This window comes from Thalassotalea sp. LPB0316, from assembly GCF_014898095.1.
In the GTDB taxonomy this organism is placed as follows: Bacteria; Pseudomonadota; Gammaproteobacteria; order Enterobacterales; family Alteromonadaceae; genus Thalassotalea_G.
Window position 1 is genome coordinate 1,441,785 of sequence record NZ_CP062946.1, and the last position, 57,671, is coordinate 1,499,455.

Here is a 57,671-nt window from a genome sequence, read left to right on the forward strand (position 1 = left end):
TACCCGGCGCAATCACACCAGCAAGTGATAACACTGCAAGGATATTAAAGATGTTGGAACCAATAATATTGCCAAGGGCCAAATCGTCTTCTTTTTTGATGATACTGGCAATGCTAGCGGCTAGCTCAGGCAGACTGGTACCAATGGCGATAATGGTTAAACCGATGACTAAATCACTCACGCCAAATGCTTTAGCAATATCTGTCGCTGATTCAACTAAGTAACCCGCACTCAACGGCAACAAGACTAAGCCAACGGCGAGCCAAAAAAACGACATGGGTTTGCTTACGGCTTCTGGGACTTCAGCTTCTGCTTCAGCAATATAAGGATCTTCTTCCCCTGTACCAGCCGCTTGCTGTTTGCGCCTTATGGTGATAAACAGCAAACCAAATATATAAACAAAGAATAAAATCAGTAATAGTAAGCCTTCCGTAAAACTGAAGTATTGATCCCATAATACGTAGCAAGCTAGCAGGGTAATTGCTAAGGTTAGCGGTAGCTCTTTTTTGATGGTGTTTGAAGAAACCTTAAGTGGTGCGAGTAACGCAGTAACTCCTAGGACTAGGGCGATATTAGTGATGTTTGAGCCTATTGCATTGCCTATGGCGGTGTTGGGAGCGCCTTGAAATGATGCGGTGGCGGCAACCATCATTTCAGGTGCAGATGATCCCATTGCGACAATCGTTAAGCCAATCACCATAGGTGAAATGCCATAATTTCGCGCGATTGATGAAGCACCAAAAACAAATTTGTCGGCACTCCATACTAAGAACACGAGCGAGACAACTAAGATTAAAAACTCTACAAACATGAAAATCCCCTTTTGATAGGCGAATTGTCGCTTCTTGCGGATTAAAACGGAAGTCTATTTCTAAAATTCTTTCGAAAAAGGCTGATGTTCGAACTTTTGTTGACGAAAAATTATCCTTTAACACCGTTTTTACCTGAAATATTAGGGCAAAAATTTTCTTTCAAATGATTTCTACATATTTAATTACGATTTTGTTATGCAGCAGGTGTCGCGCTAAGGTAGAATTCGCTTGCTATGAAAAAATCAAACATTGATGTTAAGAAAAATTTTATGACTGATATTTTAGTTGATATTAAAAATATGACGTTCAAAAGGGAAGAGCGCACTATTTACCAGAATATCAATATCTCGATACCCAAGGGCAAAGTGACGGCGATCATGGGGCCTAGTGGGATCGGCAAAACAACCTTATTACGACTTATCGGGGGGCAACTCAAGCCACAAGCTGGCGAGATCCTGTTCGATGGGCAAAATATCCCAGCGCTAAATCGCTCTAAACTTTACGATGTCCGCAAGCGCATGAGCATGTTGTTTCAAAGTGGCGCTCTGTTTTCAGAAATGAACGTGTTTGACAATATAGCGTTTCCAATTAGAGAGCATACCCAGCTCAGTGAAGACATTATTGAAAAAATGGTGTTGCTCAAGCTAGAGGCGGTAGGTTTGCGCGGTGCTAAGTTGTTAAAGCCAAGTGAGTTATCTGGTGGTATGGCAAGGCGAGCTGCGTTAGCAAGAGCGATTGCACTAGATCCTGAATTAATTATGTACGACGAGCCTTTTGCTGGTCAAGATCCCATTTCTATGGGCGTGATTGTTCGGTTGATCAAATCACTAAATGAAGCATTAGGTTTAACGTCAATCGTGGTGACTCACGATGTTGCGGAAGTGATGAGTATTGCCGACTATATTTATATCATTGCTGAGCAAAAAGTGATTGGCCACGGCACAGCACAAGAGATTGCTGAGCAGTCTTCGCCATTAGTGAAGCAATTTGTCCAAGGCCAAGCTGATGGTCCTGTACCATTCCATTTTCCGGCGCAACCATTAAGAGATGAGCTGATAAAGGAATTGCAATAATGGAGATGATTTTAAGATTAGGACAATCAACTATCTCACTGATTGCAGGGCTAGGGCGTGCTGTTATGATGCTGATGTCGGCGTTGTTACACGTACCTAATTTCAAACGCGGTTACCCGTTATTAGTCAAGCAATTGCACGCTGTCGGCAGTTTATCTTTGGTAATCATTGTTGTTTCAGGTGCCTTTATCGGTATGGTTTTGGCGTTACAGGGGTATACCATTTTGGTTGACTATGGCGCTGAAGCAAGCCTTGGGCCTATGGTCGCGCTGTCGTTATTACGCGAGTTGGGGCCAGTTGTAGCCGCTTTATTATTTGCTGGCCGCGCAGGCTCATCGTTAACTGCTGAGATTGGCCTGATGAAAGCCACAGAGCAATTATCGAGTATGGAAATGATGGCAGTTGACCCGCTGCGCCGTGTTATAGCACCGCGTTTTTGGGCGGGATTTATTGCTATGCCATTACTAGCGGCGATTTTTTCAATGGTCGGGATTATCGGTGCTCACCTCGTGGGGGTCGATTGGCTAGGCGTTGATGCAGGTACGTTTTGGTCAGTGATGCAATCACAGGTCGATTTTAGTAAAGACATCGTCAATGGCATGATCAAAAGTATCGTTTTTGCGTTTGTTGTTACTTGGATTGCCGTCTATAAAGGGTACGATTGTGAACCCACTTCTGAAGGGATTAGCCGAGCGACTACTGCAACAGTTGTTCAGTCATCGTTATTGGTTTTAGGTTTAGATTTTGTGTTAACCGCATTAATGTTTGCGCGTTAGAGAATTAGGTGAAGACATGGTGTCGAAAAAAGTAGAATTAACTGTTGGATTATTTGTTGCCTTAGGTTTGGCAGCTATTTTAGCGCTATCATTAAAAGTTGCCGATAGCGGTATTTCAGGTAATGGTGAGACGTATCAACTGTATGCCAAATTTGAAAATATTGGTGGATTGAAAGTGCGTTCACCGATAAAAGTAGGTGGCGTAGTGATCGGTCGAGTAAGTCATATACGTTTAGATGCACAAGACTTTACCCCAGTGGTAACGCTCGATATTTTTAAAGAATTTAACAATTTTTCTGAAGCAACGTCGGTCTCTATTTTAACGTCGGGTTTACTTGGTGAGCAATATTTAGGCTTACAGCCCGGTTTTATGGATGAGTCACTTGAAATTTTGAAGCCGGGTGACTACATCGAAGATACAAAGTCGGCGCTTGTTTTAGAAGAGTTGATTGGTCAGTTTTTATTTAGCCAAGGAAATGGTGATTAGAGAGTATTATGAATAAATTAATTGCATTATTTACCAGTGCACTATTGAGCTTGCAAGCTGTGGCAAGCGAAGTGAGTAAAGAAAACCCTTATAAAATGATTGAGGAAGTTGCTAATATCACTTTTACCCGTGTAGCAAATACACAAAGTGAAATTCGCGCTAACCCCAACTTGCTTAAGAACGTCGTCCGTGAAGAATTAATTCCTTACGTTGATTATCGCTACGCTGCCCTCAAAGTATTAGGCACTAACTTACGCACGATAGATAAAGATGACTTAAACGCCTTTATTCCGGTATTTAAAGAATACCTAGTTACTTCTTATGGACAGGTATTTACTATGTACAATAATCAGGAAGTGCGGTTTGAGCCAGCGAGACCTTTGGGCGATGAAAAAATTATCGCCATACAGACCTTAGTAATCGAGCCAGGAAGAGAGCCAATTAGTATTGCTTTTAAAGTGAGAAAAAACCGTAAAACGAATGAGTGGTTAGCCTTTGATATGATCGCCGAAGGTGTAAGTTTACTGGACTCAAAACAGGCGGAGCTGAGTTCACTAGTTCGTCAAAAAGGTTTGCCGTATGTTACGCAAATCTTGCAAGAGAAAAGTGAGCAAAATATTTCATTTGGCAAACAAGCTGAGTTAACGAATTAGCATGAATGTCTCTATTGAGCAAAACGATAATAATGTTGCTTTAATCGGTGAGCTTAATCGACATACGGTGCCTAGCCTGACAGTGAAAGATATATTGCCTTTCTATCAACAGTCGTCATGTCAACTCGATTTAGCAAAGGTTACTGAGGTTGACACCGCAGGTTTGGCTTGGCTGTTATTGGTGATTGAAAAAGCACATGCAAAAAATTGTCAAATAAATTTTACTAACTTGCCCCAAGATATGGTTAAATTAGCGCAATTAAGTGCGGTAGACACCCTGTTTACCGCCTAACTAACCTGAGGCTTCAGGTTAACTAATTTTCGCCCCGCAAATGAAGAGGAATTGTTGTGGACGCAGATCAAATTAAAGCGTTAATAAATAACGCCTTATCTCTAGATGAGTTACACGTCAGCTTTGATGGCTCGCAAGCTAAAGTAATTGCTGTCTCTGATATGTTTTCAGATATGTCTCGTGTGAAAAAGCAGCAAGCTGTGCTTGCGCCGCTTAGTGCAGCGATCAAAGATGGCTCGATTCACGCTGTCAGCGTAAAAACCTTTACGACTGAACAATGGCAACGTGATAAAATGTTTAATTTACCTATTTAACTCAAAAGAAGAATATCTTGGACGCTTTTAAAATTAACGGTGGTCAGCCGTTACGTGGTGAAGTCACGATTTCTGGCGCTAAAAACGCCGCCTTGCCTATTTTGATGGCTGCACTGTTAAGTGAAACGCCGGTGACGATTCACAACGTACCACGCCTTAACGATATTGAAACAACATTAAAAGTTATTAACTCGCTTGGTGCAAAAGCACAGTGGGTGAGTGATAACTCACTCACTATTGATGCAAGTGTTGTCGATAATTGTAAAGCGCCGTACGATCTAGTGAAAACTATGCGTGCATCGATTCTTGTTTTAGGTCCTTTATTAGCGCGCTTTGGTCACGCTGAAGTCTCACTACCGGGCGGCTGTGCGATTGGTGCTCGTCCCGTCAATTTGCATATTCACGGCTTAAAGCTGATGGGGGGGATATCGACGTTGAGCAAGGCTATATACTCGCTAAAAAAGACGGTCGTTTAGCTGGCGCAACGATTTTTATGGACACCGTCAGTGTAACGGGTACTGAAAACCTAATGATGGCCGCTGCGCTTGCAGAAGGCACAACGATAATTGAAAACGCTGCCCGTGAGCCAGAAATTGTCGATTTAGCGAACTTTTTAAATAGTATGGGCGCCCAAGTAAAAGGTGCAGGCACAGATACCCTGACCATTGAAGGCGTTGACGCCTTGAAAGGTCAAGAGTACACAGTAATGCCAGATCGCATTGAAACCGGTACATTTTTAGTAGCGGCTGCAGTTACCCAAGGCAAAGTTCGTTGTTTGAATACCGATGCTAAGTCGTTAGATGCCGTGATCAGTAAGCTTCAAGAAGCTGGTGCTGATATCACTGTTGGCGACAACTGGATCGAGCTTGAAATGAAGCAAAAGCCAAAGGCGGTTAATATCAAAACAGCACCACACCCAGCATTTCCTACCGATATGCAAGCTCAGTTCGTTGCCTTAAATGCAATTGCAGATGGCACAGCCACAACAACTGAAACGATATTTGAAAATCGCTTTATGCATGTCCCTGAATTACAGCGTATGGGGGCTGATATTTCATTAGAAGGTAATACGGCTATTTCTCGCGGTGTTGAATCGTTAAACGGTGCACAAGTAATGGCAACCGATTTACGCGCTTCTGCAAGTTTAGTGATCGCCGGTTTAGTCGCTACCACACAAACTCAAGTTGATCGTATTTATCACATTGACCGTGGTTATCAACACATTGAAGATAAACTTCAGGCACTAGGCGCCGATATCGTTCGTATATCAGCGAGCTAATTAGCGCATAATGATATGACGAAAATCCCTAAATCGAGAGGTTTAGGGATTTTTTGTTTTTATAGCGCCAGATAACCGAGTTACTCACTTTACATCAGGCAGTTAACACGTTAATTTTTAACGGTTGTCTAATAAACTCAAGTATTTATGTATACGCAATATTTCGGTTTCAAAGAAATCCCCTTTTCCATTGCGCCTAACCCTCATTTTTTATACATGAGCGAGCGCCACAAAGAAGCACTTGCACACCTGAGTTATGGCCTGGGTGAAACAGGTGGCTTTGTCTTGCTTACAGGGGAAGTGGGAACGGGCAAAACTACCGTTAGTCGCTGTTTATTAGAACAGCTAGGCGAGGATACTCAGGTCGCGTTTATTTTAAATCCGGCGCTGTCGGCGTTTGAGTTGTTGGCGACTATTTGTGATGAATTGAAGATTCGTTATCGAAAAACGGGTGCAACGCTAAAAACACTGACGGATAAAATTAGCCAAAAATTACTGAAAAATCATGAGAACCAGATCAATACGATTTTGATCATCGATGAAGCTCAGCATTTACAAGCTGAAGTCTTAGAGCAATTGCGTCTATTGACCAATTTAGAAACCCATACCAAAAAGCTGATGCAGGTCATTTTAATTGGTCAACCTGAACTCCAGCAGTTACTGCAACGTCAAGATTTAAGGCAATTAGCACAGCGAATTACGGCTCGCTATCATTTATTACCACTCACTAAAGCAGAAGTTGGCCATTATATTGAACATCGCTTAGCGGTTGTTGGTTGTCAGCAAAAGCTCTTTACAGATTCTGCGATATCTTCGATTCACCGGCTGTCTAATGGCATTCCAAGGTTAATAAATTTGTTATGTGACAGAGCCTTGCTAGGCGCTTATGCACAAGGTAAGCAACTAGTTGATAAAAAAATGGTCAACATCGCGGCTAGAGAAGCTTTGGGGGCAGAGCGTCAAGTTAAACCGTGGTGGCAACATAATGCCTTTAGAATCATTATCTTTGTTATGGTACTCATAGCTATGGTAGTCATAGGGGCTCAGCTAGGGCAACAAGCCATAGAAAACCCAGTGGTGACTAATTCAACGCAACAAGGACAGGGCACAGCGCAGACAGTGACAGTTGATAGCAACAGCAATCGTGACCTTTCAAAAGCCGCGATTAAGTTATTTGCAGCTTGGCGGGTGATATTAGATGAAAACATTACTGAGCCGTGTCAGGTTAGCCAAACCTATTTGCTGGCATGCCATTGGTTTAAAGGTAATGTTACTGCCTTAAAACGCATGGGATACCCAGCGGTGATGCAATTTGTTGATCAACAGGGGCGAGTCTTTTATGGCAATTTGATTGGTGTTCAAAGTGATCAACTGCTAATAGAATTTGCTAAGGGCAAGCAAGCGGTGACAAATAGTTGGCTTGCACAAAACTGGCAAGGTGGCGCTTTGATCTTTTGGCAGGCTCCGAGCTTAAACGGCGAATTTGTTGAACAAATCGATGCAAGTAGTGATCTAATGCTGATTCAATGGCTTGAAGATAATTTAGCGATTAAACAGCAAAGACCGAAGCGCATGATTGAAAGCTTTGATCAGTTACTCGTTAATCAGTTACAGCAATTTCAACAATCGCAGGGCATCGTGGTATCATCATTTGCCAATGTTCAAACTGTCATGTATTTAGCAAATCAATCGGCGCTAGGCATGCCTGTGTTTATCAACCAGTAGATCTGAAATGTCATATATTCTCGATGCACTTAAAAAGCAACAAGGCGATAAACTAGAAAATCGAACTACACCACTCGACTTTCAGCACACGCCAGTGATTAATAACGCTTCAAATATGCTGCTATGGGGCGTGTTATTGACCTGCGCTATTTTTTTAGCGCTATTGGCAGGGTTTTGGATGGGAAAACAAAGCCAACCGATGAATCAATCAAACAGTACTGCCGCTCAAATAACGCCAACTGAGCTTGAACCTCAAACTAAAATTGCCCCTGTGATAGAAGCGCCAAGCGTTAGCGAGCCAACATTAACCGAAAGCTATTTTCAAACACCACCAGCCCAGATAATGACATCAAAAGCGCAGCCAAAGCCGAGTGACAAAGCGGTAGAAAGCAAACCGCTCATTTTAGGCGCGAATACTGATCGAGTATCTGATACCGGTGAGATTATTAAACCGCAAAAACAAGCCCTGGAAAAACCAGATGGCGTTTCAGCAAGCTTACTAGCTAAGTTTGAAGCAGCAGTAAATGATACGCCATTAGATGGGCAAACAACGCAATCATTTGATACAGATGAACCAAGTGTCGAAGATATTTCTCAATTACCTGTTAGCGTACAAAATGCGATTGCGCCTTTTGCCTTTGATATGCATATTTATCAGAGTAATAATCAAGGCTGGGTTAAGGTTGCCGAGCAAGAGTATTATCAAGGCGAGCAATTACCGAATGGCGTTGTTATTACCAAAATAGAGCCACAACGGGTGATTTTAACCTTTGACGGCTATCGCTTTTCAATGGGCGCATTAACCACTTGGCAATAATGCGTGTTTAACGTGCAGTAGTTCATATCTGAACTTCGATTTTGAGCGATTTAGAGACTTTACCAAACCCTACTACGGAGAACCGTCATCCCCTGACGTTGTTACAGGGGATCTCCTGCCATTATTCTACTTACATCCAGAGAGGCGAGGTTAGAGTTCGCTAACTCTGACCCCGTTTAGTATGACTATCAGATTTGATTGCCTTTGTAATTACATTAAGTAAATCAAATCTGACTAAACAATTGTAAACTTATTCTGCTGCAGTCTCAGTTGCAGATTCAGTTGCTGCTTGTGCAATCACTTCTTCGCGTGCTTCTTCTGCTTCAATTGTTGCAGAGATAGCTTCTAAAAGTGCGTACTCAGCTGCAACAACGTGAACAACCGCGCGCTCAACACAATGAGCAGCGTGCTTTTGAGCTTTCTCTGCTCTGCGATCAAGCTTGGCAATTTCGCGCTGCTTTTTCCATGATGAGATAGTTTCTTCTGTGTGCTCTTTTTTGTCAGTAGCCCAGTTTTCAATGTCTTGTTGTAACTGCTTTGCTTTCGCTTCTTGCTCTTTAATTGACACTTTTAACGCGGCAATTTTTTCATCGACATTCTCTTTTGACTTTTCTGCGTTGCTCTCAACATTTGCTTTAAATGCTTCAAAGCTGTTTTGTAGAGATTGCGCGTCTTTTTGGATTTTTTCAATGAACGCTTTTTTATCTAAACTCATAATATTCACCTGTAATTTGTTGATAAGTTGATTAGTTAATTTTGATAGGTGAAGTATCGATTAAACGATAAGTAAAAACTGTAAGAGAATTGTAAAAAGGTGAGATGTAAATGTTAATGAGTTGCCTTGTTGGGTTACTGTTTTTTTATGGAACAATAATACTCTATTTATCGGGCAACGAGATCGAAAGGTGTACTTTGAAAGTTCGTTGCATATATTGGTTTACGTTGCTGCTGCTGAACTGCCCCAATTGTGGTGAATTACCGCGTCTTTACTATGAGTGAGTTATATAGCTTTAAATGGTATTTTGAAAGCATTTAAGCGTATTGGGTTTGCGAGCCAGCGAAGTTTCAAATGATATAAGGTTGAGATTTGCTTATCAAAAAATGTTTAAATCAATGGTTAATTCATAAAGGCTTGTCGGAAGAAATTGAGTAAATTTAAATTAAACTCTTCTGGTCTAACACAGCAATCAATTTGATCATCATATTTCGGTTTCATTAAATCGATTTCTTCAATCGCGATATTTTGTTTGAGGCGAGTGTTATAAAACACTTTGACAATAGGTTGCAATGGTTTGTTTTTGTTTAGCCCTGATATCAAGCCAACTTTACCGCTGGTGAGTTTGACTAACGTACCTACCGGGTAAAGCCCTAGTGATTGAATAAATTTTTCGACTAAGCCGTTGTCGTAACTGTGAATGGAGTCTTTGATCAGGTTTTTAAATGCCTGAATCGGGTGCATACCCGCTTTATAGACCCTATCGGCAGTCATCGCATCGTAACTATCGACAATCGCGATCATTCGGTCAAATATACTAATATCTTCAGCATTTAAACCATAGGGGTAACCTTTGCCATCTAAGCGCTCGTGATGTGTTGCAATGAGACTCAAAGCGATATCGGGCACGCCATCCATTGTTTTGACCACTTCGAGACCTTTAATTACATGCCCTTTCATCAGCTCGTATTCATCACTGGTGAGTTTACCTGGCTTATTGAGAACTTCATCTGGGATCAAAACCTTGCCAATATCATGTAAAAACGCACCTAAAGCCAATTGCTCAATGGTCTGTTTATCATAAGACATATGTTTAGCAAAAATACTAATGAGTACTGCGACGTTAAGCGAGTGTTCTACAAGGTACTCATCTTTCATTCGAATTCGTGACATACACGAAAGGGCGTCTTGATTTCGAAAAATAGAATCAACGATAGCATCAGTGGTTTGACTAACCTCTGCAATATCGATCTCTTTGCTGTCGGTAATCGAGGTTAAAATCTTACCTTGGAGGTCCTTGGCGTTGTTATACAGTTTTACCGCTTTGTTCATTTCGGCATCGAGCGGTACTTTGCGCTTGTGATGATCTACAGTCTCTTTGGCAGGTTCTGGCTCAATAGAGTTTTCTGGCTCAGGCTGCTCAGCAGGCTTTGAGGCGTGTTTTGACTTTGCCATGTCGATAAAAATAAACTTTACGCCAGATTTTTTTAGCTTTTCTAGGGTTTTAGCTGAAGATACGAAGCCCTCAGATTTTACTGAGAGCTGTGTTCTAGGATTGACAACTGAAACGACATACATGCCCATTTCAACGTCTCTAATTGCTATTTTTGATAAATCTTTTGTAGTCTCAGTCATCTTTTTATGCTGCGTTGAGAGCCTCAACTGAGGCTCACCTAATTGCTATTGCCAAGACGCTAAACTCTCCTCGTAAGTTTCGATTAAGTCGAGCTTTTGTAGCGTCCAGCCGACACTATCAATACCGTTTGCTAGGCAATATTGATGAAATTCATCAAGTGTGAATGTGTAACTAGTATTGCCTGCTTGTACTGTATTATTCGCTAAATCTACCGTTAAGTGTAGTGAACCTTGCTTAGTTTGCGTAAAAAGTGTTTGAATATCACTTTCAGGTAGTTTTATCGGCAAAATCCCGATGTTAATGCAGTTTGCATAGAAAATATCGGCAAAACTAGGGGCAATTATAACCTCAAAACCATATTCTTGTAATGCCCAAGGCGCATGTTCACGAGATGAGCCGCAGCCAAAGTTCTCTCGTGCTAATAAAATACTAGCACCTTGATATTGGGGTTTATTCAAAATAAATTCAGGGTTGTTTTCCAAACCGTGATCGTCAAGATAACGCCAATCGTGAAATAAATGTGTACCGAAGCCAACGCGCTCAGTTTTTTGCAAAAACTGTTTTGGGATAATTTGATCGGTGTCGACGTTGGCAATATCAAGAGGCGCAACTAATCCGTGATGGGTAGTAAATTTTTTCATTGGTTAATCCTTCACTTGAGCTAAATCGACAAAACGGCCGTGAATAGCTGCAGCTGCGGCCATTTCAGGGCTAACTAAGTGAGTGCGGCTGCCTCTACCTTGTCGACCTTCAAAGTTTCGATTTGATGTCGATGCACAACGGTCACCGGCACTCAGTTTATCGTCGTTCATACCTAGACACATAGAGCAGCCCGGTAAGCGCCATTCAAAGCCCGCATCAATAAAAATCTGTGCTAAGCCCTCTGCTTCAGCTTGAGCGCGCACGCGATAAGACCCCGGAACTACGATGGCATCTACGCTATCACTGACTTTCTTGCCTTTAGCAATATTGGCCGCTGCGCGTAAATCTTCAATTCGAGAGTTGGTGCATGAGCCGATGAATACCTTATTTACCGGAATATCGGTAATTTTAGTACCGGCAGTTAAGCCCATATACTTTAATGCATTAGCACATGACTCTTGTTCAACAGGGTCGCTAAAATCACTGGGTGCTGGAACCATGCCATCAACTTCGATAACTTGCCCCGGTGTTGTTCCCCATGTTACTTGTGCTTTTATTTCACTGCCTTTTAGGACAAGGGTTTCATCAAATACGGCGTCATCATCTGTTTTCAAGGTTTGCCATTTGGCGATGGCTTGCTGCCATTCATCACCTTTTGGCGCGTATTCTTTGCCCTCTAAATAATCAAAGGTGGTTTGATCTGGTGCGATTAAACCGGCTTTTGCACCAAATTCAATACTCATATTACAGATGGTCATTCGCTGTTCCATGGTAAGATTCGTAATACCTTCACCACAATATTCGACTACGAAACCGGTCGCACCTGCACTACCGGTTTTACCGATAATCGCCAAAATAATATCTTTCGCGCTGATCCCTGGGTTTACCGCGCCTTGAATTTCAATTTTCATGGTTTTAGCTTTGGTTTGGCGCAGTGTTTGCGTTGCCAGTACATGCTCAACTTCAGAGGTACCAATACCAAAGGCAAGTGCGCCAAAAGCGCCGTGTGTTGCCGTGTGTGAGTCACCACAAACAATCACTTGGCCTGGTTGGGTAATACCTAGTTCAGGCCCCATAACGTGGACAATACCTTGGTTTTTATGACCCATACCAAAAAGTTTAATGCCAAACTCTTTACAGTTTTTTTCTAGCGTGCGCAATTGATTAGCAGCCCCTTCACCAGCGGCATCGATTTCAACCGAGCGGGTTGAAATGTTGTGATCCATGGTGGCAATCGTTTTGTTCGGGCAACGCACAGGGCGATTGTGAAATTTCAAATTGGCAAACGCTTGTGGTGAGGTCACTTCGTGGATCAGGTGACGATCAACGTAAATTAACGGCGTTTCACCAGCTTTGTCTTCAACAAGGTGACCTTGCCACAATTTTTCATATAAAGTACTCGCCATGGTTTAGCTCCCTTGCTCAGCGTTAATAAATTGGCAAATAATATCGCCCATTTCACTGGTTGAAAGCGCGGTGTTGGCTTTTTCTGCCGGTAGTAAATCACGTGTTAGGTGACCTGCATCAAGCGCTTTTGCTACTGCATTTTCAACGGCTGTGGCGGCTTCATCTTGATTTAAGCTAAAGCGCAACATTAGCGCTGCAGATAAGATTTGGGCTATTGGATTAGCGATGTTTTGACCAGCAATATCCGGCGCTGTGCCACCGGCAGGCTCATACATACCAAAACCTTGCTCGTTTAAACTTGCTGAAGGCAACAAACCCATTGAGCCTGTGATCATGGCACAAATATCAGACAAAATATCACCGAATAAATTTGAGCATAACATCACATCAAACTGTGCTGGGTCTTTGACTAACTGCATTGCCGCGTTGTCGACATACATGTGTTCTAGGCTCACATCTGGATATTGTTTCGCGACTTCTTCTGTCACTTCTCGCCACAAAATAGAGCTAGCTAAGACATTAGCTTTATCAACCGAAATGACTTTTTTACGGCGCTTTTGGGCGGCTTGGAAAGCTAAATGCGCGATACGGCTAATTTCTTTTCGAGAATAAATCATGGTGTCATAGGCAGCTTCTTGCTCTGTGCCAGCATCTTTACGACCTTTGGGCTCACCAAAATAAATCCCACCCGTTAATTCACGCATCACTAAAATATCGAAACCTTGCGCTGAAATATCGGCGCGCAATGGTGATAATTGTGACATCGCTTGTTGTAAGCTTGCAGGGCGCATGTTGCAAAATAAGCCAAAATGGCCTCTAAGCCCCAACAATGATGCGCGCTCTGGTTGCTCCGTCGGCGGTAAATGGGTCCACTTGGGGCCGCCAACGGAGCCAAATAAGATCGCATCACTTTGCTCACAACCATCAATCGTGCTTTGTGGTAAAGCAACGCCGTGGTTATCAATAGCGCAGCCACCAACATCGTATTCTTTTAAGGTAATCGGGAATTGATATTTGTCGGCAACGCAATGCAACACCTTTTTAGCTTGTTCCATTACTTCTGGGCCAATACCATCGCCCGCTAAAATTGCAATTGTAGACATTTCTTCTCTCTTTAATTTTATGACATATTCTGTTGTTTTTGTGCGGCGCTTTGCTGGCGCTCTTCGCGTAAGTTGGCAATTTTCTTTGCGCGTTCAATCGCGTTTAATGACGAAATCAACGCTTGGCCAGAAGCTTCGATAACATCGGTGCCAATACCATAGCCATGGAAGTTTCTTCCTTGCCATTTTACAACGATGTTTGCTTGACCTAGGCCGTCTTCACCAGCACCTTTATTGGAGATTTTATAGTCGGCCACTTCAACCGGGTAATCGACACATTTTTTGATGGCTTGATACAAGGCATCTACTGGGCCATTACCTGTAGCTGATTGAATTGCGATCTCTTCACCAACCTTTAATTTAACGCCGGCAGTGGCAAATTGGCTGCTACCTGATTGCACGTTAATTTGCTCAATTTGGAAGTGATCTTGACTGTCTTGTTGCTGAATGTTGAATAGCAAGGCTTCTAAATCATCATCGAACACTTGGCCTTTTTTATCGGCTAATTTTAAGAAGTCTTGGTATAGGGTGTCTAAATCAAAATCTGATTCGTGATAACCCAAGCTCTCCATGCGATGTTTAATAACATGGCGGCCAGAGCGCGAGGTTAAATTCAGTTTGGTTTTGCTAATACCGACACTTTCTGGCGTCATGATTTCATAGGTATTACTTGCTTTTAACATGCCGTCTTGATGAATGCCCGACGAGTGGCTAAAGGCATTGCTGCCAACAATTGCCTTATTGGGCTGTACTGGCATATTGCATAAATGACTGACTAACTTAGAGGTTTTAGCAATTTCTTGATGTTGAATATTGGTATGCACGCCTAATAAATCTTGGCGTGTTTTAATGATCATGGCAATTTCTTCTAATGAACAATTACCCGCTCTTTCACCAATGCCGTTGATAGTACATTCTACTTGGCGAGCACCGGCATTAACCGCTGCCATTGAGTTTGCTACGGCTAAGCCTAAATCGTTATGACAGTGCACTGAGATTACAGCTTGGTCGATATTGGGGACGCGATTAAATAACTGGGTAATAATGCCGCCGAATTCGTGTGGTAGGGTGTAGCCAACCGTATCGGGAATATTAATTGTGGTCGCGCCTGCTTTAATCGCTTGTTCAACCATTCTACACAAGTTGTCTATTGGTGTACGCCCAGCATCTTCACATGAAAATTCTACATCATCAGTAAACTTACGCGCATATTTTACCGCGTGAATGGCCATCGCTTCGACATCTTGAAAATCTTTTCTCAATTTTTGCTGAACGTGAACATCAGAGGTTGAAATAAAGGTGTGAATGCGAAATTGATCGGCAACACTCAGCGCATCAGCACAGGCCTTGATGTCAGCTTCAACCGCGCGAGATAGACCGCAGACGATTGAATTTTTAACCGTACGAGCTATTTGCTGTACTGAATTGAAATCGCCGGGTGATGAAACAGGGAAGCCCGCTTCAATAATGTCTACACCCAAGCGCTCTATCGCTTGAGCAATCTGTAACTTCTCATTAACCGATAAGCTGGCGGTAAGTGCTTGCTCACCGTCTCTAAGCGTTGTATCAAATATTATAACCTTGTTGTCCATCATTAAGTTCCAAGTTGGCAAATTAATGCGGGCATAAAAAAACCCGCGATAACTAGCGCGGGTTTTAGGTAATTTACTTGTTAACTAAGCAACAACAGACCATCCGCGCGTGTTAATCGCGAGGAGGAGGTTAATTGAAATGTGCTTAGTTATATACGTCATTTGAATAAATATTCTAAATTTTTCATTCGAGTGACATATTAATAGCGCATTAAGGTGCTTGATGTCAACGGGATAAATGAGTTTTTACTCGATTTTTATTTTGGGAAGTTAAAGTGGTTTAGCATGTTACTGCAAGTTAATAACATGCCAAAGCAGGTGAATATAAGTGGTGCGGTTATATTGGAGCTTGTCGAGCAATATTATATGATACGGGGCTGATGATAATTGCAATTGATTGAGTACCTGATGGCATTAGCAAAGCGTTACTTGTTTTTTATTTCTCAAAATTATTCTTTTGGTATTTTAAGGCCTTTACAACAAGCTATCTTGCAGTCAGGAGGCATGGTTGCTTGGTATTTGGAAGGAAAAGAAGTTAACCCCGATTATTTACAAAAAGGTGATGTAAGGTTGCTTTCAATGGATGATGTTATCCGCTTTAACGCTGATGCTAATTTATTTCCTGGCAATATTGCGCCAACATTTTTACCTGGAATTAATGTCGCGGTTTTTCATGGCTTTGATGCAGGAAAGGTCGATAAATATGGTAATAACGATCACTTTAAAATTAGAAATTGTTTTGATTTGTACTGCACTCAAGGTCCTGACTCTACCGCTAAATTCAAAGCATTAATGGAGCCGCCAAGGAGCTATATGGTCAGAGAGACTGGTTGGTGCGCATTAGATACACTGTTTGATGACACTGATGTCGTAAAATTAGAAAAGCCAACAGTATTAATGTGTTCAACATTTTCTAGGCGTTTATCGTGTGCAGAAACACTTTTCCCTTTAATTACCAAGTTGAGTAAAACGGGTAAATGGCAATGGCTTATCCAATTTCATCCGAAAATGGCACCAGAAACTGTAGCGAAATATCGAAGCCTAGAATCTGAGCATCTGTGCTTTGTCGAAACCGATGATGTTAAGCCCCTGCTGAAGCAAGCTGATGTTATGTTATGTGACACTTCCTCAGTGCTACTAATGTTCCTTTTATTGAACAAGCCTGTTGTTACTTTTAATAATATTGAACCGAAAGACTTCCTATTGAACGTGGTAACTAAAGAAGAGGTTGAATCGGCACTTGAAATCGCGTTAACTCGCCCACCAAACCTTATGAAAAACATAGCGCAATATAATGAACTCAACCATCCTTACCAAGATGGTAAGTCGTCATACCGCGTGTTGGCAGCTATTGATGAGTGTTTAGCTAACAAACATCAGTTGACTAAGAAAAAACCTGATATCTTCCGTCAATTAAAAATGCGAAAAAGACTGGGGTATTGGAAACTATAAGTTATAACTATGTAGAGGCTATTGAGCGATTAACTCGCTAAAATAAGCTTCCATGGCGTCTACCGTTCTTTCGTGAGACAGCTCAGCTTGAATCACCTTACTGGCATTATTTGTCAGTCTCTCGAGTTCAGCAGGGTTGTCATACAAAAATCTGATCTTGTCGGCCATCTCAATTGCGTTGTTCAGTGGAACAATATAACCATTTTCGTTATCAGTAATGATTTCCATAGCGCCGGGATTGGCCGAGCTTAATACTGGCGTGTTATTGGCGAGTGATTCCATCACAACGCGTGGCAAGCCCTCTCTTATCGACGGCAAAACCAACAAGTCACATGCTCTAGCAATTTCTGGTACATCTTGTCTGAAGCCGGGTTGGCAGATTCTCTCAGCCATTTTAGTTGCTTGAATCTGCTGTTGGAAAGGTTCACCTTCAAATTTATCGCCAACTAATATCACTCTTAGGTTAGATAGGTCAGTTAAGTGTGAGAGGGCTTCAAGGAAAATGTGCATGCCTTTATAGGGTCGGTGGCTACCGACACACACGACATTAAACTTACTTTGATCCGTGTTAAATTGCTCAAGCTCTGCACCTGATGGGCTGTACCAGTTGACATCGTGGCCTTTGTAAATTGTTCTGACCTTGCTTTTGATACTCGCTCTAACTTTATCTTTAACATAATCAGTTACTGCGTTTGAAACACAAACAACACCGTTCACTCTCGGGCTCAATATCGTCAGATAATTACTCAAATCTGATTTGTAAAGGCCGCCAGTAGTGCCGCGGTATGCCACCATTTTGGCTGATGTACCGATGCACGCCATCGCAGCATTAGGTATCGTACGAGAGGTTGTTGCATAAACGAGGTCGATAGATTTTTGTTTAATTAATCGATTGATCGTTTTAATACTATGCCACGACAGTTTTTTACCATAATTGAGGATATGAACATCGATATTCGCCTGTTTGTACTTTTCTAAATAGGCACTCGATTCGTCCGCACAAAGGGTAATGTCGTGACCGCGTTTGGCTAAACTAATATAGATTTCAGCTTCAGGCCGAGTTGAGGTATACGAACGACCTTTGTCAGGGACAATCAATAGTTTCATTTAACCTCCTAGTAATGCCAAATAACACTAGCGTGGAGCATGGCATCTAATTCTGATGCTTTCTCGAGAAAGCTTGAATGACTCACACTGCCGCCAACTTTATAGGTAAATCTTTGCCAGTTATCTTGAAAGTTGCCTGAAAGCATGACCAGATCTTCGGCAATATCGGTAACGGAATTACCGTCTGATGAACCCGGGAATCGATCAATATCATCCCTGTTTAATCTTGCATATCTGAGCCTCACATCCCATTGCTGCCCTTTGCTGTTTTGGCCAATAAGGCCAGTCACCAGCGTGGATGCATCACTATCATATAAGTTACTAATTATCCGGCCTTTATAGCGCATCCCTGTTTTGTATATGTGATGCTCATAAAAGCAGTTACAGTCTTTGTAGGTGTCGGTATATTCAAGGTACGCGTTGACGGTGTAATTGGCTAACTTAAAGTGTGTATCTATGCCGGCGAGCACTGCCGGTTTGGTGATAAAGTTTAAGCCTTTTTTGGCATTGCCGTCTTCACCATAATACTGACCATACAGAGTAAACGGTTGATCAAACATCTTCACAGCATAGCGAACATCATAACCTGCTTGCTGATTACCCGGCTCATTTGAACGGTCATCGTCACAATCAAACCCTGAACTACCCGTAGCACCGCAGTTATCTTTTCCTAGTAGAACATTGACAAAGGTTTTGAAATCTCGTGGTCGACCTTCACCTCCCCATTGGGCTAGGCGGACAACGGCGAACTCTAGATTGTCAGTCAGCATAAAGTTCATCCGAAACCCCCACAACAAGGTGTTAGGCACGTATCTTTCTTCTTCCATTTGCCCCATAAAAGTGGTGACGTTCCAAGGAATTTGATAATCGTCGGTAAAAGGTACGTGAAATGGAATCGATTCATTGCGTGAAATCGAAATGGCAGGCATCGGGCGGGCATTATTCGTCAAACTCACATTGCTGTCCCAGCCTGGCCCCCACCACCTATCTTGGGTGCCAACAGTCGCTATCCAATTCCCCCATTTTCCCGCGACATAACTATCGTTGAATTGGACTTTATCACCTTCAATGGGGTCGGTTGTGTAACTTGGCTGAAACTTGTAGGCGAAATTAGCATAAACATCACTTGTCGCAACAATTACATTATTTTTATTGCGAAAATTATCACCAAAAGAGGTAAATCTATGATCATCAGTTGCTGCGTTTAATTCAACTGTGGTTTGTTGTTCTAACGCTTTTTGTAGGTGATATCGAACGTGGAAATAATCATTTTTTACGTCGTTGTCTAACGTGACTAGATCAATGTCTTTAAATACTCGGTTAATATCGGACCACATTAGCGGATACGTGGTTAATGGAATGGGTAACTGACCAGCATCGGCTAAGTTTTGTAAGCTGGCACGAAGTGCTAAATTAGATGTGTTGACAAAAGGCTCTGCAACGGCAACTTTTGTCCATAAAAGTGCTACGACACTTAAGGCAAATTTTATTTTCATGAGCTACTTTCAGGTTAGTTCCAGCTTTGGGTCTTGCGTTTTTTAGCGGTTAAATGCGGTAAAATAATCCCCAAAATCAGGCCGATACCTAATACCATAGCGCCGTAGAAAAAATATTGTTTTTTCAATTCTAGATCTTGATTGTCTACTTGCAGTTGCAATGCTTGATGCTGCTTAGACAGCGCATCATAGTCACTTTGTAACGCCGCGTTTTGCTGTTCTAATTCATTGATCGTTGCTTGTTTATTGCTTATTTCTTCGTTCAAGCGTTGTTTACTATCGTTATTACTCGCTAGTTTACTGTTGAGCTCTGCAATAACCGCTCTAAGGCTTGGATTGGTACTGACAAACTTTGATTCAACCCATGCAGTGCGATCTTTTTCATCGATAATTTGTGTATAACCGTTGGCTTGCTCACCCGTTAAAGCAATTTCATCACCGGCATTAATACTGCCGACAATACGATAATTTGAACCCGCACCAGCATGCATGTATACGAATAATTCATCGGATATATAGCCTTGTTCAAGCGAAGTTTCAGGGGCAGAGTCTTGGGCAAATGTGGCAGGAGCCAATAATGTTAAAGCTATAGCAAAATAAGTAACGGCTTTCATGGTTTAACCAATTGGGAAAATAACGTGTGAAAATATTAGGGCTTTGACTGACTATTGGCAAGAGAAGATTGTTATTTCAGGGCTTTTTAGGCATTTCTGATTATTGCTAAGCACTAGAACTTTTAGTATGTTAGGTGGTACGCTAAATGATCGTAAATTCAATGTATAGGGCAATATGGCCGACGAAATAGAGTTGAAATTTTTAGTCGAAGACACTGACGTTGTCAGTAAAGTAAACAAGTATCTAACGACGTTAACGTTACCGGTTGATTATTCAGTTAAGAACCTGAAAAATAGCTATTTCGATACGCTGTCAATGACCCTTAGAACCTATGACTTTGGTTTGAGAACGCGAACCTATTCAGCACCCGACACACCAAATGTGACCGAGCAAACAATAAAAACCGCGGGTCAAGTCGTTGGCGGCTTGCACAAACGGCCAGAATATAATGTTCAAATTGACACTAACCAACCCGAGTTAGCGCTATTTCCCGCCGATATTTGGCCAACTCATGCCAATCTACAGCAAATACAAGAGCAACTACTTTGTTTATTTTCAACTGATTTTGTTCGCCATACTTGGCAGATAACTATGCCATGCGGCAGTGAAGTTGAATTAGTTTATGACGTTGGTGAAATTACATCGTCAGGCAAGTGCAGTGTCATTAACGAAATTGAATTAGAGCTTACAACAGGTGATATAACGTCGATATTCAGTCTGGCGCAAGGTTTGTTTAGCTGTTTGTCGTTAAGGCCAGGGCTCGAAAGCAAAGCTGCCAGAGGGTATAACTTATTTCATCACAGAGAAATGTCTTATCCTAGCCGGTTACCCGTTGTTCAAACTGAACGTAAAGCGGATTTGTCGACCGTTTTTTACACGGGCATGGCACAAGCCCTTGAGCATTTACAACTGTGTGTTGCAGGTTATTTAGCACAACCAAAATTAGACATATTGGGCGACTTTGTCGATAGCCTAATATTGATTCGTCACGGCTTTTGGTTATTTGAGCAACATATTGTAGATGAGCAACAACGCGATACCGTGAGAAAAGATCTATCACATTTTATCAAATTGTTTTCATGGGTTGATAATGCTCAATTGTTTACGGAATTGATGAATAAGTCGGGGGCGTATCGCAAGAAAATTGACTATTCTGAGCAATTGGTTGAGCAGCTTAAACTTGAACATCGACGCTTTCCAGATGAAGAGCAAGTTAAAAAGCTAATGGTTAGCGAACGCTTTAACAACTTGCAGTTAACGTTGCTTGAGCTCATCATCAATAAGACGATAAAGGTTAGCCCAAGTGACCAAGATACCAGAGCGTTCGCCGCACAAAAGCTCGAACAGTCATTATCACAAGCACAATTAGGCGGTGAGCAAACGCATTATATCGATGTAGCTAAAAGACTACTAAGTCAACGCAAGCAGCTCATTAGAAGTCTACTCACCGGCAATTGGCTCGGCGCTTTTTTCGAGGATTCAATTCGTCAAAATTACCGCAATGCATGGCTAGATGTGCTAGAGGGGATGAATGAGTTACAGACCTTGTGGTTACTCGACGAGCAGCTTGATGCATTATCGCCTCGAAATGAAAAACTCTGTAGTTGGTTTGATATGAAAATAGAGCACTTAGTCGACACCATTTCACAGTCTCATCAGCACGCGCTATCTATTATTCCTTACTGGCGAGATTAACAAGTAACATGCGTTTTTTTATGACACTTTGGCTGGCAATTTGTAGCTATATGGTTGAGGCTAAACCGTATTTATTGCCGCAAGTTGAATCTCGGCTGATCGGCCAAGATTTTCATTATACCGTTCGCGAAGGCGATTATTTTCAAGCGATAGCTGAAAAGTTCAATGTCGGATTTTTAGCCTTGATTGATGCAAATCCTGAGCTTGATCCTTTCTTACCAGCCGTTGGCAGTAAGATGATAATTCCCAATAAAATGTTACTGCCATTCGTTCCCCATGAGGGCATTGTGATTAACTTACCCGAATTGCGGTTGTATTATTTCTCAGCTGAAAGCGCCATTGTTCACGTTTTTCCAGTAGGCATTGGCAAGCAAGGCTTGGCGACACCGAAAACTAAAAGTTATATCGGCGAAAAGCGCAAAGATCCTGTGTGGCGACCAACGAAAGAGATGCAAGCGCGTTATTTAGCTGAACACGGTAAGCCGCTAGCTAAAGAAGTACCAGCAGGGCCTGATAACCCGTTCGGTAAATATGCCCTTCGACTAGGCACCAGTGAGTATCTTATTCACGGCTCTAACCAACGAATAGGTATAGGTATGCGTTCGAGCTCGGGTTGTATACGTTTATTTGATGATGATATTGAGTGGCTCTATAACAATGTGCCCGAAGGTACTGTGGTGAGAATTATTGATCAACCGATTAAAATGTCTTATGAAACAACAGGCAAGCACATTGAAGTGCATCGCCCCTTAAGTGATGGTGAGCGCCTCACCGACAGTAAATATCAAAGAATTTTAGCTAACTTTCTCCAAAGTGAAAAAGAACAACAAGCCGTCTCGCCTTTACTCGATAAGCCAACGGGTTTAGTGGTTGCTTTGTAAGCAAGGGAACACCGCTGATTTTTCCGCACAGGAGAATAACACCAAGTGAATTAAGCTCGCTGAGTGATAAAATATTTCATTCACTTGGTATAAAAAAGCCGATGTCATCATCGGCTTTTCACTCAACAGTCTACCCGTTATTTTTTGTAAGTCGATACCATGTTGTCGACTTTGGCATTGGCTTCTTTTGCCGCCATTTGAGCATCTTTTGCCATCATTTTGGCATCGTTGATCGCACTTGCGTTAGCGTCAACTTTTTTCTCAAGCGCACTTACTTGGTTAGAAAGGTTGTCTACTTTGTTTGTTAGTTGATCCACTTTTGCCTCTAACGCACTAGTGTTTGAACAACCCGCCATTAACACGACGATTCCCGCTACAGCAATGTTTCGTTTTAACATGATTTTTCCCTTACTTATTGTTTATTCTATAAGATAACGTTGTTATGCATACTTTAACAATAGTTGAAAATTTGTCCAAAACAATTTTAAGCGTTATCAATCACGTGCTTAATTAATTCTTCCATCAGCTTTTTCTTGATTTCAAGTTGTTCACTCGGTGAAATATCGTATTTCTCACCGAGTACCTGATAATCATCTGCACTTAAGCTTACCGTCAGGCGAGGGCGCTTGGGGCGACGGTTAATCGGTAAACCGAGTATATGGCGGATTTGATCTGAAGGACTCAAGCCCTGAGTCAATGCCTCTTGACGGATGGCGAGTTGAATTTTCTCATCCATATCAAATGCAACTTGGGTCGCTTTTGCGGCTTTTAATGATGACTGCCACTTCTCAGGTACTTTGCGGTTGCTCATGATTAACTTCCCGGGAACATGTCTTTGATATCGCTAACAGGTCTAAACAAGGTAAGAAACACATCGGTGTCGCCATCTTGCCACACTTCTATATCTACCCCTTTACTTTCATCGTCGTTGTACAAAGAGTATTGTTCAAACTGTTCGCCGGCATCTTTTCCTTCATAAGATGAAAGCGCTTGGCTGCGATGATCTTTGCGATGAAAGTAGCCGATTTGAGCGAAAGCTTGACGATGGTAGTGTTCGTCTAACCACCGGCCAAGTGTTGGGTCTTTTTCTACGGTAGTTAATTCGCACGGTGCTTCGTCAAAAATCAAAGCAAATTGGTCTAAATCAAATACCCTAGCAACATCATCACGCTCTATTTCGTAGGAAAACTTGATGTACTTGCTGTCATCAACGTCGAGTGTTAAATAGATTTTCTCACCACTTGTACCCATTAATACCCATTCGGTATTGGTGTGGTGTTCAAATTCATAACTGTTGATCTCAATGACTTCAAGTTGCTGTTTTCGCAGTTGCTCTGGTAGGGCAAAGCTATCGCTTAGTACGATAATGTCTTTGATTTGGAGTTGGTCAACTTGGGTAAGTTGGCGAGCAGGTTTATCGTCGCTAAATAATTTTTTAAAAAAACTCATTGTGTACCTACTAAAACGCCAGCGTATTCACGCTGGCGGTATCAGGTTTAGATTTACTTTTGCTTGGCTTTTAAACGCTCTAATACAGAGTTTGCGTTGTTGTCTTGTGCGCCAATACCTGCTGCTTTTAGTTTAGCTTCTAGTGAGTTATCAGAGGTTTCTGACTCTAATACTTCTGCAGCTTTTAACTGATCATCAAACTTTTGTTGCTTAGCTTTGATACGCTCAAGTGAGTCTTTCGCGTTAAGTAGCTTCGAGTTTGACGAAGAAAAGTTATCGGTAATCGCTGACGTCGCCTTTTGTACACTTTCAGTTGTTTTAACCATAGATAACTGACGCTTGTACTCAGTGATTTGACGTTCAGACTTTTTCACTAACTCTTTTAAACGCACGGCGTTTGTTTCAAAGCTTTCAAGCGATTGCTGATTGGTGCTTAATTCGCTCTCTAAGCTGGCAATTTTTTCTGCCACTTCAAGGGCTAAGGCTTCATTGCCTTGTTCAAGCGCTTGCGTTGCGTAACCTTCGTGTTCTGCAATATCGCGTTTGATGCGATCAACTTCACGTGACGCTGACATTTGTTGTGCCATTACACCAGTTAAATCGCGCTTGGCCTTGGTTAAGTGGTTTTCGGCATCGCGAATTTCTTGTTCAAAAATACGGGTAGAATTAGCGTCAACAATGGCTTCGCCAACCTCAGTTGCTCCACCACGTACAGCGGTCATAATCTTTTTAAAAATGCTCATAATATACTCCTGATGGAAACTTAAACGAGGTATTCACTCATATCATCGATAACTTCTAAGGCGTTGTTACTCAGTACTGCGAGTTCATGCTCAATGTCGTGGAATGATGAGCTCATCGACAACGCACCAAAAATAACGTATTTGTCACCAATCTTAGAAAATGAAGACAGCGGCATTGGGATATTCATTTCCAACATACTCGTGTGCATATCTGCTTGGCTGCCTGGTTTAACTTCATCTTCACCCCAAAGGTAAGTGATGCATAAAATTTGATCGTCGGTTACCGAAACAAAGATCGGTAGCTCTTCACGACCAATAACAGAGATTTGTAACACATCTACTTCGCCGGCAATTGGCTGGCAATCAAAAACTAATCCTGTATCTGAATTGTCAGCTAGCGTGTTTAGATGGTCTGCTATCTTATGAATATTCATGTTTTTCCTCATGTAATAAGAAGCTCATTGGTAACCCAATAGTGTTTAAGACATATTATGTCTCGGTGTCAAATGTAGCACTTAGACATATTATGTCAAGCGTTAGTTTCAACTTTATTGTAAATGAGCGTTGTTTAATCCTTGTTGGCTTTGCCACGCTTGTTGGTGGAGCTGATAAATTACATGGCTCCCCAAATAGTTAACTGGAATATCGTCTTTATCTTGGTAGAAGTTTTGCGGAAATTCAAAGGCCGATAACACTAAATTTTTTGTTAGCCATAAATGATTGTTGGGTAGTTGCGGCAATGCAGCTAGCCTCTGATAAGGAGATGCGCCCGATTTTGCGGCAATCGTCCAACCCCACTCACCAAAGCTTGGTACATTGTCATGGTATTGCTCAACATGTAAAAAGCCAGCCGCTTCAACGGTATTGCCTATGGCTATAAAGGCATTTTTTGCGTGATATGGGCTAGTTGATTGAATGGCGAGTAGGCCATCACCTGATAACAACTGGTTGATCCGAGCGTAGAAATTGACACTGTAGAGTTTGTTTAAATCAGGGTGGCTAGGGTCGGGTAAGTCTATGATTATGGCGTCGTAATAACGCTGTTGTTTGAGCAGTTCGTCGATGGCCAAAAAGGCATCTGCTGCAATCACTTCAACGCGTTGGTCGGCAAAACTGTCTTGGGTTAGCGCCTGGATTTGGCCTGCTAGCTTTTTCGGTAAATGTTGTTCTGGCTGGCGAAAAAGCGACATTAGTTTTTCATCGAGATCAATCAAGGTGACTTGCTTTGGTTGCCAGCGCAAAACATCGCGAAGGGCCAAACCATCACCGCCACCGATGATCAAAATGTTATCTTGGCGGGCTGAGCCTGCTAGAGCGGGCTCAACTAAATAGCCGTGATAGATAAATTCATCAGATGAAGAGAATTGCAAACGACCATTCAAGTAAAAATTAATCACGGTATCTTGATTATGGCCTAGTCTGCGCTCAGTAAAGGTGAGCTGTTGATAACGGGTTTTATCCGAATAAACGACTTTATCGAGGTAGAGTAAATTACTCATTTGGTTTAGCCATTGATTGCCGTAGTTAAAAACCACTAATACCAACAGTGACAACAAGATATGACCAGATAGCAGCAGTGTTTTGTGTTTTATCATTGCCCAATAGCGCGACATAAACATTAAGCCGGCAAGTAAGTTGATACTTGCAGTAATTGCAGCGGCTTCATTGATATCGATAGTCAGTAATACCGTTACCCAAATTGCAGCACCTATGCCCGCGCCAATGTAATCGGCACCATACATAGTGCCAAGGTTATTAGCTAAGTGTTTTTGGTGGACAATTTCTCGAACGCGGGCAATTAACGGGATTTCCATACCAATGAAAAAACCGAGTAAAAAGCCAAAGAAATAGGGAGATTTCATGGCTAACCAGTTCAGACTTTTTAACCAACCGCCTTTCGGCATCGCATCAGGTGGCAGGGCAAAGGTTTCAGCGATGATGTGAGGCAATAATTGGCTAATCGCAATCAGCCCTCCGATGGTGAGAATGGCCGTAGTGCCTAAAAAAGCAATAATCAGTTCGAGGTAGAGAAAGCCGTTAAAGGCGCATTTGACGAATCGCGCGGCGAAAGCGCCAACCCCCATGGCAACGATCATCAAGCCGATCATGGTGTAGATGGTACTTTCCATCACACCAAGCACGCGACCGGCATAATGGGATAACAAATACTCATAAATTAGACCACAGCCGGCAAGCAGAGCCATGGTCAAAATGAGTAAGCTATCGTCCCAAAAAAACTTTTTGGTATCAGACATAACAAATTGGCAGGCGGCGAACTAGGCCATAAGTGCTGTTAAAATTAGCGCAATTGAGATACTAATTGCCATTTCAACACAAGCAACACCAATATTGTGTTGTTGATCGACCTCTTCGATTAAGTTAATACCAAACAAGACCAGTTTTTTCGCTATGGTTGTCAGGATTGACACGGTAATGGTTAACGCGATGCCAAAAATTAACCAACCTAATAGGTTCGGTAAAATTGCATATTCGTTGTAACTAAAGAAGTGGCTTGCCGCGGTTACCGCAAGTGCTGTACTAATGACTTGGCCAGCGTAACGAATGGCAATCGCTATTTGGCCATTGGCTAAAGCTTCTTGCATGCAGTCTGCTTGATTGTGCTTTGCGTAGTGACGTTCTTTTATTCGAGTAACAATAACTAACATCGCTTGCGAAACAATAAAACCTGACAGTATGGCGATAAAGGTATAGACAGTTAAACCGTGTACCCATAGTAGGACTGCGCGAATGACAATGGCGGTAGCCACTACGCCAGCGGCATCGACGATACCCACACTAATGTTTTTGTTGAGGATTTGTTGGGTTTTATCAATGTGCTGGAGGGCGAATTTATCATGGATAACACGGCCAATTTTTATTAACACGATACCAAAAATACCGTAGCTCAACATACCAATTGCTTCCCATAAATAGCTATCAGCGGCTTCACCAGTGATCGCGCCGGTAAGCACTAAGCCCAAGGCAAGAAAACTACCTGCGACGCTAATACCGAAAGCAAAATTATCCTGTTTAGATAATTCATCCGTGGTATTTACATTGGCAGACAAGCCTGAGATAAATCGCATTGCACCGAGTAGAAGGATGGCAATCGACACATCAATTGCTAGGTATATTAAAAGCTCTTGGCTTACTGCACTAAATTCGATAAAGCTGTTCATTGTTCTTCCTATTTGCCTCGTCTCGTGCCACGAGAAGTATTTGTTCTGCTATTTCTAAAGCTTGCGTTTTTCTTGTTGCTGCTCGCGTATGCACTTTTGTTAGTGGTCGTTTTTTGAAAGCGATTCGCGTTAGTTTGTGCTGCTTTACTCTTTTGTGAAATACTCGAGGCACCGGTGCGATTTTTGGCATATGCGCTGGTGTATTTCTGCCCCTTACTTTCAAAAGATTTACGTGTTCTATTATCAAGGTTGACTTGTTTTCGCAAACTACTTGGCGAGCTATAACGCGTGCGACCGTAGTCGCTGTAATAGCTGTAATTTCGGTAGCGTCCCCAATCGCTATAGTAAACTCTTCTAGAGCCAAAAAGATTATCCATCAGGGCGTACATACCGTACCATTCCCAAAACGATAAGCCATTACTACCTGTTTGCCATTGACCGTAATTCGGGTTACCAATCAGCTGTTCACCGACACCGAAATCTTGCGCGCCATTAGCTTGCATGCTCTGCGCTTTTGATAAAGCGTTGACGCGCGGTAACATGCCGTCAGACATGTCAGCTAAAACATTGAGTGGATCGCTCAATGCATCGGAAAATAAAATGGGATCCGCAGCTTGATAAATATTGAGTAATTCTTGATAGCGCTCTTCCTTGGTGCTAAATAATTGGGGCATGTTTTGTGCTTGGTCAAACCTATCCATCAACCCTTTATACATGGGGCCGGTAGGCGTAGCATCACGGGCAATCACTTTAACGATATCGGCAAGCTCAGGCTTTGCCGCTGTTACTTTTTGCGCGTATTGATTGATCAATGCGGCGTTAGTGACCTGGCCTGAAGTCAACGCTTGACTAAGCGCCTCTATTCGGCTTTTGGTTATCGGGATTTGCTGCTCTATTTGTTGCGCCACGGGGTCTGAGCAGGCGCTAAGCAAGAACACAAATAAAAAACTAAGAACCTTAATCGGTTGCATTTTTGTCTCGGCTCCTTCAAAAATGCCAATATAATTCATCTTTTTAGCACTTGTGACATAATATGTCTAACGTTAATTGGTAAATTTTTATTATTTTAACGTCACTAAATGTCATCAATGATAAGCTAAGTAAGATAATACGCTCAAGTTTTAACATGATAAAGGACAGCCTCGTGCCAAATAACCCCATGACAGATTTAGCCCCCGCTATTGTCGAAAAATCCCAGCGGTATTGGCAATTGTTTTTAGAGCAGATGAATACTGCTGAAGCTGTTGAAATATCTCAAGATATTCAACCCATTATTCAAGCCGGCTTTGGCTTAAGCGATTTTATTTACCGAGTCGCAATGCAAATGCCTAGCGAGTTTGTCGCGTTAGTGTCAACGCCTGATTTTTATGTTTTGGCTAAGCAGAATTATCAAACGAATTTACAACAGCGTCTAAGCCAGTGCCAAAGTGAGCAGCAGCTTCATCAAGCCCTAAGGCAGTTTCGCCAACTGGCAATGACGCGCATTGCTTTTGCTGATTTGGTATTTGAGCAGCCACTTAAACAGTGTTTACAGGCATTATCTGAGTTAGCAGATAATTTAATAAACCAAGCCTTGGAATGGCTACACAATGACTGCCAAGTGAAGTGGGGTCAGCCAGTTAACGCCCAAGGTAAACCGCAACAGTTACTCGTTTATGCGATGGGTAAACTCGGCGGCAAAGAGCTGAATTTTAGCTCAGATATCGATCTCATTTTTACTTATCCTGAAGCTGGCGAAACAATTGGCGCGCGCAAGTCAATTGACAATCATCAATACTTTACTCGTTTGGGGCAAAAGTTAATTACTGCACTTAATCAACAAACCGCTGATGGTTTTGTCTACCGCGTAGATATGCGATTAAGGCCGTTTGGCGAAAGTGGTCCTTTAGTGATGAGCTTTAACGCCCTCGAAGATTACTACCAAGAGCAAGGGCGTGATTGGGAGCGTTATGCGATGTTAAAAGCCCGGTTAATTGGTCAAAGCGATTATCACGAGCAGCTACAAATCATGTTGCGCCCCTTTGTTTTCAGGCGATACATTGACTTTAGTGTGATTGAAAGCTTGCGTAAAATGAAGATGATGATCGCTCAAGAAGCGCGTCGCAAACGCTTGCACAATAATATAAAGCTCGGTGCTGGCGGCATTCGAGAAATTGAGTTTATCGTGCAAGTGTTCCAACTAATTCGCGGCGGCCGCAAAGTGGAATTACAAGAGCGCAATTTGTTAAGTGTGTTACCTAAGTTGGTTAAACACGGTGAGCTTTCAAAACAAAGTGCCGACACGCTTGAGCAAGCCTATTGCTTTTTACGGCGTGCGGAAAATATTATCCAAGCGTTAAATGATGAACAAACGCAAACCTTGCCTGATATTGACTTAAATCAACAGCGATTAATTTGTGTGATGGGCTTTGCAAGCTGGTCGGCTTTTCTTGAGCAATTAAAAATACACATGGACGCGGTACACAATGAATTTAACCTGCTGATCGGTGAAGAAAGCCCAAAACACAGTGGTGATGATCATCATTGGCAAAACATTTGGCTGTCGCTTGAGCTTGAATCTGACTTAACTGGCTTGATTCACGAGCATGCACCGAATATTGATGCCGAGCATATTGCCAAGGTATTAGTTGAGTTTCGACAAGAATTAAGCAAGCGCAGTATTGGCCCACGTGGCCGACAAATGTTTGATAAATTAATGCCGCGAGTTTTACTGTTTATTAGCCAAGAGCAACAGGCAAGTTTGATACTGGCTAGGGTCATCACTATTTTTAACCGCATTAGTACTCGTACGGCCTACTTAGAATTGTTATATGAAAACGAAGGCGCGTTAAAGCAGTTAATTAAACTGTGCTTAGCCAGTGAGTGGATCAGTGAGTACATTGCCAAATTTCCGATTCTACTCGATGAGTTAATTGATCCTAAGTTACTGCATAACCCGCCTTCTTTGAGTAGTTATTTACCCGATTTACAACTGCATTTACTGCGCATTCCTGAAGAAGATGTCGAAGCCCAAATGGATGGCTTGCGCCATTTCAAACAAGCGCAACAATTGAGAATTGCAGCAGCAGATGTAAGCGGTGTATTACCCTTGATGAAAGTAAGCGATCACTTAACTGCATTGGCGGCGGCTATTTTACATGAAGTGATCCATCAGGCATGGAGCCATACCAGCCGCCGGTTTGGCATTCCATCATCATTACAGGGGACTGACGATAAAGGCCTAGTGGTGATCGGTTACGGTAAAATGGGCGGCATCGAGCTCGGTTATAGCTCAGATTTAGACTTAGTATTTCTTCATAATATTGATGCTAATGAGCTGACCAATGGAGAAAAACAAGTGCCAGCAACCCAGTTTTATATGAAATTGGCGCAGCGCATCATGCATATTTTTAATACCCGAATGGCCAGCGGTATGCTCTACGAGCTAGATATGCGTTTACGCCCGTCGGGTAATTCTGGGATGTTGGTTGTGCATATGGATAATTTCTTAACTTACCAGCAAGAAGAAGCGTGGACATGGGAGCACCAGGCACTTGTCAGGGCGAGAGGTATTTATGGTGAATCGACATTGGTTGATAAATTTAATGATATTCGCCAGCAAATTTTAACGCAGCCTAGGCAAAGCGAAAGCCTGTTAAAAGATGTCGTCGAAATGCGTGAAAAAATGCGCCAGCATTTAGATTTATCTTCAAGTGAGGCCGTGAGTTTAAAACACGGTAAAGGCGGACTCGTTGATATTGAGTTCTTAGCGCAGTACCTAGTGTTGAAACACGCTCACCAATCACCCAAGGTGTGTATTTACAGTGACAATATCCGCATATTTGAAAGTTTAGTGGCGGAGCAGATTATCTCTGAAAATGATGCTGAGCTGCTTATTCAAACTTATCAGTTACTGCGAAACCAAGGTCATATAGCCACACTACAAAATATTGATAGCGCGACAAGTGAGCCTAATATTTTGGCTATGATGGCGAAAACTCACCAACTATGTAGCAAGTTGTTAACCTCTTAGCCAAGTAGAAATGCTGGTATTAACCAGCATTTTGCGCATCGAGTAGGGTACAGTTTTGGGCTAAATAATTGTTTTCGCCGCTAATTAAGGTGATGTTGCGGTGCTGATGGCAAAAGTAAACATCGACACCATTTTCAAAGTGTCCTTCAATAGCCTTGCCAATTTGATATGAAGTTCTAACGATATTGCGATCAATGCGGAAAGGATCTTTAACAATAAAGTCTTTGTCTAACCACCATACGATCTCTAAGCCTTGTTGTTGGCCGTATTCATCAAGCTTTTGATATAAGGTTTCACCGGTCCTAAAAGGGCGATTTTCACGGTCACCTCGCCAATTTTTGCGATATGGGCGGGTGATCATTTTTCGAGCTTCTAAAATATCTTCCAAACTACCTTCTGGCTGATTCAAATAAACGATGTTTTTGCGAATGACAGGCCCTTTACCGTCTAAACCCGGTCGAATGCTGGCATAAAAGTTCGATAACCCTTCTGCGGCTCTATTACTCGATTTGCGCTCGTCTTGAGATTCAGGCGTTGGTTTAGCCGTAGGTGCAGCGTCTGTTTTAAAGGTTTCTTGCGTATCGTCTTCGCTTTTTTGCTCGGTCGATTGGGTAAAGCTGTTGGCAAAATCTGAGATCATGTCGAGGTTTGCCAATAAGACATATGCTACGCCAGCTAATATTGCGCCAAAAATAAGATTTCTAATCCAGAACGTCATAAAAGTATATACAGCTTGTTATTCAGACCTTTACTCTACTCAATTATGCTTTTTTATACAATGAAGGATCATCAGGGTTTGGTCTTGTTTTAAATCGGCGGTGCAACCACATATATTGCTCAGGTGCTCGTAAAATCGCTTTTTCAAGCTCCTGATTAATTCGGGTAACATCAGCGACATCATTATCGGTCGGAAAGCCTTCAAGTGGCGGTAAAACTTCAATGGTATAGCCCGAGTCGTCTTCATTTCGAGTAGGGATCACCATCATAGTAACAACATCAGGTTGGCGAGCAAATATTAAGGTACCAGTGGTAGTGGCTGTTTCTTTAACGGCAAAAAATGGAACAAACTCACTTTTGTTGCGACCGTAATCTTGATCCGGCAAATAAATACAACTCTCTTTCTCTCGCAAGGCTTTAATTAAGCCTTTGACATCACGCTTGCCCAACATGTATTTGTTAGAACGACCACGCCCCCGAAATTGAAAGTATTCCATTAATTCATTATTGTGTGGACGATAAAAAACCACCGTCGGGTGTTGCGTACCCATCGCCCGGCAACTCAATTCTGCGCTTAAGTTGTGCAACGCCAGTAACAGTACGCCTTTGCCTTGTGCATTAGCTTGTTCAATATGCTCTAGGCCTTTTGCTGTTACTTTGCGTTCAACACGCCAGTTTGGCCACCACCAGCCCATGCCTGTTTCAAACAGCGCAATGCCGGTATTTTCAAAGTTTGCCTTGAGCATTCGCTCGCGCTCATCTTCAGGCATGTCAGGAAAGCACAGTTTTAGATTGGTTTTAGCAACGCGTTGGCGGCTAGAGCCAACCTTCATTAATAACCGGCCAACAACGCGACCAAGTGCTAATTGCAATTTGTAAGGTAACCATGAAATGGTATAGAGGATCAAAACACCAATCCAAGTAAACCAATATTTGGGTAGAAAAAACGATAGTTTAAAATTAGGTTGTAAGACTTTATTGCTACTCAAAATAAACCATTTCTGCTTGCGTGTTATGGCAGCGAATTATACGCCAATAGTGATGAATAGCGAATAAAGATATTGATAGAAAATGTGATAAAGGACTGTGTTATAGCGTTTTCTTCACGTAAAATAAGGCACAAGACAAATCAGTGGGTGAAAAAGTAAATGATTGAAACGCCGTCAACGCGTACCGAAAACAATGAAATTGAGTTAATTGTAGGTAATTCTAATTCAAATTTTTCTGGTGTTACCTCGACTATGTTGCAAGTCTTACCTCACCAGCGCAAACACATGAACCTCCGTGTGATGGGCAAACATCATTTACCTGATCCCAGCTTAGCCATGAGCTTTTGGCAAGTAGCCAAAATGTGTCGAAAACCTTTAAGTGACGGCAGGTATAGAGTTTTTCAAGCAAGACGAGTTGATGAAATGATTCAAGCGTTGTTGTTGAAGCATTTATTTCGAGCAAAAATTAAGATTGTTTTTAGTTCAGCTGCGCAACGCCGTCGCGCAGGGTTTACTAAGTGGCTGACAGATAAAATGGATGCTGTTATCGCGATGTGTAAAGCGTCAGCCAGTTATTTACACAAAGCGCCTGATGCCATCATCTATCACGGGATTGACGTTAATGCCTATCAGCCCCCAGCGGATAAACAGCAACAGTGGCAAGCGTTAAACATCTTACCTGACCATGCGATTAAAGCAAAACGCGGTATTGCAATTTTAGGGCGGGTAAGAAAACAAAAAGGTGTTCACCTTTTTGTCGAAGGCTGTATTCGAGTATTGGACAAGTATCCTGACTACACTGCTGTCGTCGTTGGTGCAATTTCAACGAGCAATCAAGAATTTGTTGATGAGCTCAAAGCTAAAATTGAACAAGCTGGGCTTGCTGATCGCATTGTTTTTGCCGGTGAACAAAACTTTGCTGATATTCCTAAAATATTTAGCTCGCTATCCTTGGTTGCAGCGCTGAGTGACAACGAAGGGTTTGGCTTAACGATTCTCGAGGCAATGAGCAGTGAAGCCGCTGTTTTAGCATCGCAAGCGGGGGCGTGGCCTGAAGTGGTAAGGCCGGGAGTCGATGGCTATATCGTGCCAATCAACGATCTCGATGCGGTAACAGAAAAACTCGATGTAATGCTAAGTGATCAAGAACAGCTCGATGCGATGGGCAAAGCAGGTCGCCAGAGAATTATTGAACATTATACCGTTGAGCGTGAAGCCAAAGAATTATGCGACTTTTTTAAATCGTTGATGTGATACTCGCAAACTAACCGTGCTATTTTTAGAGGGCAGTTGGTGAAGCGCTGCCATCTGTTTTTCTTGACTTATTTCTTGGCATCATAGTCACCTATAAAAAGCTAGCTACTCCACAGTCAATCCAAAAATATCTCAATCTTATTAATCACACGGTTTTAGCCAAGTAAATTAATTATCTAGAACAGGTTGTTTAACTTGCTTTCTCGCTAAAAAAGCGTAGAATACGCGAGCTTTTCTATCACCAACGTGATAGGAATGTCTGGATATTCGTTTTAACATTTAAATTAATAGAGGGCGATATGGTTACCATTCGTTTAGCTCGTGGTGGCGCTAAAAAGCGTCCATTCTATCAGGTAGTTGTTGCAGACAGCCGTAACTCTCGCGATGGTCGTTTCATCGAGAAAGTAGGTTTCTTCAACCCAACAGCACAAGGTCAAGCGGAAAAATTACGTTTAGACCTAGACCGCATCAACCACTGGGTTGGTCAAGGCGCTGGTTTATCTGATCGAGTGGCTAAGTTAGTTAAAGACGCACAAGCTGCTGCTTAATAACTTGCACTATCAGATTAGGAGTTTTTAGTTGTGAATGATGTAAATAACTTAATCACGTTAGGTAAAGTAGGCTCTGTTTACGGTATCAAAGGTTGGTTAAAAATTCATTCGTTTACCGAAAACGCCGAAGATATATTTGACTATTCACCTTGGTCATTAAAATTAGGTGGAAAAGTACAATCAGTTACGGTTACCGATTGGCGCAAGCACAATAATGGTTTGATCGCTAAATTTGACGGCGTAGATGACAGAGACTTAGCTCAAAGCTTTGTTAGTTATGAAATTGCCGTTGACCAAAGCGTATTGCCAGAATTACCAGAAGGTGATTTTTATTGGCGTGACCTTATTGGCATGACGGTCGTTACCGAGCAAGGCTATAACCTTGGCGAAGTAACAGATCTCATGGAAACTGGCGCTAACGATGTATTGGTTGTAAAAGCAAACCGCAATGACGGCTTTGGTAAGAAAGAGCGATTAATTCCGTATCTTTTTGAACAAGTGGTTAAAACGGTTGATGCGACAAATAAACAAATTACAGTTGACTGGGACCCAGGTTTTTAAACTGTGAGTAGCGTAAAGCTTAGGATAGGGGTAATTAGCCTTTTTCCTGAAATGTTTGATGCGATCACACAGTATGGGGTGACAGGCCGAGCGATACGTAACGAAATTATTGAGTTTCACTCGTGGAACCCAAGAGATTTCACCCATGATAAGCATCGCACTGTTGACGACCGACCTTATGGCGGTGGTCCAGGCATGTTGATGATGGTGCAACCGTTACGCGACGCCATACTGGCAGCGAAAGCGCAGTTAGGCGACGATGCTAAGGTCATCTATTTGTCACCACAAGGGCGAAAGCTGAGTCAACATGGGGTTCGTGAATTATCCCAATCGAGCAAGCTAATTTTTATAGCGGGCCGATACGAAGGAGTAGACGAACGGATCATTCAATCACTAGTTGATGAAGAGTGGTCGGTTGGTGATTATGTGTTAAGCGGCGGTGAATTACCGGCGATGACCTTAATCGATGCAATAGCGCGTTTTGTTCCTGGGGTATTAGGACATGAACAATCTGCCGAACAAGACTCGTTCTCGAGCGGCTTATTAGATTGTCCACACTATACAAGACCTGAAGTACTCGATGGTGAATCAGTACCGAAAGTATTGTTAAGCGGTAATCATGAACACATACGACGTTGGCGTTTAGAGCAATCGCTGCAAAGAACGTGGACCAGAAGACCAGAACTTTTAACTGACCTAGCTCTGACGGCTGAGCAACAGGTGATACTTGATAAAATCAAGCAAGCCAAACCAGACCGTGAATCCTAGGAAGAAGGTAAATATGAGTAACATTATTAAAGCTCTTGAAGCAGAGCAAATGAAAAAAGATGTACCAGCGTTCGCACCATCGGACACAGTAGTGGTACAAGTAAAAGTTAAAGAAGGTGAAAAAGAGCGTCTTCAAGCATTTGAAGGTGTTGTTATCGCTGTTAAAAACCGCGGCTTACATTCTGCATTCACTGTTCGTAAAGTATCGAACGGTGTTGGTGTTGAGCGTGTATTCCAGACACATAGCCCATTAGTTGACTCTATTACAGTTAAGCGTCGCGGTGACGTTCGTCAATCTAAACTTTACTACTTACGTGAGCGTTCAGGTAAATCTGCACGTATCAAAGAGAAGTTGGCGAAGAAGTAATAATAATTACTTGTTATACCCATGTAAAAAAGCGCTTGAATGGCAACATTCAAGCGCTTTTTCTTTATAGACCATTTAACGTCAAACGACCGTAGCTGTGGATATTGTTATAAAAAGCTAGCTTGTCTAGTTAAACTGATATTTTTAGGAAAATGCCGCGTTTTAATTAAATTCTGGTAAGGTAAAGTATTCTAATCGTTAAATGCAAAGACGATGATTTATCTTACAAAATTAGTTCGGTGTTGCAGATGTTAAGTACCCAAGATGGCACGATTACAGTGGAGTGCAAATAGATGCGTAGTTTAATTAAAAATCAGGCGCTAATTCAGCAAGGATCGTTTATCAACGGTCAGTTTGTTTCCACCAATTATCACTTTGAGGTAACCAACCCCGCAAAAAATGTGACTTTGATACAGGTTGCTGAAGTTGACGCTAAGCAATTAAACCAAGCTGTTGAAAGTTCGTCGTTGGCACAAAAAAGCTGGCAAAATGTGCCGGCGCAAGAAAAGGCTAGAATACTCAGGCGCTGGTTGACCTTACTCGAAGAAAACCATGATGACTTAGCGACAATAATGTCGTTAGAGCAGGGCAAAACACTTGCTGATGCTAAAGCTGAGATTGCTTATGGCAATAGCTTCGTGGAGTGGTTTAGCGAAGAAGCTAAACGCATTTATGGCGATACAGTTTCAGCGCCGGCAGCAGATAAGCGTATTACGGTAATCAAACAGCCTGTTGGTGTTGTTGGCGCAATTACACCGTGGAATTTCCCTAACGCGATGATCACCAGAAAAGCAGCAGCGGCTTTTGCAGCTGGCTGTAGTTTTATCGTTAAACCAGCGGCAGAAACCCCGTTATCAGCCCTAGCAATTGCTTATTTAGCGCAACAAGCGGGCTTACCTGATGGTTTGTTTAACGTGGTAGTTGGTGAGAACGCGCAAGTAATTGGTGAAGTGCTCACCACACATCCACTGATCAACAAATTCACTTTCACTGGTTCAACCCGCGTTGGCAAATTATTAACCGCGCAATGTGCCAATACCGTTAAACGGGTGTCTATGGAGCTAGGTGGCAACGCGCCATTTATTGTTTTTGACGATGCCGATTTAGAGGTTGCTATAAACGCTTTAATGGCGAATAAGTTTAGAAATTGCGGCCAAACCTGTATTAGTGCCAATCGAATCTACGTGCATGAATCGGTTTACCAGCAATTTAGCCAAATGCTAGTTGAGCGTGTTAGCGAGTTAAAACAAGGTGATGGTTTAGAGCCAACAAATAACATTGGCTGTTTAATTCATCATCAGGCGGCGAAACACGTGCATCAATTGGTGGCGGGCGCTATCGAACAAGGTGCGAAAGTGCAAATAGGTGGTTTACCGACAGCGCCTGAAAATGCTTTTTATCCACCAACCGTACTAACCAATGTTAGTCACGGCGACGCAATTACTCAAGCTGAAATTTTTGGCCCAGTGTTAGCGTTAATAGCTTTTGATGATGACGATACGGTACTAGCACAAGCCAATGATACCGACTACGGTTTAGCGTGTTATTTCTTTACGCAACAGCTAAAAAGAGTGAATCGCTTTAGCGAACAACTCGACTACGGCATGGTGGGGATTAATGACGCGGTTATTTCAAACGCCGCCGCACCTTTTGGTGGTGTGAAGCAGTCAGGTTATGGTCGCGAAGGATCTAAATATGGTCTCGACGATTTCCTAGACGTTAAGTACCTTTGTCACGGCGCATTATAAAAAGAGAGTACAACAATGAAAAAAACAGGCGCATGGTTAGCAAGATACGCATTAGAGCAACTGGGGATCAAGCATACTTTCGGTATTCCGGGTGTTCACAATACTGAGCTTTACGACGAGTTAAATAATTCTGAAATGATCACCCCACACCTAGTGACCCATGAAGTATCGGCGGCATTTATGGCAGATGCTGTGACCAGAACTACGTCGAGTTTGGGAACTTTGGTAATCGTTCCTGCGGCGGGGTTAACGCACGCCATGAGTGGTATTGGTGAAGCTTATCTCGACGGTATTGGTATGTTGGTAATAACTGGCGGTATTAATCGCTCAACAGGCAAGCAATATCAATTACATCAAATTGATCAACTTGAGCTGACTAAGGGGATCACGAAAGCCGGTTTTAGAATTGAGAATCACAATGAAATCGTCGCGACCCTTTTTAGGGCGCATCGCATTGCTACCTCTGGCAAGCCCGGCCCTGTGTTAGTGGAATTACCTGTTGATATTCAATTATTTAAAGGTGAAGTTAAACACCTACCTGAGTTTCAACCACTATCGACTAGCCAAGCGGTTAGCGAAAGCTTACTGAATCAAGCAGCTGACCTGTTAAAGACTGCGAAAAAGCCGGCGATGTTTGTTGGTTGGGGTGCGAAAAACGCTCGAAGTGAAGTACTTGCCTTAGCCGAGCGGTTTAATATGCCGATAGCGACTACCTTGCAAGGCTTGTCGGTTGTGCCAAGTGATCACCCATTACATGTCGGTATGAGTTTTGGTCGCCACGCGGTGCCAGCCGCAGAGCAAGCTTTTGCTGATTGTGATTGCTTAGTTGCTATTGGCACGTGTTTTTCAGAAATTCCGACCGGTAGTTATGGCATAACCGTGCCCGAGCAGCTGATTCACATTGATATCGATGAAGCGGTATTTGATCAAAATTACCCAGCGAAAGTCGCCATCTGCGCTGATGCTAAACAAGCTGTGAGTCAGCTCAATCAGTTAGCTGAAAAACTATCGATAGGCGCTCAACACAATCAGCAAATTCAAAATAATATCGAACAAGCCAAACAAGCTTATCAACAAGAATGGCGTGAATTAGCAACTGATAGAGTGAACCCCGCGGCACTGTTTTCGCAACTCGACAGCGCATTATCACAGGATTGCCTGTTTGTGGTTGATGATGGTAATCATACCTTTTTAACGGCTGAATTAATGCCTTTTAGCCAACAGCGCTCGTTTATCTCGCCAACCGATTTTAACTGTATGGGCTACGCTGTGCCGGCAGCAATAGGTGCAAAAATTGCCAACCCTGACCGACAAGTTGTCTCTGTGGTAGGCGATGGTGCGTTTATGATGACCTGTATGGAATTAGTGACTGCAAACCAACACGAACTGGGTTTAGTGTACTTCGTGTTTAATGACGGTGAACTCAGCCAAATTTCACAAGGACAAGAAATCCCATATAACCGCAAAACCTGTACTCAGCTCGGCAAGGTTGACTTTTCTGGTATCGCCCAAGCAACGGGGAGTCACTATTTACGCATTAATAATAACGATGAAATTAATGATGTCGTCGAACAAGCGCTAAGTTTAATGAAAACTCATAAAACGGTGATTGTTGATGTGGCGATTGAATACTCAAAGCGCACGCGCTTTACTCAAGGGGTAGTTAAAACCAATGTCGAGCGATTCCCATTACAAGATAAACTGCGCATTGTTTCTCGGGCGTTAACGCGAAAAATTACCGGGTAATAAACTGTTCCAATGGGGAGTAGGCGAACCAATTAGCTCTTGGTGCAAGTTATTTCATCAAGGGCTACTTGGTTATTGGGATCGTCATTGGCGAGTTCTGTTAGATTTAGATTCTCTAGAAACATGAAGTAGTCGTTTTGCTTTTCAAGTTGCAACAATATATCGATTTCAGCCTGGGCTAAATATTGACGTTCAAAGCAGACGTTATCGAGTTTAATAGCTAACGAGCCTTTGCCTTTTTTACCGTTGTCTTTATAGGTTTTTGCTTGCGTTAGCGCTTGTTTCATCACCGTCGCATCTTCTGGCGATAAATTAAAAATCGTGATGGCTTCATTGCTTTTTAAACCACTAGCTAGTGCACCTGATATCGCCTTCGCCTGACTAACTTGCGCGAAAAGCTTTTCTTCAATAAACAAGGTTTCATCAATGGAGACAACCGATAATTCGACCACAACATTTCCTTGCTCAAGGTTAATCGCTTTGTCGGTTCTAACCGCAATATTTAATTGAGCGGGATCTAAAGCAAAAATATCTAAGGTCGCCATTTCGTACATACCTTTGAAAGTTATGTTAGCACAGGCGGTTAAAAGTAATGTCAGTGCGATGGCAAGATAGTGCTTTATCATTTGCGGTGCGTCCTTTGCGTGGTTATTTGTTTGTTAGGCTAATTGTTTGTTAGGTTGTTGGGTTGTTAAGTATTTGTTACCAAAATCCTATGGTAAAGCCAAGTCATGGTAATAAGCTATAACAATTTATCGGTGCATTATGTTTATTTTTCGATACACTAGGGTAAAAACTAGGCAATAAACATCAAGCTAAATCAATGGTTATGATTGAACTTATCTTGATAGCTCATAATAAATAAGCCAGAGAGAAACAACATGAAGGATCTATTATCTCGTTACCCTGTCCATCAAAGTGCACTAGCGACAACGCATATTAGTGCGCAGCAGTACCAATCACTTTATCAACAGTCAATTACCGAGCCCGATGTTTTTTGGGCTGAGCAGGCTAGTCAATTTATTGATTGGTTTGAGCCTTGGCAACAAGTGTCGCAAGTTGACTTTACCAGTGCAGATATTAGCTGGTTTAAAGGCGCCAAATTAAACGCTAGTTATAACTGTATCGACCGTCACCTTAAAAACAAAGCTAATGATATTGCAATCATTTTTGAAGGCGATGAACCCGATGAAGATTTATCGGTAACCTACCAGGAGCTTCACGATCACGTCTGCCGGTTTGCCAATTTGTTAAAAGCTCGGGGAGTCAAAAAAGGCGATAGGGTTTGTATCTATATGCCGATGATCCCGGAAGTTGGTTACGCTATGTTAGCCTGTGCTCGCATTGGCGCTGTCCACTCTATCGTTTTTGGTGGTTTTTCAACGGAATCTATTCGCGCCCGTATTTTAGACGCTGACTGCCAAGTGGTGATCACAGCCGATGAAGGGGTGCGCGGTGGTAAAACTATTCCTCTCAAAGCTAATGTTGACGAAGCGATTAAAGGCTGCCCAAATGTTCACAGTGTTATTATGGTTGAGCGCACCGGTCATGAAGTTGAATGGAACGATAAAATTGACGTTGCCTACACCGACATTATTTTAAATTATCCGGCTGAGTGTGAGCCTGAAGTCATGGACGCTGAGGACCCGCTATTTATTCTTTATACCTCAGGCTCAACTGGCAAACCTAAAGGGGTTTTGCATACCACAGGTGGTTATTTGTTGTATGCCGCGATGACACATAAATACGTCTTTGATTACCAAGATGGCGAAGTGTTTTGGTGTACTGCAGACGCCGGTTGGATCACCGGCCATTCTTATATTTTTTATGGACCATTAGCCAATGGCGCAACAACCTTAGTGTTTGAGGGCGTACCAACATACCCTGATGCCGGACGTTTTTGGCAAGTTTGCGAGAAACATGGCGTTAACGTTTTTTATACCGCACCAACGGCAATTCGCGCGCTGATGAGTTTAGGTGATGACTTAGTTGAGCGTCACGATCGCAGTGCAATTCGTCTGTTAGGCTCAGTAGGTGAGCCGATTAATCCTGAAGCTTGGCACTGGTATTATGAGGTAGTTGGTGAAAGTCGCTGTCCGATTGTTGATACTTGGTGGCAAACAGAAACCGGTGGTATTTTGATCACGTCTTTACCCGGTAGTGCTGATATGAAGCCAGGCAGTGCAGGCTTGCCATTTTTTGGTGTGCAGCCAGTATTACTTAATCGAGATGGTGAAGAGCTTGAAGGCGTCGCTAAAGGTGCGCTAGCCCTAAAAGGTAGTTGGCCGGGGCAAATGCGCACGGTTTATGGTGATCACCAACGCTTTTTCGATACCTATTTCAGTCAATACTCTGGTTACTACTTTACTGGTGATGGTGCCAAGCGCGATGAAGATGGCTACTACTGCATAACGGGAAGAATTGACGATGTTTTAAATGTCTCAGGCCACCGACTAGGTACCGCTGAAATAGAAAGTGCCTTAGTGCTTCATCCTGCGGTTGCTGAAGCCGCGGTGGTAGGGTATCCACATGAAATTAAGGGGCAGGGCATTTATTGTTTTATTACCTTAATGAATAACGCGCATGAATCAGAAGCACTGCTTGATGAACTTAAGCAATTTGTTGCTAATGAGCTTGGAAAATTTGCTCGCCCTGATTATTTACAATATGCACCGGGGTTACCGAAAACCCGCTCAGGTAAAATCATGCGCCGTATTTTGCGTAAAATCGCCGAGAACGAGCTTGATAATTTAGGCGATACCAGCACGCTCGCTGACCCAAGTGTGGTTGATAGCCTAATAGATAATCGTATTATTCACGAATAATGTGATAATCCTGAATACTGTTATTAAGGCACCTTCGGGTGCCTTTTTTATTATTATGCAACTTTATGTTTACAAATGGTGTTTGCTTGGTTTTACAAAGTTTGATTTTTTGGGTTCTTGTTTTTATGCTCTGCGTATTGACAAATATTGTTTTATGAAAAATAAAGCTTGATCTTATCGAGTAAAAGCTTTAAAAAGTAGCTCTAAGGCGAATTTTTCTCGCTAGCCATAGCGCGAATTTTACTTTTTAACGAGCAAATAGCATAAAACCACAGGCCAACTATTACATGCTTACCTTTTCTTATCGATATTATCGCCTCTACTCTTTTTTTAGTAAGTAACACACTTACTGCCCTCTTTTTCTATAATACAATTTAACTATTCACCGGAAGAACATTATGTCGACAGTTAAAAAAAGTCGTTTAAACGATATTCACGTTAATGCTGAAGAAGTGTTAATTACCCCTAAAGCGCTGCGTGAGCAATTACCACTCAACAAAAAGGGGCGGGAATTTGTCGAGCAGGCACGTGACACCATCGCCAACATTATTCACAAGAAAGATCACCGTTTATTAGTTATTTCTGGGCCGTGTTCAATTCATGATGTTACTGCGGCAAAAGAGTATGCTCAAAAGCTTAAAGCGTTGCACGAGGCATATAAAGATAGCTTGTATATTGTCATGCGAGTTTACTTTGAAAAACCTAGAACAACGGTTGGCTGGAAGGGCTTAATTAACGATCCTCACATGGATGGCTCATTCGATGTCAGTGCCGGATTATTTCAGGCGCGTCAATTATTGATTGATCTTACTGAAATGGGCATCCCTTTGGCTACAGAAGCGCTTGATCCTATTAGCCCACAATATTTAGCTGAATTATTTAGTTGGTCGGCAATTGGTGCTCGAACAACCGAGTCGCAAACGCATCGAGAAATGGCGAGTGGCTTATCAATGCCAATTGGTTTCAAAAATGGTACTAATGGCAGTTTAGATGTGGCGATTAATGCGCTTAAATCGGCAGCGTCATCACATCGCTTTATGGGCATCAATCGCCAAGGCCAAGTCGCGTTAATTAAAACCTCGGGTAACCCTGACGGCCATGTTATTTTGCGTGGTGGCAAGCAGCCTAATTACGATTCGGTTAATGTTTCGCTATGTGAGCAAGAACTAGAAAAAAGCAATTTGTCGCCGAGTTTAGTGATCGATTGTAGCCACAGTAATTCAAACAAAGATTATCGCCGCCAGCCACTGGTTGCCGATAATGTGTTTAACCAAATAGTGGATGGTAATACCTCGATTATCGGTATTATGCTTGAGAGTCATTTAAACGCCGGTAACCAAAGTGCCGATTTGCCAAAGCATGCGCTTAGCTACGGGGTTTCTGTTACCGATGCTTGTATCGATTTTGAAACAACAGAGCAGTTAATTGCCAAGGCTCACAATAAACTTAACCAGGTACTCAAACAGCGCCTTAGCCATTGAGAGAGCTTAAATGAAGGATTTTGAACCGCAATTAATTGCACTGCGAGATCAAATTGATGAAATCGATCAAGCGCTTGTTGAACTGCTGGCAAAGCGCCGTTTAGTAACGCGGCAAGTTGGCAAGCTCAAAAGTGAAGTAGGCAAGCCCATTTTTGACCCCGAGCGCGAAGCAGCGTTGATCGATAAACGTCGTCAGCAAGCTAGCGCTGCAGGTGTCAACGCGGATTTGATTGAAGATGTATTGCGCCGGATAATGCGTGACTCATATCAAAGCCAAGATGAAAGTGGTTATTTATCGGTTCATCAAACGCCAAAAAATGTTGTGGTTATTGGTGGTGCAGGGCAGCTTGGTTCGATCTTTGTCGATTTGTTCAAACGCACAAAATATCGCGTTGATATTATTGAACAAGCTGATTGGCCAATGGCTGAACCTGTGCTGGCGAAAGCCGATTTAGTGATAGTGTCGGTGCCAATTCGCATTACACCGTTTATTATTCAACAGCTCAATAACTTGCCTTCAGATTGTATTTTAGCGGATGTTACGTCGGTTAAAGAGTCGCCGCTTTATGAAATGATGAAAGTGCATCAAGGGCCAGTCGTTGGCTTACACCCGATGTTTGGTCCAGATGTTACCGGCTTGGTAAAGCAAACCATTATTATGTGTGAAGGCAGAGAGCCAGAGCGCTATCAATGGTTACTCGATCAATTAAAAATCTGGGGAGCAAAAATCTACCCCGTTTCAGCGCATGAACATGATCAGGCAATGTCGATGGTGCAGGTAATGCGGCATTTCTCGACCATTGCTTATGGCTATCATTTGATGACAGAAGGCGCGAACCTACAACAGCTGGTTGATATGAGCTCGCCTATTTACCGCCTTGAAATTATCATGGTTGGTCGATTATTTGCCCAAGATCCAGTGCTTTACACCGATATTATTTTTGCTAACCCCGAAAATATCAGTATGATGAAGCGATTCGCCTACCGCTTTTTAGAGTTACTTGAAGATGTTGAAATGGGCGATAAGGAAGACTTTATTACCATGTTCAATCAGGTATCAGATTGGTTTGGTGACTATGCGGATATTTTCCTCTCTGAAAGTAAGTCTATGTTATTAAAAGCTAATGAATTGAAGAAAGACTAATGCAAAAAGTAAGTTGGCTGATTATCGCCGCACTGATCATCACAGGGTTCTCTTTTGTTACCCACGCAGGTAGTAAGCCTGAACACGATTTTCCTGTAGGAGATATGACACAAGAGCAAGTACTTGAACACCAAGGGTTTAAGCAAAGCTTTGACAACTTTAGCTTAACCGAAGATGAACGGGATAAGGTGCAAATGTGGGGTAAAGATATTCGCATCGACGTATTCTTTGCCATTTGGTGCCACGATAGTGAGCGCGAAGTACCCCGCCTACTTAAGGCGCTAGAAACAAAGCCCGGTGCCCAAATCAAGCTTTATGCTTTAGATGTCAAAAAGTCTGATCCGAAAGGGCTTGCCAAATTAAATAAGGTTAAGTACACGCCAACCATGATTGTTTATGTTGACGATAAAGAAGTGGGTCGAGTCATTGAAAGGCCTGAAGTTAGTTTAGTCGAAGACATCCATCAGTTGTTAGTCAAATAGCCTCAGGTAAACGGATTAATTAACCACGATTATATATTCGCAGGCTACGAGTTATCTGACCGATATGAGCGAGTAGCGGAAGTTAACATCTTTCCGTCATCAATTTAAAATGTGGTCGGTTGCTATCGTATATGCTAGCATAATTAGTATGAAAGTAATTATTGATACGAACGTACTAATCAATGTTCTGCGTAGTTCTTCCACTCGAAGTGCAAGTTACAAGGTGTTGGAGCTTTGCTTAAAACAAGAGCTTAATCCTCAAATGGGAGCAGCTTTATTTGCAGAACATGAAGATGTTGCATACCGAGATCATATCATTAGAAAAAGTATTTATGACACGTATGAAATAGACCAAATATTAGATGGTTATTTTAGCGTATGTGACTGGGTCAAAATAAACTATTTGTGGCGTCCGAATTTGAAAGACGAAGGCGATAATCATATTGTGGACTTAGCTGTTGCAAGTAATGCTAAATATGTAATTACACAAAACGTTAAAGATTTACTTTCTGGTGATTTGAAATCTTCTTTTGAAGTATTAACGCCAGAAGACTTTTTGAAAAAGGTGATTTGATATGGCTACCATTACATACCGTACAACAGATGAAAAAAAAGAAAAGCTAACTGCACTGGCTTCTGAGCAACATCTCAGTGTTAATAAAGTGCTAGATGAACTTGTTACTATAGCCATCACTGAACGAGATGCCTTTGCCCGTTTTCAAGCAAGAGCTAATCGTGGTGATGCTGAAAATGCTTTAAACGTATTAAAGTCTAAAGCTTTGAATTAGTCATAAGAGCGATTAGCAGACATTCTCGCTTTTCAAAGTAACAGAATTAGCTTCGCTAAAGTAGGGAGTCAGATACATTAATTAAAGTGTACTGACCCCATTTATTTTTTTGATGATTAGTTTACGTGAAATTTTTGGAGATCCCCTGTAAAAGCATCAGAGGATGACTGCTCTTCTTAGTATTTTAAAACTGGTAGGCTAGACCAATAGAAAACGAGGTATCGAACCATAAAGTATCTTGGAACTGGGCACTACAAACCGCATTTTGGCAAAATATATCGGAATCTTCATCGACTAAGCTGATGTTGCTTCTGATCTCAGTGACAAATGCCAACTGTTGGGAAATATTATAACGCGTACCTACTGCGACACCGGCAGAAGCAAATACGTCATCACCGTATTCTGCATCAAATTGGGCAAAGCCAATGCCCAGTGAGACGGTCGTGATATAACTTTCTTGGTGAAACAGCGCCACACCACTAAAATGCCCGTAAGTAATGTCGAGATCCTGTGTTTGGTTGTCACCTATGTCATATTGGTGGCTGACACGGCTTAACATGACTTGACCTTGACCATTTGGGCTATCGTACCAAGCGACACTAAAGCCTAGGCTAGGGCCACTATCGACGGATAAGTCACTTGCTTGGCTATCATTTAAATCACTGCTCATGCTGTACCCAAACCATGGTGTGATTTCAAACCCCTTATTAGTCGCTGCCGCGTTGCAAACGCTACTAAATAATGCGAGGACCAGCATACAACTTATTGACTTCATTTTAGTAATCCCTGTTTATTGTGCTTTTATTATTCGTCATCATAATACGGTTATAGGACAATTCAAACCTTTTGCTGATGAAGTTACTTCGCTGTTATTGCTTACTCAATCGAGCCATAAAGAACGTGGTTAATCAGATCGAGCATCAAAGCCTTGTCCTGTTGCTCTTGCCTATTAAAAGGCGCTAGTGTGATTTGATCGCGTTTACTATCTTTAAATTGTAAATCTAGCTGCTCTATCACAAACACAGGTGCTAACTCATTGTTGGTCAGTCTTTGTTGGTAACGACTTAGCGCAGCTTGCACGTTTTTGTGTAGTCTAGGATCTGTACTGGTCTCAATGCCTGATATCGTCATGTTAGTCACTTTGATTGGCGGCTTTTTGTAAGACTTTTTATCAACCTCGTAGCTTATTCGGTCAATGTGGAATAATTGCATGCCGAGTTCAGAAGTTGCTGTGATTGAAAAAACGTCGCCGCTTAGTGATTTTGTTTCTACTTGCGCTATTTCTATTCGTGTCCCCGTGGCAACAGATAATTCATTTTTGAGTTCGCTATAGACATATTGGTTAAAGGAACTCGGTGCTAATAACCATAGGGCAGCACCTAACATTAATAAAATTGCGATCGCAACGGGGAACAGTTTATTCATAGTTAATTTAAGTCTTTCATGATGTTACCCCTATTATAACGAGTATTTTGCGTTTAATAAGTCAAAATTTGAGATAAGTCGTATCGAGCTAAAATAGCTAAATGCGCTATATTATTGAAGATTTCCTTTATCTGAATATTGGCTTATGTCTACGTCTATTTCTACACGATTACCTTTGATTATTCTCGCAGCAATGCTGATCGGCGTTGTTGTCTATTTACAGTGGCCACAAGAGGCTCAACAACAACAGCGCTCGGCGCGCACCGTATCAGTGAAAACGGCTCAAGCTCAGATCCAAGATTTTAAAGATACCGTTGAATCACTTGGCAGTGCAATTGCTAATGAGCAAGTACTTATTACCTCTAAAAGCTCTGATTTGGTCGAGCAAATTTCGTTTGAAGATGGTCAATTAGTAAAAGCTGGAGATGTGTTAGTAAGGCTCAATAGCCAAGAAGAACAAGCTAAGGTCAAAGAGCTTGAAGCCAATTTAGCCGAATCTGTCGCACAGCTTAATCGCTTGCAGGACCTATATCAGAAAAAAGCCACGTCGAAATCAGTGGTCGAAGAGCAAGAAGCTAAAACTAAAGCGATTGGTGCTCAATTAATGAGTGCAAAAACCAAGTTATACGATTTAACGATTAGAGCGCCATTTGACGGTGTTTTAGGCTTTAGAGAAATCAGTTTAGGGGCTTATATTAGTGCTGGTGATGTTATCACGAGTTTAGATGATCTCAGCCAAGTAAAGGTTGACTTTAAAATTCCAGAGCGATTTTTTACTACCTTGAAAGTGGGTCAAAAAGTAGAAGCGACTAACGCGGCATACCAAGAAGTGTTTGTCGGTAAAGTTAGTTCAATTGATTCGCGTATCGACCCGACCACGAGAATGGTCAAGGTTCGGGCGATAGTGGCTAATGAAGAGCAAAAACTGCGCGCCGGCATGCTACTTAAGATTGTTGTAGAGCGTCAAGTTGAGCAAATATTAATGGTACCGGAAAGCGCGATTATTCCAATTGAAAATGATCATTTTGTTTTCACGATTAACGACGGTAAAGCGCAAAAAACTCAGGTTACCATCGGGCGTCGTCAGCCTGGCATCGTTGAGATAAAAGCGGGTTTAACAGCCGGCCAAGATGTTGTGATTGAAGGAGCGCTCAAGTTACGCGAAGGCAGCGCTGTTAACGTGTTGGAGTAAAGGCCGTGATTTTATCTGATTTGTCGGTAAAACGCCCTGTTTTTGCCACCGTTATTAATCTCTTGTTGGTGACCTTTGGTATTGTCGCATTTTTCTTTTTACCGCTGCGAGAATATCCGGATATTAACCCGCCAGTCGTAAGTATTAATACTGCTTATCCCGGGGCGAGTGCGGCGATTGTCGAAACGAAAATTACCCAGGTTCTTGAGGATCGCATCAGTGGGGTAGAAGGGGTAAAAAACATCACCTCAAATTCACGTGTTGGTCGCTCAAATATTACGATAGAGTTTGAGTTAGACCGCGATATCGACGCGGCAACTAACGACGTTCGTGACCGCATCTCAAGGGCGTTGCGACAAATGCCTGAGCAGGCAGACCCTCCTCAAGTCTTTAAAGCCAATGATGACGAAAGCGTTATTGTTTGGTTCGTTTTACAATCTGAATCGCTCTCAACACTCGAGCTGACTGATTACGCCAACCGCTATATCGTTGATCGCTTTTCCGTGGTTGATGGTGTTGCTCAAGTGCGCGTTGGTGGTGGTCGAACCTATGCGATGAAGGTGTTTTTAGATAAAGCGCGCATGGCGGCACGGGGTGTAACCGTCGATGACGTTGAAAGCACATTGCGCTCTGAAAATATTGAATTGCCGGCCGGTGAAATAGAGTCGATAGATCGCGATTTTTCAATTCGCGTTGAGCGCAGTTTCCTTACCGCTGAAGATTTTGCCAACCTTGTTATTGCGCGCTCAAATGACAACACGTTAGTGCGACTTTCTGATGTTGCGCGGGTTGAAGTGAGCGCCGAAGACGACGAGAACATGTTTAAAGGCAACGGCAAAAACATGGTTGGTCTGGGGATCATCAAGCAATCAAAAGCCAATACTTTAGAGGTGGTCAAAGCGGCGCGAAGCGAAATGGAGAAAATTCGCGAAGGCCTGCCGATGGGCACTCAGATCTTAAATAGTTATGATTCCTCAGTGTTTATTCAAGGCTCAATAGATGAAGTCTACAATACCTTGTTTATTGCCATGTTAATGGTGGTGTTGGTTATCTTCTTGTTCTTGGGCAATATCCGCGCAACTTTTATTCCCGCGGTTACCGTACCTGTAGCCTTAATTGGTTCGCTGATCGTGTTATCTAGCTTAGATTTTTCAATTAACTTACTGACCTTGTTAGCGCTTGTTTTAGCCATTGGCTTGGTCGTTGATGACGCGATCGTCGTGTTGGAAAATATCTACCGCCGCATTGAAGCCGGTCAAACGCCATTAATGGCGGCTTATCAAGGTGGCCGTGAAGTTGCCTTTGCCGTAGTGGCAACGACCTTGGTGCTAGTCGCTGTGTTTGTTCCTTTGGTTTTCTTATCTGGCAACATTGGCCGGCTATTTACTGAATTTGCTCTCGCTATTGCCGCAGCGGTTGTGTTTTCAAGTTTTACTGCGTTGTCGTTAACCCCGATGATGTGCTCTAAACTCCTCAGGCGTAAAGAGCGTACGTCCTCGTTTGGCCAACTACTTGACCGTGGCTTTGCCAAGCTAGAAGAGAAGTATAAAAACAGCTTACGTTATACGATAAAACAACCTTTGATGTTGGTTGTTGTCGTTGCTTTAGCCTTGTTTGCAACCTTTTCACTGGTTAACAAACTGCCTTCAGAATACACGCCTAAAGAAGATCGCGGCAATATGTTTGTCATTATGCAAGGCGCTGAAGGCGCGAGTTACGAAAACAACGTTAAAAACATGAATCAAATAGAGGGCATGTTACTTGAGTACCTAGAGCGCGGTGATTTAGATCGCGTGATCACTCGTGTTCCTGGCTTTGGCGGTACTGGTGGTATTGCTATTATTGGTTTACCCGATTGGGGTGAGCGCAATATTTCAACCTTTGAGTTTGCTGCCCGTTTTAATCGTGAGCTTGCCTCAGTCACCGATGTGCGCGCCTTCGCTATTATGCGCCGAGGCATTGGCGGGGGCGGTAATAGTCAACCCGTAGAGTTTGTTTTACAGGGCAATACTTATGAGGAGTTGGCCAAGTGGCGTGATATTGTGATTGCCAAGGCACAAGAAAACCCGAACTTGTTAAGTGTTAATAGTGACTACAAGGAAACCTTCCCACAGCTATTGGTGCAAATTGATCAAAATCGCGCCTACGACTTAGGTGTGCCAGTGGGCGATATCGCAAAAACATTGGAAACGATGTTAGGGCAACGCCGCGTTACCACCTATGTTGAACGCGGTGAAGAATACGATGTTATTTTGGAAGGCTTTAAAGAAGACTATAAGAGCCCGCAAGATATCGACAATATTTACGTGCGATCGCGTAAAAGTGGCGAATTAATTCCGCTGGCTAATTTATTGACCATCAAAGAAAATGCGACATCTTCACAATTAAATCGCTACAACCGTTTACGCAGTGTAACGATTACCGCCAACCTTGCGCCAGGTTATGCGTTAGGTGATGCATTGGCGTACTTGAATCAAGTGGTCGATGAGAACTTACCAAGTGATGCTCAGGTTGACTACAAAGGCCAGTCATTGCTATTAAAAGAATCGGGTAACTCAATCGCCTTCGTTTTCTTATTAGCGTTACTTATCACCTTTTTGGTGTTGTCAGCACAATTTGAGAGCTTTATTCATCCGTTTGTCATTCTGTTAACGGTGCCATTAGCACTTGTTGGCGCCCTGATGGGGTTGGAGTTGATGGGGATGAGCTTAAATATCTATTCGCAAATCGGGATAGTTATGCTCATTGGTTTAGCAGCCAAAAATGGTATCTTGATTGTTGAGTTTGCCAACCAGCTGCGCGATAAAGGCATATCCTTTGAAGAAGCACTGCTTCAAGCCTCACAACAGCGTTTGCGTCCGATAGTGATGACAACCTTTACCACCGTAACAAGTGCTATTCCGCTAGTCTTAGCAACTGGCCCAGGCGCTGAGTCAAGGATGGTAATAGGTGTGGTAATTTTTGCTGGTGTATCAGTGGCCAGTATCTTCACTTTATTCGTTGTGCCAGGTGCTTACTATTGGCTGTGTCGAAATACCGGCTCACCTGAAGCTATCGCGAAGCAAATAGCGAAAGAAGAGCAAGCTCAATAGTTACTCCCCCTTCCTTAAAAAGCCCTCAAAGATGTTATTCAACGATGAGGGCTTTTTTTATGCCCAGGACTCAAACAAAAATGTGAATTGGTAGTTACATGGTGCTTGACGAGAATTGTGGTTGAATGTATAAAAAATAACCTGATACAAAAACAATAATAAAAGGAAAGTATCATGCTTAACGTAAATAAGAAGCTTTGGTCGTTCATTATCGGTCTTATGATGTCTGTTAGCTTTGTATGGCTGGTTGCTTTTGCTAACAGCTTACCTATTCCGTCATTTTTGGCGAGTACACCAGCGTCATTAACTGTTTATTACAGTGAAATTGTGACTATTTTCTTGTCGATAGTATTCACCTACACCATGATCATCTTGATGCGTCAAATACTTGGATTATGCCCAAGTGAGCACCCTTTTTGGTTGTTATTACCCGTTTGTATTTTTATTTTGGGCTTGTTTGTCGCTAACCACGTGTTACTAACAACCTTGTTATGTGCAGCCTTGCCGGCATTAATATTATTGAGTTTGCGTTATTGGCGACAGCGTTTTAACCAGCGAAGAATTTTTAGTTAATACTGACTGACGTAAGGTAGTAAAAGAGGGCTCAAGGCCCTCTTGTTGTGATAATTAAACGGCGGTGCTTGGTACACTCGTTGGGTTGATATGTTCGATAGGGTAACAACCGAGTACTTTAATGAAGTTGGTTAAACTGTTAAGTTCACTCAGTACTTCTTGCATCGCTAAAGATTTAATATTCGCTTCAACATCGATATAGAACATCTCTTCCCATGGGCGTCCCTGAATGGGGCGAGACTCCAATTTGCACATATTAATTCCTTTATTTTTCAGCACTAATAAACATTCTACTAATGCACCAGGTTTTTGGCCTGTCGCTAAAATCAGGGTCGTTTTAGCAGGGATTTGTTCAGCAACATCAACCGATTTACGGGCGACTAAAATAAAGCGGCTGTGGTTTTCATCTTGGTTGGCAATTGATTTTTCTAAGGCGTGTAATTGATACAGCTGACCACCTTCTTCACTGCCAATAACGGCAACACTTGGATCTTTTAGCTCACAGGCTTTAGCCATAGCATCAGCGGTACTATCACAATATTCAATGCGAATATCTTTTTGCTTATTGAGGAAGTTACTGCATTGAGTAAATGGCTGGCCATGAGCGTAAATGGTTTTAATGTTTTCTAATTCGGTATTCACGGCTGCTAATAAGCAGTGCTCAATCGGTTGCGTGATTTCACCGACAATAGATAAGTTTGTGTGTTGGAGTAAATCGTAAACTTCATTGATACTGCCAGACGAGGTATTTTCAATCGGTAAAATGCCGTAATCGACATGGCCACCTTCTACCAGTTGCATGATTTCATCAAAAGTTTGACAACCAGATTCAATCATATATTCAGCGCGACGAGAAAAATAACGGTGGCTTGCAAGGTAGCTATATGAGCCTTTATCACCTAAAAAGGCAACACTTACTGCTGGCATTTGTAGGTTAGGGTTAGCAAGGGTTTGCAAATAGGCTTGTTGGTTTAAAACCGAGTCTTCGATAATCGTTTGGAATACGCTGGTTACGTAGTGCGCATCGAGGCCGAGCGCTTTACCTTGTTTGATCAAGCGAATTAACAGTTCTTGTTCGCGTTGCTGATCGCGAACTGGACGAATTTCATGGGCTTTACTTTTAGCAACATTGAGGGTTAGGGCACGTCGTTTGGCAAAAAGTGTTAATAATTGCTGATCGAGCTCGGTTATTTCTTTTCGAATTTCATTTAAGTCTAACGTTTGTGCCACCGTTTTTTCCTCTTGCTAATGTTGTTTTTAGGGCAAAAAAAAACCTCCACTTGGAGGTTCTTATCGTTATTTTCTTTTGACGATAGTCTGCCTCCCACTAAGGTCGGATAAAAAAGAAAATAAAGAGATTGTTGCCTAATTTGTTCATGCCTTTACCATATAACTAGAGTAATCACTCTGTCAACACTTTCCTACGCTTCTATACGTTTTAGCCCTTACCGCACCTTACGATAAGGGCCTGATGTTTCGTTGTTGTTAATAGCTTAACAAAACCATCGAATATTTAGTCTCGCCTGGCAAGAATGCCGATGGCTTGCCGTCAGTCCAATCTTTATGACCTAAACCGTAATAAGGTGACCACGGGTGACCTGCTTGGCTTGTCGGCATATGGAATATACCGCGCTCTTCGTGACCAGGTGATACAATCATCCGCTCTGAAGCACCAAAATCAGTGCCTTGAACGCGCGGCATATAGCTATCGCCTGCCAATGGCATGTTGGGCATATCTAACCATCGGCCAATAAACGGAACCGCTTTGCTTAAAGGATGTTGAATATTACTGGTATTTTGCTGACCCCATGTCGCCTCAGATAGTGGCTGATTTTCAGTCATTTCTGCCAACGTGCTATCAAGTGCTTTAGCAAATAGTGCTTGCCATGAATCTTCTGGTCTTAGCATGAAATTGTCTGGCTGCTGAGTCACCAGTTGCCATAGCGGTGTTTCAATTTGGTGGCGAATACTGCGCAAGCTAAAACTCTCATCGAGTTGTTTGAGCGACTTGGTGAGGTCGCTAAACACGAGATCGCGCATTTCATAGCGAAAATTTCTAACGATTCTGTAGGCGACCGAATCTATACTCGCTTGCAATGTTGTCGACTGACTTAAATAGCGTTTTGCTTCCTGCCACAGTGGCTTATTGGCAATATTGTCAGCCGTTAGTACTCGCTCAAGTAAAAACTGCTGCCAACGAGTGAGAAAAATGGCATTATCGTCTAGTGCAACGTCAAGCAACGCCTGTTCGTCAAAATGATCTATTGCCATTAAATCGTCGCGAATTTGTTGGCTACGAGCGCCTAGAGCATAACCGCCGTTACCGATTTTTTCATACATCTCACCACCAACGACTCTGGAGTTGCCGGTCCATAATCGATTATTTACTGGGTTCTTTACTTTAGGGTATTGGCTTGCGCTAAGGTATTCACCCCAAGCGTTTTCACCCGTCGACCAATCCGTGGGTAAATCGCCTACTTGACCAATTTTCTGCGGGATAGGGCCCATGATGGTCCAGCCAATATTGCCTTGGTTGTCACCGACCATCAGGTTTTGTGCTGGAATTCCAGTAGTGGCGGCAATCGCAAACGCTTCATCGACGGTTTTTGCTTGCTCTAACTGCATTTGATTCAAATTAACAGCTTCTAAGTCATGGGCGACCCAGCGGTAAACAATTGGCTGACTTAGGTGGTTTTCACCGATAACGGGTCCCCAGATAGTTTCCTGAACCATGATCTCTTCAGAAGGCTTATCTTTGATTGCAATAACTTGCGGGACATAAGTAAAACTGCGCCAACCATCAGGGGTTAAATACTGGTTACCGGCTTCGTTAAGTTTTAATTCGATAACATCACTCCAATCGCCGTAACTATTGGTGTAGCCCCAAGCTATATGACCGTTACTGCCGGTGATAATATTGGGCGCTCCAGGTAACGTTGTGCCCGTGACTTTGATGCGTTGGTCGTCAACCTTAAACTCAAGCGAGGCGCGAAACCAAGTATTTGGCACACGGATCCCTAAGTGCATATCATTGGCGACAATCGCTGATTTTGTAGCACTAACTTGACCACTAACTGCCCAATTGTTTGAACCGGGTAAAAAGTCATTTTTAGCGACAACCGCTGTCGGGGGTTCAACAGTTGATGCTGTCGCTGAAGGCCAAGGCAGTTCTGGCATCTTGCCTGCTGGGAATACAGTGCCGTCAACTGCGGCATCCCACCTAGAACCTTTCGGATTTAGAAAGGCAAATGCTTCGTCGCCTAAGGTGCTACGTAATAAGTCTAATGTTCGCTCGCGTTTGCCATCAGAAGATTGCAAGTCTAAATACATACTAAAGACGGCTAACACCGTATCTTCTTCTTGCCACTCAACGGGCTCAAGCTGAAGTAACAGATACTCAAATGGCTTGGCATTCATATACTTGAGACCTTGATTAACCCCTTGTGTATACGCCTTTAAAAACGCGACCTGCTCTTTTGGCAGGTGGCTGACAATTTTACGCGCTCGATCGCGAAAGCGGTGTTGGCGAATACGTTTATCATAATCAAGCGCAAGCTCACCAAATAAGCTAGATAATTCGCCAGCAGAGTTCTTCCGCAGCAAATCCATTTGGAAAAATCGCTCTTGCGCATGGACATAGCCTAGTGCCACTGCAGCATCTGTTCTACTTTCAGCAATAATTGTCACGATACCTTGTTCATCGCGGTCAACTTGCACCGCTTTTTTAAGACCAAGTAACGTTCGCTTGCCCTCTAATTGCGGTAAAGAGCCATCGATTTGACTGTAGATATAAGCGCTACCAGCTATCAGTATAAAGATAAGGATAAAGCCAAAGAAAATTATAAATTTGCGCAGTTTTGTCATCGTCCATTCTAGCCTTTGTTATTTTTATCGACTTAGAGTAGTCAAATTAACAATGAAAAAACAGCTATAAGTGAATAAATTGTCGTTAATGGTGCTGATAATTATAGAAAAGTAGCAAAAGTATGCTAAATGAGAAGTACTAATATATTGAA

The 57,671-nt window shown here is 42.4% G+C and carries 52 protein-coding genes and 2 pseudogenes (1 of these 54 only partly in view); 29 read left to right on the forward strand and 25 right to left on the reverse strand.

Going from position 1 to position 57,671, the window contains the following annotated elements:
• Positions 1-811, reverse strand: partial view of a calcium/sodium antiporter gene (locus LP316_RS06310; protein WP_193023478.1) — the 5' portion only. Its footprint begins 170 nt before the window's first position; 811 of the gene's 981 nt are visible here — the first part of the coding sequence; it begins with the start codon at positions 809-811; the stop codon falls past the left edge of the window.
• 270 nt (positions 812-1,081) lie between these two features.
• On the opposite strand from LP316_RS06310, the gene mlaF reads away from it, so the two are divergent.
• From mlaF to LP316_RS06355, 9 genes and pseudogenes are all read left to right on the forward strand, one after another.
• Positions 1,082-1,885, forward strand: coding sequence for a phospholipid ABC transporter ATP-binding protein MlaF (gene mlaF / locus LP316_RS06315; protein ID WP_193023479.1), 804 nt, complete (start codon positions 1,082-1,084; stop codon positions 1,883-1,885).
• Complete coding sequence (gene mlaE / locus LP316_RS06320; protein ID WP_413470667.1) at positions 1,885-2,661, forward strand: lipid asymmetry maintenance ABC transporter permease subunit MlaE; 777 nt, start codon at positions 1,885-1,887, stop codon at positions 2,659-2,661. Before mlaF ends, mlaE begins: the two co-directional genes overlap by 1 nt.
• Before the next feature lie 16 nt (positions 2,662-2,677).
• Complete coding sequence (gene mlaD / locus LP316_RS06325) at positions 2,678-3,148, forward strand: outer membrane lipid asymmetry maintenance protein MlaD (protein WP_193023480.1); 471 nt, start codon at positions 2,678-2,680, stop codon at positions 3,146-3,148.
• An 8-nt stretch (positions 3,149-3,156) separates the two neighbouring features.
• On the forward strand, positions 3,157-3,801 hold the full coding sequence (mlaC, locus tag LP316_RS06330; RefSeq protein ID WP_193023481.1) for a phospholipid-binding protein MlaC: 645 nt from the start codon (positions 3,157-3,159) through the stop codon (positions 3,799-3,801).
• Position 3,802: 1 nt separating this feature from the next.
• Positions 3,803-4,093, forward strand: coding sequence for a lipid asymmetry maintenance protein MlaB (locus LP316_RS06335; RefSeq protein ID WP_193023482.1), 291 nt, complete (start codon positions 3,803-3,805; stop codon positions 4,091-4,093).
• Positions 4,094-4,149: 56 nt separating this feature from the next.
• Entirely contained in the window at positions 4,150-4,407 is a 258-nt protein-coding gene (locus LP316_RS06340; RefSeq protein WP_193023483.1) for a BolA family protein, read from the forward strand.
• A 17-nt stretch (positions 4,408-4,424) separates the two neighbouring features.
• Positions 4,425-5,686: pseudogene (gene murA, locus LP316_RS06345) on the forward strand (UDP-N-acetylglucosamine 1-carboxyvinyltransferase).
• 147 nt (positions 5,687-5,833) lie between these two features.
• Positions 5,834-7,411 (forward strand): ExeA family protein, encoded by a 1,578-nt coding sequence (locus LP316_RS06350; RefSeq protein ID WP_193023484.1) that lies wholly within the window; start codon positions 5,834-5,836, stop codon positions 7,409-7,411.
• 7 nt (positions 7,412-7,418) lie between these two features.
• On the forward strand, positions 7,419-8,228 hold the full coding sequence (locus LP316_RS06355) for a general secretion pathway protein GspB (RefSeq protein ID WP_193023485.1): 810 nt from the start codon (positions 7,419-7,421) through the stop codon (positions 8,226-8,228).
• Positions 8,229-8,478: 250 nt separating this feature from the next.
• On the opposite strand, the gene LP316_RS06360 is transcribed toward LP316_RS06355, so the two are convergent.
• The 6 genes from LP316_RS06360 to leuA form a co-directional block, all read right to left on the reverse strand.
• Positions 8,479-8,943, reverse strand: a complete 465-nt coding sequence (locus tag LP316_RS06360; RefSeq protein ID WP_193023486.1) for a hypothetical protein — start codon at positions 8,941-8,943, stop codon at positions 8,479-8,481.
• A gap of 402 nt (positions 8,944-9,345) precedes the next feature.
• Complete coding sequence (locus LP316_RS06365) at positions 9,346-10,578, reverse strand: HD-GYP domain-containing protein (RefSeq protein WP_193023487.1); 1,233 nt, start codon at positions 10,576-10,578, stop codon at positions 9,346-9,348.
• A 45-nt stretch (positions 10,579-10,623) separates the two neighbouring features.
• Positions 10,624-11,220, reverse strand: a complete 597-nt coding sequence (gene leuD / locus LP316_RS06370; protein WP_193023488.1) for a 3-isopropylmalate dehydratase small subunit — start codon at positions 11,218-11,220, stop codon at positions 10,624-10,626.
• 3 nt (positions 11,221-11,223) lie between these two features.
• Complete coding sequence (leuC, locus tag LP316_RS06375) at positions 11,224-12,627, reverse strand: 3-isopropylmalate dehydratase large subunit (RefSeq protein ID WP_193023489.1); 1,404 nt, start codon at positions 12,625-12,627, stop codon at positions 11,224-11,226.
• Positions 12,628-12,630: 3 nt separating this feature from the next.
• Positions 12,631-13,731: a 3-isopropylmalate dehydrogenase gene (leuB, locus tag LP316_RS06380; protein WP_193023490.1), complete on the reverse strand. Its 1,101-nt coding sequence runs from the start codon at positions 13,729-13,731 to the stop codon at positions 12,631-12,633.
• Between the two features lie 17 nt (positions 13,732-13,748).
• Entirely contained in the window at positions 13,749-15,323 is a 1,575-nt protein-coding gene (leuA, locus tag LP316_RS06385; RefSeq protein ID WP_193023491.1) for a 2-isopropylmalate synthase, read from the reverse strand.
• A gap of 396 nt (positions 15,324-15,719) precedes the next feature.
• Here leuA and LP316_RS06390 point away from each other — a divergent pair, with 396 nt between their 5' ends.
• Positions 15,720-16,775, forward strand: coding sequence for a CDP-glycerol glycerophosphotransferase family protein (locus LP316_RS06390; protein ID WP_413470672.1), 1,056 nt, complete (start codon positions 15,720-15,722; stop codon positions 16,773-16,775).
• An 18-nt stretch (positions 16,776-16,793) separates the two neighbouring features.
• Here LP316_RS06390 and LP316_RS06395 read toward each other — a convergent pair whose 3' ends face one another.
• The 3 genes from LP316_RS06395 to LP316_RS06405 are packed head-to-tail and all read right to left on the reverse strand — an operon-like array spanning position 16,794 to position 19,992.
• Positions 16,794-17,882 carry a glycosyltransferase family 4 protein gene (locus LP316_RS06395; RefSeq protein WP_193023493.1) on the reverse strand — a complete coding sequence of 363 codons (1,089 nt, stop codon included), beginning with the start codon at positions 17,880-17,882 and terminating at the stop codon, positions 16,794-16,796.
• An 8-nt stretch (positions 17,883-17,890) separates the two neighbouring features.
• Complete coding sequence (locus LP316_RS06400; protein WP_193023494.1) at positions 17,891-19,378, reverse strand: capsule assembly Wzi family protein; 1,488 nt, start codon at positions 19,376-19,378, stop codon at positions 17,891-17,893.
• 14 nt (positions 19,379-19,392) lie between these two features.
• The gene (locus tag LP316_RS06405; RefSeq protein WP_193023495.1) at positions 19,393-19,992 is read right to left on the reverse strand and encodes a TIGR04211 family SH3 domain-containing protein; all 600 of its coding nucleotides are present in this window, start codon (positions 19,990-19,992) and stop codon (positions 19,393-19,395) included.
• 193 nt (positions 19,993-20,185) lie between these two features.
• Here LP316_RS06405 and LP316_RS06410 point away from each other — a divergent pair, with 193 nt between their 5' ends.
• Together LP316_RS06410 and LP316_RS06415 are read left to right on the forward strand one after the other, a co-directional pair.
• Entirely contained in the window at positions 20,186-21,688 is a 1,503-nt protein-coding gene (locus LP316_RS06410) for an inorganic triphosphatase (RefSeq protein ID WP_193023496.1), read from the forward strand.
• A 20-nt stretch (positions 21,689-21,708) separates the two neighbouring features.
• Complete coding sequence (locus LP316_RS06415; protein ID WP_226960818.1) at positions 21,709-22,569, forward strand: L,D-transpeptidase family protein; 861 nt, start codon at positions 21,709-21,711, stop codon at positions 22,567-22,569.
• A gap of 137 nt (positions 22,570-22,706) precedes the next feature.
• Here LP316_RS06415 and LP316_RS06420 read toward each other — a convergent pair whose 3' ends face one another.
• The 8 genes from LP316_RS06420 to LP316_RS06455 all read right to left on the reverse strand — a co-directional run bounded on the left by LP316_RS06420 (position 22,707) and on the right by LP316_RS06455 (position 28,911).
• On the reverse strand, positions 22,707-22,967 hold the full coding sequence (locus tag LP316_RS06420; RefSeq protein ID WP_193023498.1) for an Lpp/OprI family alanine-zipper lipoprotein: 261 nt from the start codon (positions 22,965-22,967) through the stop codon (positions 22,707-22,709).
• Positions 22,968-23,053: 86 nt separating this feature from the next.
• Complete coding sequence (locus tag LP316_RS06425) at positions 23,054-23,380, reverse strand: hypothetical protein (protein WP_193023499.1); 327 nt, start codon at positions 23,378-23,380, stop codon at positions 23,054-23,056.
• Positions 23,381-23,382: 2 nt separating this feature from the next.
• Positions 23,383-24,018 (reverse strand): hypothetical protein, encoded by a 636-nt coding sequence (locus LP316_RS06430; RefSeq protein WP_193023500.1) that lies wholly within the window; start codon positions 24,016-24,018, stop codon positions 23,383-23,385.
• 53 nt (positions 24,019-24,071) lie between these two features.
• Entirely contained in the window at positions 24,072-24,761 is a 690-nt protein-coding gene (locus LP316_RS06435; protein WP_193023501.1) for a PspA/IM30 family protein, read from the reverse strand.
• Between the two features lie 20 nt (positions 24,762-24,781).
• On the reverse strand, positions 24,782-25,195 hold the full coding sequence (locus LP316_RS06440; protein WP_193023502.1) for a YjfI family protein: 414 nt from the start codon (positions 25,193-25,195) through the stop codon (positions 24,782-24,784).
• Positions 25,196-25,309: 114 nt separating this feature from the next.
• Positions 25,310-27,016: a polyamine aminopropyltransferase gene (locus tag LP316_RS06445; protein ID WP_193023503.1), complete on the reverse strand. Its 1,707-nt coding sequence runs from the start codon at positions 27,014-27,016 to the stop codon at positions 25,310-25,312.
• Between the two features lie 21 nt (positions 27,017-27,037).
• The gene (locus tag LP316_RS06450) at positions 27,038-27,940 is read right to left on the reverse strand and encodes a DUF350 domain-containing protein (RefSeq protein WP_193023504.1); all 903 of its coding nucleotides are present in this window, start codon (positions 27,938-27,940) and stop codon (positions 27,038-27,040) included.
• Positions 27,941-27,948: 8 nt separating this feature from the next.
• Complete coding sequence (locus tag LP316_RS06455) at positions 27,949-28,911, reverse strand: hypothetical protein (RefSeq protein WP_193023505.1); 963 nt, start codon at positions 28,909-28,911, stop codon at positions 27,949-27,951.
• 173 nt (positions 28,912-29,084) lie between these two features.
• On the opposite strand from LP316_RS06455, the gene glnE reads away from it, so the two are divergent.
• Positions 29,085-31,952: a bifunctional [glutamate--ammonia ligase]-adenylyl-L-tyrosine phosphorylase/[glutamate--ammonia-ligase] adenylyltransferase gene (gene glnE / locus LP316_RS06460; RefSeq protein WP_226960819.1), complete on the forward strand. Its 2,868-nt coding sequence runs from the start codon at positions 29,085-29,087 to the stop codon at positions 31,950-31,952.
• Positions 31,953-31,971: 19 nt separating this feature from the next.
• Here glnE and LP316_RS06465 read toward each other — a convergent pair whose 3' ends face one another.
• Positions 31,972-32,670: a TcpQ domain-containing protein gene (locus LP316_RS06465; protein WP_193023506.1), complete on the reverse strand. Its 699-nt coding sequence runs from the start codon at positions 32,668-32,670 to the stop codon at positions 31,972-31,974.
• Between the two features lie 43 nt (positions 32,671-32,713).
• Positions 32,714-33,658 (reverse strand): LpxL/LpxP family Kdo(2)-lipid IV(A) lauroyl/palmitoleoyl acyltransferase, encoded by a 945-nt coding sequence (gene lpxL / locus LP316_RS06470; protein WP_193023507.1) that lies wholly within the window; start codon positions 33,656-33,658, stop codon positions 32,714-32,716.
• A gap of 159 nt (positions 33,659-33,817) precedes the next feature.
• Between lpxL and LP316_RS06475 the strand changes: the two genes are divergently transcribed.
• From LP316_RS06475 to LP316_RS06505, 7 genes are all read left to right on the forward strand, one after another.
• The gene (locus tag LP316_RS06475; protein ID WP_226960820.1) at positions 33,818-34,912 is read left to right on the forward strand and encodes a glycosyltransferase family 4 protein; all 1,095 of its coding nucleotides are present in this window, start codon (positions 33,818-33,820) and stop codon (positions 34,910-34,912) included.
• Between the two features lie 299 nt (positions 34,913-35,211).
• Positions 35,212-35,460, forward strand: a complete 249-nt coding sequence (rpsP, locus tag LP316_RS06480) for a 30S ribosomal protein S16 (protein ID WP_044835858.1) — start codon at positions 35,212-35,214, stop codon at positions 35,458-35,460.
• Between the two features lie 33 nt (positions 35,461-35,493).
• Positions 35,494-36,024 carry a ribosome maturation factor RimM gene (gene rimM, locus LP316_RS06485; RefSeq protein ID WP_193023508.1) on the forward strand — a complete coding sequence of 177 codons (531 nt, stop codon included), beginning with the start codon at positions 35,494-35,496 and terminating at the stop codon, positions 36,022-36,024.
• A gap of 24 nt (positions 36,025-36,048) precedes the next feature.
• Complete coding sequence (gene trmD, locus LP316_RS06490; protein WP_413470673.1) at positions 36,049-36,792, forward strand: tRNA (guanosine(37)-N1)-methyltransferase TrmD; 744 nt, start codon at positions 36,049-36,051, stop codon at positions 36,790-36,792.
• A gap of 13 nt (positions 36,793-36,805) precedes the next feature.
• Positions 36,806-37,159 (forward strand): 50S ribosomal protein L19, encoded by a 354-nt coding sequence (gene rplS, locus LP316_RS06495; RefSeq protein WP_193023509.1) that lies wholly within the window; start codon positions 36,806-36,808, stop codon positions 37,157-37,159.
• Between the two features lie 293 nt (positions 37,160-37,452).
• Positions 37,453-38,907 carry an NAD-dependent succinate-semialdehyde dehydrogenase gene (locus tag LP316_RS06500; protein ID WP_193023510.1) on the forward strand — a complete coding sequence of 485 codons (1,455 nt, stop codon included), beginning with the start codon at positions 37,453-37,455 and terminating at the stop codon, positions 38,905-38,907.
• A 15-nt stretch (positions 38,908-38,922) separates the two neighbouring features.
• Positions 38,923-40,653: a thiamine pyrophosphate-binding protein gene (locus tag LP316_RS06505; protein ID WP_193023511.1), complete on the forward strand. Its 1,731-nt coding sequence runs from the start codon at positions 38,923-38,925 to the stop codon at positions 40,651-40,653.
• A 32-nt stretch (positions 40,654-40,685) separates the two neighbouring features.
• Here LP316_RS06505 and LP316_RS06510 read toward each other — a convergent pair whose 3' ends face one another.
• Complete coding sequence (locus tag LP316_RS06510) at positions 40,686-41,279, reverse strand: hypothetical protein (RefSeq protein WP_193023512.1); 594 nt, start codon at positions 41,277-41,279, stop codon at positions 40,686-40,688.
• 255 nt (positions 41,280-41,534) lie between these two features.
• On the opposite strand from LP316_RS06510, the gene acs reads away from it, so the two are divergent.
• The 6 genes from acs (at position 41,535) to LP316_RS06540 (ending at position 47,373) form a co-directional block, all read left to right on the forward strand.
• The gene (acs, locus tag LP316_RS06515) at positions 41,535-43,478 is read left to right on the forward strand and encodes an acetate--CoA ligase (protein WP_193023513.1); all 1,944 of its coding nucleotides are present in this window, start codon (positions 41,535-41,537) and stop codon (positions 43,476-43,478) included.
• A 398-nt stretch (positions 43,479-43,876) separates the two neighbouring features.
• Positions 43,877-44,959, forward strand: a complete 1,083-nt coding sequence (locus LP316_RS06520) for a 3-deoxy-7-phosphoheptulonate synthase (protein ID WP_193023514.1) — start codon at positions 43,877-43,879, stop codon at positions 44,957-44,959.
• Positions 44,960-44,969: 10 nt separating this feature from the next.
• Complete coding sequence (tyrA, locus tag LP316_RS06525; protein WP_193023515.1) at positions 44,970-46,103, forward strand: bifunctional chorismate mutase/prephenate dehydrogenase; 1,134 nt, start codon at positions 44,970-44,972, stop codon at positions 46,101-46,103.
• Complete coding sequence (locus LP316_RS06530; RefSeq protein ID WP_193023516.1) at positions 46,103-46,585, forward strand: thioredoxin family protein; 483 nt, start codon at positions 46,103-46,105, stop codon at positions 46,583-46,585. The genes tyrA and LP316_RS06530 overlap by 1 nt, the downstream gene beginning before the upstream one ends.
• A gap of 148 nt (positions 46,586-46,733) precedes the next feature.
• Positions 46,734-47,159 carry a putative toxin-antitoxin system toxin component, PIN family gene (locus LP316_RS06535; protein WP_193023517.1) on the forward strand — a complete coding sequence of 142 codons (426 nt, stop codon included), beginning with the start codon at positions 46,734-46,736 and terminating at the stop codon, positions 47,157-47,159.
• Between the two features lies 1 nt (position 47,160).
• Positions 47,161-47,373 (forward strand): toxin-antitoxin system HicB family antitoxin, encoded by a 213-nt coding sequence (locus LP316_RS06540; protein WP_193023518.1) that lies wholly within the window; start codon positions 47,161-47,163, stop codon positions 47,371-47,373.
• A 184-nt stretch (positions 47,374-47,557) separates the two neighbouring features.
• Here LP316_RS06540 and LP316_RS06545 read toward each other — a convergent pair whose 3' ends face one another.
• Positions 47,558-48,148, reverse strand: a complete 591-nt coding sequence (locus LP316_RS06545) for an outer membrane beta-barrel protein (protein ID WP_413470668.1) — start codon at positions 48,146-48,148, stop codon at positions 47,558-47,560.
• A gap of 101 nt (positions 48,149-48,249) precedes the next feature.
• Positions 48,250-48,798 carry a hypothetical protein gene (locus LP316_RS06550; protein ID WP_193023520.1) on the reverse strand — a complete coding sequence of 183 codons (549 nt, stop codon included), beginning with the start codon at positions 48,796-48,798 and terminating at the stop codon, positions 48,250-48,252.
• Between the two features lie 145 nt (positions 48,799-48,943).
• Here LP316_RS06550 and LP316_RS06555 point away from each other — a divergent pair, with 145 nt between their 5' ends.
• The 3 genes from LP316_RS06555 to LP316_RS06565 all read left to right on the forward strand — a co-directional run bounded on the left by LP316_RS06555 (position 48,944) and on the right by LP316_RS06565 (position 53,655).
• A complete protein-coding gene (locus LP316_RS06555; RefSeq protein ID WP_193023521.1) occupies positions 48,944-49,990 on the forward strand; it encodes an efflux RND transporter periplasmic adaptor subunit in 1,047 nt (348 codons plus the stop codon).
• A 5-nt stretch (positions 49,991-49,995) separates the two neighbouring features.
• Positions 49,996-53,082, forward strand: coding sequence for an efflux RND transporter permease subunit (locus LP316_RS06560; RefSeq protein WP_193023522.1), 3,087 nt, complete (start codon positions 49,996-49,998; stop codon positions 53,080-53,082).
• A gap of 174 nt (positions 53,083-53,256) precedes the next feature.
• Positions 53,257-53,655, forward strand: coding sequence for a hypothetical protein (locus tag LP316_RS06565; RefSeq protein WP_193023523.1), 399 nt, complete (start codon positions 53,257-53,259; stop codon positions 53,653-53,655).
• A gap of 63 nt (positions 53,656-53,718) precedes the next feature.
• On the opposite strand, the pseudogene pheA reads toward LP316_RS06565, so the two are convergent.
• Both pheA and LP316_RS06575 read right to left on the reverse strand, forming a co-directional pair.
• A pseudogene (gene pheA, locus LP316_RS06570) lies at positions 53,719-54,885 on the reverse strand (prephenate dehydratase); the annotation flags it as partial.
• A 255-nt stretch (positions 54,886-55,140) separates the two neighbouring features.
• On the reverse strand, positions 55,141-57,519 hold the full coding sequence (locus LP316_RS06575) for a penicillin acylase family protein (RefSeq protein ID WP_193023525.1): 2,379 nt from the start codon (positions 57,517-57,519) through the stop codon (positions 55,141-55,143).
• Between the last annotated feature and the right edge of the window lie 152 nt (positions 57,520-57,671).

What these genes read in the sequence shown, in the direction of transcription:
- mlaF (WP_193023479.1), top strand. Translation starts at nt 1,082, where the DNA reads ATGACTGATATTTTAGTTGATATTAAAAATATGACGTTCAAAAGGGAA.
- mlaE (WP_413470667.1), top strand. Translation starts at nt 1,885, where the DNA reads ATGGAGATGATTTTAAGATTAGGACAATCAACTATCTCACTGATTGCA.
- mlaD (WP_193023480.1), top strand. Translation starts at nt 2,678, where the DNA reads ATGGTGTCGAAAAAAGTAGAATTAACTGTTGGATTATTTGTTGCCTTA.
- mlaC (WP_193023481.1), top strand. Translation starts at nt 3,157, where the DNA reads ATGAATAAATTAATTGCATTATTTACCAGTGCACTATTGAGCTTGCAA.
- LP316_RS06335 (WP_193023482.1), top strand. Translation starts at nt 3,803, where the DNA reads ATGAATGTCTCTATTGAGCAAAACGATAATAATGTTGCTTTAATCGGT.
- LP316_RS06350 (WP_193023484.1), top strand. Translation starts at nt 5,834, where the DNA reads ATGTATACGCAATATTTCGGTTTCAAAGAAATCCCCTTTTCCATTGCG.
- LP316_RS06355 (WP_193023485.1), top strand. Translation starts at nt 7,419, where the DNA reads ATGTCATATATTCTCGATGCACTTAAAAAGCAACAAGGCGATAAACTA.
- LP316_RS06360 (WP_193023486.1), bottom strand. Translation starts at nt 8,943, where the DNA reads ATGAGTTTAGATAAAAAAGCGTTCATTGAAAAAATCCAAAAAGACGCG.
- LP316_RS06365 (WP_193023487.1), bottom strand. Translation starts at nt 10,578, where the DNA reads ATGACTGAGACTACAAAAGATTTATCAAAAATAGCAATTAGAGACGTT.
- leuD (WP_193023488.1), bottom strand. Translation starts at nt 11,220, where the DNA reads ATGAAAAAATTTACTACCCATCACGGATTAGTTGCGCCTCTTGATATT.
- leuC (WP_193023489.1), bottom strand. Translation starts at nt 12,627, where the DNA reads ATGGCGAGTACTTTATATGAAAAATTGTGGCAAGGTCACCTTGTTGAA.
- leuB (WP_193023490.1), bottom strand. Translation starts at nt 13,731, where the DNA reads ATGTCTACAATTGCAATTTTAGCGGGCGATGGTATTGGCCCAGAAGTA.
- leuA (WP_193023491.1), bottom strand. Translation starts at nt 15,323, where the DNA reads ATGGACAACAAGGTTATAATATTTGATACAACGCTTAGAGACGGTGAG.
- LP316_RS06395 (WP_193023493.1), bottom strand. Translation starts at nt 17,882, where the DNA reads ATGAAACTATTGATTGTCCCTGACAAAGGTCGTTCGTATACCTCAACT.
- LP316_RS06400 (WP_193023494.1), bottom strand. Translation starts at nt 19,378, where the DNA reads ATGAAAATAAAATTTGCCTTAAGTGTCGTAGCACTTTTATGGACAAAA.
- LP316_RS06405 (WP_193023495.1), bottom strand. Translation starts at nt 19,992, where the DNA reads ATGAAAGCCGTTACTTATTTTGCTATAGCTTTAACATTATTGGCTCCT.
- LP316_RS06415 (WP_226960818.1), top strand. Translation starts at nt 21,709, where the DNA reads ATGACACTTTGGCTGGCAATTTGTAGCTATATGGTTGAGGCTAAACCG.
- LP316_RS06420 (WP_193023498.1), bottom strand. Translation starts at nt 22,967, where the DNA reads ATGTTAAAACGAAACATTGCTGTAGCGGGAATCGTCGTGTTAATGGCG.
- LP316_RS06425 (WP_193023499.1), bottom strand. Translation starts at nt 23,380, where the DNA reads ATGAGCAACCGCAAAGTACCTGAGAAGTGGCAGTCATCATTAAAAGCC.
- LP316_RS06430 (WP_193023500.1), bottom strand. Translation starts at nt 24,018, where the DNA reads ATGAGTTTTTTTAAAAAATTATTTAGCGACGATAAACCTGCTCGCCAA.
- LP316_RS06435 (WP_193023501.1), bottom strand. Translation starts at nt 24,761, where the DNA reads ATGAGCATTTTTAAAAAGATTATGACCGCTGTACGTGGTGGAGCAACT.
- LP316_RS06440 (WP_193023502.1), bottom strand. Translation starts at nt 25,195, where the DNA reads ATGAATATTCATAAGATAGCAGACCATCTAAACACGCTAGCTGACAAT.
- LP316_RS06445 (WP_193023503.1), bottom strand. Translation starts at nt 27,016, where the DNA reads ATGTCTGATACCAAAAAGTTTTTTTGGGACGATAGCTTACTCATTTTG.
- LP316_RS06450 (WP_193023504.1), bottom strand. Translation starts at nt 27,940, where the DNA reads ATGAACAGCTTTATCGAATTTAGTGCAGTAAGCCAAGAGCTTTTAATA.
- LP316_RS06455 (WP_193023505.1), bottom strand. Translation starts at nt 28,911, where the DNA reads ATGCAACCGATTAAGGTTCTTAGTTTTTTATTTGTGTTCTTGCTTAGC.
- LP316_RS06465 (WP_193023506.1), bottom strand. Translation starts at nt 32,670, where the DNA reads ATGACGTTCTGGATTAGAAATCTTATTTTTGGCGCAATATTAGCTGGC.
- LP316_RS06475 (WP_226960820.1), top strand. Translation starts at nt 33,818, where the DNA reads ATGATTGAAACGCCGTCAACGCGTACCGAAAACAATGAAATTGAGTTA.
- rpsP (WP_044835858.1), top strand. Translation starts at nt 35,212, where the DNA reads ATGGTTACCATTCGTTTAGCTCGTGGTGGCGCTAAAAAGCGTCCATTC.
- rplS (WP_193023509.1), top strand. Translation starts at nt 36,806, where the DNA reads ATGAGTAACATTATTAAAGCTCTTGAAGCAGAGCAAATGAAAAAAGAT.
- LP316_RS06500 (WP_193023510.1), top strand. Translation starts at nt 37,453, where the DNA reads ATGCGTAGTTTAATTAAAAATCAGGCGCTAATTCAGCAAGGATCGTTT.
- LP316_RS06505 (WP_193023511.1), top strand. Translation starts at nt 38,923, where the DNA reads ATGAAAAAAACAGGCGCATGGTTAGCAAGATACGCATTAGAGCAACTG.
- LP316_RS06510 (WP_193023512.1), bottom strand. Translation starts at nt 41,279, where the DNA reads ATGATAAAGCACTATCTTGCCATCGCACTGACATTACTTTTAACCGCC.
- acs (WP_193023513.1), top strand. Translation starts at nt 41,535, where the DNA reads ATGAAGGATCTATTATCTCGTTACCCTGTCCATCAAAGTGCACTAGCG.
- LP316_RS06520 (WP_193023514.1), top strand. Translation starts at nt 43,877, where the DNA reads ATGTCGACAGTTAAAAAAAGTCGTTTAAACGATATTCACGTTAATGCT.
- tyrA (WP_193023515.1), top strand. Translation starts at nt 44,970, where the DNA reads ATGAAGGATTTTGAACCGCAATTAATTGCACTGCGAGATCAAATTGAT.
- LP316_RS06530 (WP_193023516.1), top strand. Translation starts at nt 46,103, where the DNA reads ATGCAAAAAGTAAGTTGGCTGATTATCGCCGCACTGATCATCACAGGG.
- LP316_RS06535 (WP_193023517.1), top strand. Translation starts at nt 46,734, where the DNA reads ATGAAAGTAATTATTGATACGAACGTACTAATCAATGTTCTGCGTAGT.
- LP316_RS06540 (WP_193023518.1), top strand. Translation starts at nt 47,161, where the DNA reads ATGGCTACCATTACATACCGTACAACAGATGAAAAAAAAGAAAAGCTA.
- LP316_RS06545 (WP_413470668.1), bottom strand. Translation starts at nt 48,148, where the DNA reads ATGAAGTCAATAAGTTGTATGCTGGTCCTCGCATTATTTAGTAGCGTT.
- LP316_RS06550 (WP_193023520.1), bottom strand. Translation starts at nt 48,798, where the DNA reads ATGAATAAACTGTTCCCCGTTGCGATCGCAATTTTATTAATGTTAGGT.
- LP316_RS06555 (WP_193023521.1), top strand. Translation starts at nt 48,944, where the DNA reads ATGTCTACGTCTATTTCTACACGATTACCTTTGATTATTCTCGCAGCA.
- LP316_RS06565 (WP_193023523.1), top strand. Translation starts at nt 53,257, where the DNA reads ATGCTTAACGTAAATAAGAAGCTTTGGTCGTTCATTATCGGTCTTATG.
- LP316_RS06575 (WP_193023525.1), bottom strand. Translation starts at nt 57,519, where the DNA reads ATGACAAAACTGCGCAAATTTATAATTTTCTTTGGCTTTATCCTTATC.